At 61.1% G+C, this 56381-nt stretch carries 55 protein-coding genes and 3 pseudogenes (1 of these 58 cut by a window edge); 37 read left to right on the plus strand and 21 right to left on the minus strand.

Translation table 11 applies throughout. The features are described from left to right. Nucleotides 1-1762, plus strand: partial view of a Tex family protein gene (locus LDP01_RS15725; protein ID WP_224091310.1) — the 3' portion only. The gene continues 782 nt to the left of window position 1, outside the view; only the last 1762 of its 2544 coding nucleotides appear in the window; its start codon lies off the left edge, out of view; it ends in the stop codon at nucleotides 1760-1762. A gap of 23 nt (nucleotides 1763-1785) precedes the next feature. Here the strand turns inward: LDP01_RS15725 and LDP01_RS15730 are convergent, their stop codons facing one another. Together LDP01_RS15730 and LDP01_RS15735 are read right to left on the minus strand one after the other, a co-directional pair. Further along, complete coding sequence (locus LDP01_RS15730) at nucleotides 1786-2193, minus strand: DUF1622 domain-containing protein (protein ID WP_224093875.1); 408 nt, start codon at nucleotides 2191-2193, stop codon at nucleotides 1786-1788. 134 nt (nucleotides 2194-2327) lie between these two features. Next, complete coding sequence (locus LDP01_RS15735) at nucleotides 2328-3242, minus strand: MSMEG_6728 family protein (RefSeq protein ID WP_224091311.1); 915 nt, start codon at nucleotides 3240-3242, stop codon at nucleotides 2328-2330. Nucleotides 3243-3324: 82 nt separating this feature from the next. Here LDP01_RS15735 and LDP01_RS15740 point away from each other — a divergent pair, with 82 nt between their 5' ends. The 3 genes from LDP01_RS15740 (at nucleotide 3325) to LDP01_RS15750 (ending at nucleotide 5783) form a co-directional block, all read left to right on the plus strand. After that, nucleotides 3325-4356, plus strand: coding sequence for an adenosine deaminase (locus LDP01_RS15740; protein WP_224091314.1), 1032 nt, complete (start codon nucleotides 3325-3327; stop codon nucleotides 4354-4356). A 155-nt stretch (nucleotides 4357-4511) separates the two neighbouring features. Beyond that, a complete protein-coding gene (locus tag LDP01_RS15745) occupies nucleotides 4512-5360 on the plus strand; it encodes a pullulanase X25 domain-containing protein (protein WP_224091316.1) in 849 nt (282 codons plus the stop codon). 108 nt (nucleotides 5361-5468) lie between these two features. Further along, complete coding sequence (locus tag LDP01_RS15750; protein WP_224091317.1) at nucleotides 5469-5783, plus strand: acylphosphatase; 315 nt, start codon at nucleotides 5469-5471, stop codon at nucleotides 5781-5783. A gap of 107 nt (nucleotides 5784-5890) precedes the next feature. Here the strand turns inward: LDP01_RS15750 and LDP01_RS15755 are convergent, their stop codons facing one another. Next, nucleotides 5891-6793 carry a ribokinase gene (locus LDP01_RS15755; RefSeq protein ID WP_224091318.1) on the minus strand — a complete coding sequence of 301 codons (903 nt, stop codon included), beginning with the start codon at nucleotides 6791-6793 and terminating at the stop codon, nucleotides 5891-5893. A gap of 22 nt (nucleotides 6794-6815) precedes the next feature. Further along, nucleotides 6816-7589: a GntR family transcriptional regulator gene (locus tag LDP01_RS15760; RefSeq protein ID WP_224091319.1), complete on the minus strand. Its 774-nt coding sequence runs from the start codon at nucleotides 7587-7589 to the stop codon at nucleotides 6816-6818. 133 nt (nucleotides 7590-7722) lie between these two features. Between LDP01_RS15760 and LDP01_RS15765 the strand changes: the two genes are divergently transcribed. Together LDP01_RS15765 and LDP01_RS15770 are read left to right on the plus strand one after the other, a co-directional pair. After that, nucleotides 7723-9153, plus strand: a complete 1431-nt coding sequence (locus tag LDP01_RS15765; RefSeq protein ID WP_224091321.1) for an MFS transporter — start codon at nucleotides 7723-7725, stop codon at nucleotides 9151-9153. 95 nt (nucleotides 9154-9248) lie between these two features. Continuing rightward, the gene (locus LDP01_RS15770; RefSeq protein WP_224091323.1) at nucleotides 9249-10247 is read left to right on the plus strand and encodes a nucleoside hydrolase; all 999 of its coding nucleotides are present in this window, start codon (nucleotides 9249-9251) and stop codon (nucleotides 10245-10247) included. An 86-nt stretch (nucleotides 10248-10333) separates the two neighbouring features. Here the strand turns inward: LDP01_RS15770 and LDP01_RS15775 are convergent, their stop codons facing one another. Next, complete coding sequence (locus LDP01_RS15775) at nucleotides 10334-11086, minus strand: ArsR/SmtB family transcription factor (protein ID WP_224093877.1); 753 nt, start codon at nucleotides 11084-11086, stop codon at nucleotides 10334-10336. A gap of 117 nt (nucleotides 11087-11203) precedes the next feature. Between LDP01_RS15775 and LDP01_RS15780 the strand changes: the two genes are divergently transcribed. Continuing rightward, nucleotides 11204-12040 (plus strand): carbohydrate kinase family protein, encoded by an 837-nt coding sequence (locus LDP01_RS15780; protein ID WP_224091325.1) that lies wholly within the window; start codon nucleotides 11204-11206, stop codon nucleotides 12038-12040. 280 nt (nucleotides 12041-12320) lie between these two features. Here LDP01_RS15780 and LDP01_RS15785 read toward each other — a convergent pair whose 3' ends face one another. From LDP01_RS15785 to LDP01_RS15800, 5 genes and pseudogenes are all read right to left on the minus strand, one after another. Further along, entirely contained in the window at nucleotides 12321-14468 is a 2148-nt protein-coding gene (locus tag LDP01_RS15785; protein WP_224091328.1) for an HNH endonuclease signature motif containing protein, read from the minus strand. Nucleotides 14469-14542: 74 nt separating this feature from the next. Further along, nucleotides 14543-15034, minus strand: a pseudogene (locus LDP01_RS15790) (DinB family protein); the annotation flags it as partial. Beyond that, nucleotides 15031-15462, minus strand: coding sequence for a VOC family protein (locus LDP01_RS15795; protein ID WP_224091338.1), 432 nt, complete (start codon nucleotides 15460-15462; stop codon nucleotides 15031-15033). The pseudogene LDP01_RS15790 and the gene LDP01_RS15795, both read right to left, overlap by 4 nt. A 35-nt stretch (nucleotides 15463-15497) precedes the next feature. Further along, nucleotides 15498-15653 (minus strand): hypothetical protein, encoded by a 156-nt coding sequence (locus tag LDP01_RS23765; RefSeq protein WP_346658929.1) that lies wholly within the window; start codon nucleotides 15651-15653, stop codon nucleotides 15498-15500. A 34-nt stretch (nucleotides 15654-15687) separates the two neighbouring features. After that, on the minus strand, nucleotides 15688-16266 hold the full coding sequence (locus LDP01_RS15800) for an SDR family oxidoreductase (protein ID WP_346658930.1): 579 nt from the start codon (nucleotides 16264-16266) through the stop codon (nucleotides 15688-15690). A 162-nt stretch (nucleotides 16267-16428) separates the two neighbouring features. Between LDP01_RS15800 and LDP01_RS15805 the strand changes: the two genes are divergently transcribed. The 4 genes from LDP01_RS15805 to LDP01_RS15820 all read left to right on the plus strand — a co-directional run bounded on the left by LDP01_RS15805 (nucleotide 16429) and on the right by LDP01_RS15820 (nucleotide 18962). After that, nucleotides 16429-17118 carry a hypothetical protein gene (locus LDP01_RS15805; RefSeq protein WP_224091340.1) on the plus strand — a complete coding sequence of 230 codons (690 nt, stop codon included), beginning with the start codon at nucleotides 16429-16431 and terminating at the stop codon, nucleotides 17116-17118. A gap of 75 nt (nucleotides 17119-17193) precedes the next feature. Then, nucleotides 17194-17322, plus strand: a complete 129-nt coding sequence (locus LDP01_RS15810; protein ID WP_263433774.1) for a hypothetical protein — start codon at nucleotides 17194-17196, stop codon at nucleotides 17320-17322. 147 nt (nucleotides 17323-17469) lie between these two features. Further along, nucleotides 17470-17727, plus strand: coding sequence for a helix-turn-helix transcriptional regulator (locus LDP01_RS15815; protein ID WP_224091342.1), 258 nt, complete (start codon nucleotides 17470-17472; stop codon nucleotides 17725-17727). Continuing rightward, nucleotides 17724-18962, plus strand: a complete 1239-nt coding sequence (locus LDP01_RS15820) for a type II toxin-antitoxin system HipA family toxin (RefSeq protein WP_224091344.1) — start codon at nucleotides 17724-17726, stop codon at nucleotides 18960-18962. The genes LDP01_RS15815 and LDP01_RS15820 overlap by 4 nt, the downstream gene beginning before the upstream one ends. 72 nt (nucleotides 18963-19034) lie before the next feature. Here LDP01_RS15820 and LDP01_RS15825 read toward each other — a convergent pair whose 3' ends face one another. Continuing rightward, nucleotides 19035-19466, minus strand: a complete 432-nt coding sequence (locus LDP01_RS15825) for a hypothetical protein (RefSeq protein WP_224091345.1) — start codon at nucleotides 19464-19466, stop codon at nucleotides 19035-19037. Nucleotides 19467-19737: 271 nt separating this feature from the next. Between LDP01_RS15825 and LDP01_RS15830 the strand changes: the two genes are divergently transcribed. Beyond that, complete coding sequence (locus LDP01_RS15830; protein WP_224091346.1) at nucleotides 19738-20475, plus strand: GAF and ANTAR domain-containing protein; 738 nt, start codon at nucleotides 19738-19740, stop codon at nucleotides 20473-20475. 27 nt (nucleotides 20476-20502) lie between these two features. Here LDP01_RS15830 and LDP01_RS15835 read toward each other — a convergent pair whose 3' ends face one another. Next, nucleotides 20503-20985 (minus strand): hypothetical protein, encoded by a 483-nt coding sequence (locus tag LDP01_RS15835; protein WP_224091347.1) that lies wholly within the window; start codon nucleotides 20983-20985, stop codon nucleotides 20503-20505. Nucleotides 20986-21197: 212 nt separating this feature from the next. Between LDP01_RS15835 and LDP01_RS15840 the strand changes: the two genes are divergently transcribed. From LDP01_RS15840 to LDP01_RS15850, 3 genes are all read left to right on the plus strand, one after another. Continuing rightward, nucleotides 21198-22571: an MFS transporter gene (locus tag LDP01_RS15840; protein WP_224091348.1), complete on the plus strand. Its 1374-nt coding sequence runs from the start codon at nucleotides 21198-21200 to the stop codon at nucleotides 22569-22571. Between the two features lie 350 nt (nucleotides 22572-22921). Beyond that, nucleotides 22922-23278 carry an ArsR/SmtB family transcription factor gene (locus tag LDP01_RS15845; RefSeq protein WP_224091350.1) on the plus strand — a complete coding sequence of 119 codons (357 nt, stop codon included), beginning with the start codon at nucleotides 22922-22924 and terminating at the stop codon, nucleotides 23276-23278. 24 nt (nucleotides 23279-23302) lie between these two features. Beyond that, nucleotides 23303-24283: a TIGR03086 family metal-binding protein gene (locus LDP01_RS15850; protein ID WP_224091351.1), complete on the plus strand. Its 981-nt coding sequence runs from the start codon at nucleotides 23303-23305 to the stop codon at nucleotides 24281-24283. 255 nt (nucleotides 24284-24538) lie between these two features. Here LDP01_RS15850 and helR read toward each other — a convergent pair whose 3' ends face one another. Then, nucleotides 24539-26872: an RNA polymerase recycling motor ATPase HelR gene (helR, locus tag LDP01_RS15855; RefSeq protein WP_224091352.1), complete on the minus strand. Its 2334-nt coding sequence runs from the start codon at nucleotides 26870-26872 to the stop codon at nucleotides 24539-24541. A gap of 272 nt (nucleotides 26873-27144) precedes the next feature. Here helR and LDP01_RS15860 point away from each other — a divergent pair, with 272 nt between their 5' ends. The 3 genes from LDP01_RS15860 to LDP01_RS15870 are packed head-to-tail and all read left to right on the plus strand — an operon-like array spanning nucleotide 27145 to nucleotide 29647. Further along, the gene (locus tag LDP01_RS15860) at nucleotides 27145-28137 is read left to right on the plus strand and encodes an NADP-dependent oxidoreductase (RefSeq protein ID WP_224091354.1); all 993 of its coding nucleotides are present in this window, start codon (nucleotides 27145-27147) and stop codon (nucleotides 28135-28137) included. A gap of 28 nt (nucleotides 28138-28165) precedes the next feature. Further along, nucleotides 28166-29011, plus strand: a complete 846-nt coding sequence (locus tag LDP01_RS15865; protein ID WP_224091356.1) for an alpha/beta fold hydrolase — start codon at nucleotides 28166-28168, stop codon at nucleotides 29009-29011. 27 nt (nucleotides 29012-29038) lie between these two features. Next, nucleotides 29039-29647, plus strand: coding sequence for a TetR/AcrR family transcriptional regulator (locus LDP01_RS15870; protein ID WP_224091359.1), 609 nt, complete (start codon nucleotides 29039-29041; stop codon nucleotides 29645-29647). 18 nt (nucleotides 29648-29665) lie between these two features. Here the strand turns inward: LDP01_RS15870 and LDP01_RS15875 are convergent, their stop codons facing one another. Then, the gene (locus LDP01_RS15875; RefSeq protein WP_224091360.1) at nucleotides 29666-30073 is read right to left on the minus strand and encodes a hypothetical protein; all 408 of its coding nucleotides are present in this window, start codon (nucleotides 30071-30073) and stop codon (nucleotides 29666-29668) included. A 252-nt stretch (nucleotides 30074-30325) separates the two neighbouring features. On the opposite strand from LDP01_RS15875, the gene LDP01_RS15880 reads away from it, so the two are divergent. The 4 genes from LDP01_RS15880 to LDP01_RS15895 all read left to right on the plus strand — a co-directional run bounded on the left by LDP01_RS15880 (nucleotide 30326) and on the right by LDP01_RS15895 (nucleotide 32946). Next, nucleotides 30326-30790: a hypothetical protein gene (locus tag LDP01_RS15880; RefSeq protein ID WP_224091362.1), complete on the plus strand. Its 465-nt coding sequence runs from the start codon at nucleotides 30326-30328 to the stop codon at nucleotides 30788-30790. A gap of 213 nt (nucleotides 30791-31003) precedes the next feature. Next, the gene (locus LDP01_RS15885; protein ID WP_224091365.1) at nucleotides 31004-31630 is read left to right on the plus strand and encodes a DUF305 domain-containing protein; all 627 of its coding nucleotides are present in this window, start codon (nucleotides 31004-31006) and stop codon (nucleotides 31628-31630) included. A gap of 97 nt (nucleotides 31631-31727) precedes the next feature. Further along, entirely contained in the window at nucleotides 31728-32534 is an 807-nt protein-coding gene (locus LDP01_RS15890) for an alpha/beta fold hydrolase (protein ID WP_224091367.1), read from the plus strand. Between the two features lie 139 nt (nucleotides 32535-32673). Beyond that, nucleotides 32674-32946 (plus strand): hypothetical protein, encoded by a 273-nt coding sequence (locus LDP01_RS15895; RefSeq protein ID WP_224091369.1) that lies wholly within the window; start codon nucleotides 32674-32676, stop codon nucleotides 32944-32946. Between the two features lie 112 nt (nucleotides 32947-33058). Here the strand turns inward: LDP01_RS15895 and LDP01_RS15900 are convergent, their stop codons facing one another. The 5 genes from LDP01_RS15900 to LDP01_RS15920 all read right to left on the minus strand — a co-directional run bounded on the left by LDP01_RS15900 (nucleotide 33059) and on the right by LDP01_RS15920 (nucleotide 36476). Continuing rightward, nucleotides 33059-33805, minus strand: a complete 747-nt coding sequence (locus LDP01_RS15900; RefSeq protein WP_224091371.1) for a hypothetical protein — start codon at nucleotides 33803-33805, stop codon at nucleotides 33059-33061. Then, entirely contained in the window at nucleotides 33802-34722 is a 921-nt protein-coding gene (locus LDP01_RS15905) for an ABC transporter ATP-binding protein (RefSeq protein WP_224091373.1), read from the minus strand. Before LDP01_RS15905 ends, LDP01_RS15900 begins: the two co-directional genes overlap by 4 nt. A gap of 121 nt (nucleotides 34723-34843) precedes the next feature. Beyond that, nucleotides 34844-35251 (minus strand): SRPBCC family protein, encoded by a 408-nt coding sequence (locus LDP01_RS15910; protein WP_224091375.1) that lies wholly within the window; start codon nucleotides 35249-35251, stop codon nucleotides 34844-34846. Then, nucleotides 35248-35562: an ArsR/SmtB family transcription factor gene (locus LDP01_RS15915; protein WP_224091377.1), complete on the minus strand. Its 315-nt coding sequence runs from the start codon at nucleotides 35560-35562 to the stop codon at nucleotides 35248-35250. The genes LDP01_RS15910 and LDP01_RS15915 overlap by 4 nt, the downstream gene beginning before the upstream one ends. Nucleotides 35563-35633: 71 nt before the next feature. Next, entirely contained in the window at nucleotides 35634-36476 is an 843-nt protein-coding gene (locus tag LDP01_RS15920) for an FG-GAP repeat domain-containing protein (protein ID WP_224091380.1), read from the minus strand. A gap of 246 nt (nucleotides 36477-36722) precedes the next feature. On the opposite strand from LDP01_RS15920, the gene LDP01_RS15925 reads away from it, so the two are divergent. Together LDP01_RS15925 and LDP01_RS15930 are read left to right on the plus strand one after the other, a co-directional pair. Next, nucleotides 36723-38057: a hypothetical protein gene (locus LDP01_RS15925; protein ID WP_224091382.1), complete on the plus strand. Its 1335-nt coding sequence runs from the start codon at nucleotides 36723-36725 to the stop codon at nucleotides 38055-38057. A 100-nt stretch (nucleotides 38058-38157) separates the two neighbouring features. After that, the gene (locus tag LDP01_RS15930; protein WP_224091384.1) at nucleotides 38158-41052 is read left to right on the plus strand and encodes an NPCBM/NEW2 domain-containing protein; all 2895 of its coding nucleotides are present in this window, start codon (nucleotides 38158-38160) and stop codon (nucleotides 41050-41052) included. 75 nt (nucleotides 41053-41127) lie between these two features. Here LDP01_RS15930 and LDP01_RS15935 read toward each other — a convergent pair whose 3' ends face one another. Next, nucleotides 41128-41529 carry a hypothetical protein gene (locus LDP01_RS15935; protein ID WP_224091386.1) on the minus strand — a complete coding sequence of 134 codons (402 nt, stop codon included), beginning with the start codon at nucleotides 41527-41529 and terminating at the stop codon, nucleotides 41128-41130. A gap of 521 nt (nucleotides 41530-42050) precedes the next feature. Between LDP01_RS15935 and LDP01_RS15940 the strand changes: the two genes are divergently transcribed. The 9 genes and pseudogenes from LDP01_RS15940 (at nucleotide 42051) to LDP01_RS15980 (ending at nucleotide 52106) form a co-directional block, all read left to right on the plus strand. Then, nucleotides 42051-42944, plus strand: a complete 894-nt coding sequence (locus LDP01_RS15940) for a TM2 domain-containing protein (RefSeq protein ID WP_224093881.1) — start codon at nucleotides 42051-42053, stop codon at nucleotides 42942-42944. Beyond that, on the plus strand, nucleotides 42892-43092 hold the full coding sequence (locus LDP01_RS15945) for a hypothetical protein (RefSeq protein WP_224093960.1): 201 nt from the start codon (nucleotides 42892-42894) through the stop codon (nucleotides 43090-43092). Before LDP01_RS15940 ends, LDP01_RS15945 begins: the two co-directional genes overlap by 53 nt. A 212-nt stretch (nucleotides 43093-43304) precedes the next feature. Then, nucleotides 43305-46460: a DEAD/DEAH box helicase gene (locus tag LDP01_RS15950; RefSeq protein ID WP_224091387.1), complete on the plus strand. Its 3156-nt coding sequence runs from the start codon at nucleotides 43305-43307 to the stop codon at nucleotides 46458-46460. 41 nt (nucleotides 46461-46501) lie between these two features. Next, nucleotides 46502-47011 (plus strand): annotated as a pseudogene (locus LDP01_RS15955) (dihydrofolate reductase family protein); the annotation flags it as partial. 347 nt (nucleotides 47012-47358) lie between these two features. Next, complete coding sequence (locus LDP01_RS15960) at nucleotides 47359-48249, plus strand: hypothetical protein (RefSeq protein ID WP_224091388.1); 891 nt, start codon at nucleotides 47359-47361, stop codon at nucleotides 48247-48249. Further along, nucleotides 48250-49476: an efflux RND transporter periplasmic adaptor subunit gene (locus LDP01_RS15965; RefSeq protein ID WP_224091389.1), complete on the plus strand. Its 1227-nt coding sequence runs from the start codon at nucleotides 48250-48252 to the stop codon at nucleotides 49474-49476. Nucleotides 49477-49558: 82 nt separating this feature from the next. Then, nucleotides 49559-50179, plus strand: a complete 621-nt coding sequence (locus LDP01_RS15970; protein ID WP_224093883.1) for an ABC transporter ATP-binding protein — start codon at nucleotides 49559-49561, stop codon at nucleotides 50177-50179. Further along, a complete protein-coding gene (locus LDP01_RS15975) occupies nucleotides 50166-51362 on the plus strand; it encodes an ABC transporter permease (protein ID WP_224091390.1) in 1197 nt (398 codons plus the stop codon). Before LDP01_RS15970 ends, LDP01_RS15975 begins: the two co-directional genes overlap by 14 nt. Before the next feature lie 246 nt (nucleotides 51363-51608). Further along, nucleotides 51609-52106 carry a hypothetical protein gene (locus LDP01_RS15980; RefSeq protein WP_224091391.1) on the plus strand — a complete coding sequence of 166 codons (498 nt, stop codon included), beginning with the start codon at nucleotides 51609-51611 and terminating at the stop codon, nucleotides 52104-52106. Here the strand turns inward: LDP01_RS15980 and LDP01_RS15985 are convergent. Then, nucleotides 52103-52477, minus strand: a complete 375-nt coding sequence (locus LDP01_RS15985) for a hypothetical protein (protein WP_224091392.1) — start codon at nucleotides 52475-52477, stop codon at nucleotides 52103-52105. The genes LDP01_RS15980 and LDP01_RS15985 overlap by 4 nt on opposite strands. Before the next feature lie 2 nt (nucleotides 52478-52479). Between LDP01_RS15985 and LDP01_RS15990 the strand changes: the two genes are divergently transcribed. The 4 genes and pseudogenes from LDP01_RS15990 to LDP01_RS16005 all read left to right on the plus strand — a co-directional run bounded on the left by LDP01_RS15990 (nucleotide 52480) and on the right by LDP01_RS16005 (nucleotide 56218). After that, on the plus strand, nucleotides 52480-52782 hold the full coding sequence (locus LDP01_RS15990; RefSeq protein ID WP_224091394.1) for a hypothetical protein: 303 nt from the start codon (nucleotides 52480-52482) through the stop codon (nucleotides 52780-52782). A 160-nt stretch (nucleotides 52783-52942) separates the two neighbouring features. Continuing rightward, complete coding sequence (locus LDP01_RS15995; RefSeq protein ID WP_224091395.1) at nucleotides 52943-54334, plus strand: APC family permease; 1392 nt, start codon at nucleotides 52943-52945, stop codon at nucleotides 54332-54334. Between the two features lie 164 nt (nucleotides 54335-54498). Continuing rightward, nucleotides 54499-55112: pseudogene (locus LDP01_RS16000) on the plus strand (dihydrofolate reductase family protein). Between the two features lie 341 nt (nucleotides 55113-55453). After that, complete coding sequence (locus LDP01_RS16005; protein WP_346658931.1) at nucleotides 55454-56218, plus strand: esterase/lipase family protein; 765 nt, start codon at nucleotides 55454-55456, stop codon at nucleotides 56216-56218. Nucleotides 56219-56381: the final 163 nt, after the last annotated feature.

The following is a 56381-nucleotide window of genomic DNA, read 5'->3' on the forward strand; positions in this document are numbered from 1 at the left end:
CGCCCGCGGCCGCTACGAGAACGCTGTGGCCAAGTGCCTTGGGGTCGCCAACCACGGCCGTCCCGCCGATCTCTGGCTCACCCAGACTGCCCAGCTCGCCTGGCGCGGCCGCATTCTGGACCGTCTCACCACGGATCTTCGCGGACGCATGTTTGCCGATGCCGAGGATGAGGCTGTCCGCGTGTTCGCCGCAAACCTGCGTGACGTGTTGCTCGCTGCGCCTGCCGGCAACCGTTCCACGCTCGGCCTGGACCCGGGACTCCGCACGGGAGTCAAGGTGGCAGTGGTGGACGGCACGGGCAAGGTGGTTGCCACGGACACCATCTATCCCCACGCTCCGGCAAAGAAATGGGACGAGGCTTTGGCCACCCTCGGTCGGCTGGCAAAGCAGTACAAGGTGGAACTCGTGGCAATCGGCAACGGCACGGCGTCGCGGGAAACGGACAAGCTGGCCACCGAGCTCATCAAATCCCTTGAAGCCGCGGGTTCCAAGGGTGTCCAGAAACTCGTTGTTTCCGAGGCTGGCGCTTCCGTTTACTCGGCATCAGCCCTGGCAGCTTCCGAGCTCCCCGGCATGGACGTTTCACTCCGTGGTGCGGTCTCCATTGCGCGACGACTTCAGGATCCGCTGGCCGAACTGGTGAAGATCGAGCCGAAATCCATCGGCGTGGGCCAGTACCAGCACGATGTCACCGCTGCCAAGCTGGACCGCTCGCTGGATGCCGTGGTGGAAGACTGCGTGAACGCCGTAGGGGTGGACGTGAATACAGCGTCGCCCGCGCTGCTTAGCCGAGTGGCCGGCGTCGGACCTTTGCTGAGCGAAAACATTGTGGCGTACCGCAATGAGAATGGCCCGTTCGCCAAGCGGAGCGACCTCAAGAAGGTACCGCGGCTGGGCGCGAAGGCGTTCGAACAGTGCGCCGGCTTCCTTCGGATCACCGGGGGAGCGGAGCCGTTGGATGCTTCCAGCGTGCATCCCGAGGCCTACTCCGTTGCGCGCAAGATCCTCGTCGCGGCCGGCGGCGGACCCACCACTTCACTGGATCCGCAGGCATTCGTGGACGGCACTTTCGGACTGCCTACCGTCAAGGACATCATGTCCGAGCTCGAGAAGCCGGGCCGCGACCCCCGTCCCGCGTTCAAGGCGGCGTCATTCTCGGAGGGGATTGAAAAGATCTCCGACCTCAAGCCGGGCATGATCCTGGAAGGCACCGTCACCAATGTTGCCGCTTTCGGTGCTTTCGTGGATGTCGGGGTGCACCAGGACGGGCTGGTCCATGTGTCCGCGCTGTCCAACAAATTCGTCTCGGACCCCCGCGAGATCGTGAAATCCGGTCAGGTGGTGCGGGTCAAGGTGCTTGAGGCCGATCCCGAGCGCAAGCGCATCTCCCTGACCTTGAGGCTCGACGACGAACCCGGCACTGCGGGCGGCCGCGGTTCCGGTGGACGTTCCTCGGGTGGAGGCAACCCGGGTGCGCGGGACGCTGGAGGCCAGCGCGGTAGTGGGCAGCCGGGCCAACGCTCGGGTGGGCAGCGAGGTAGTGGGCAGCCCGGCCAGCGCTCGGGTGGTCAGCGAGGTGGTGGGCAGCCGGGCCAGGTTGATCGCCGCCTGGGCAAACCCCAGCAGTCCCAGGGCCCCCAGCCAACACAGCCATGGCCGAAGCTCTGCGCAGGGCTGGGCTCGGGAAGTAGCCGGGGGAACAATGTCCGATGGACGGCACCCCCAAACGGACTATTCACCACCGCGTGCGCTGGTGAATAGTCCGTTAGGGGGTGACAAGTGGGCTAGGGGGTTGCTGAGGGCGTCGGCTCCCGCAGGTGGGCATCGCCGTCGTGCTCTTTTTCCTTTTGCCACGGCCAGCGGCCGGTGATCTCCAGCTCGAGGGAGAAACTGAGGAATGTCCGGATCAGCACGATGATCGCCAGGACGCCCACGCTCTCGAACGTAGGGGTTACTGCGACGGTGCGGATGATGTCGGCTGCCACCAGGAGTTCCAGGCCCAACAGGATGGACCGTCCCAGCAGTTGCCGGTAAGCGCGATAAGGCGAAAACGGGGCGAGGCCGCTGGCTCGTTTGGGCTGGTAGCCGCGCAGGGCAAGCGGAATCGAAACGAGCGCTCCAACAACCATGACGGCCACGCCGGCAAAGTCCATGTACCGGCCAACTACTTCGATGATGTGCTGGAAATCCATGGTCCTCCCCGGGTGGTGCGCGCCGTGTGCCTCCACCGTCTCATACGGTGCCATGAAATCGACCCATAACAACGACGGCGGCACCTGGGTTCCGCGTAAAAACGAAACCCACGTGCCGCCGTCGCGCGTTGCTGTTACTGTGCCGGTGCGGGGACCGGGAAGAAGACCCGGGGATCCTGCAGCAGTGCCGGGTAATCGAAATCGGTGCGCTTGACCACGTCGGTGACTTCGAAGTTGCGGGCGAACTTGCCTTCAACCGTGATAGGCCTTCCATGGATCAAGCCGACAGCGAAGATCTGGCCGTCATCGAACGGGACGGCGATCTCGGTCTTGCCGGGAAGCGTATTGAAGGCCGCTTCCTGGGCTTGGCGTTTCCGCGTGGGCTTCTTCTCCAGCACCTTGGCAGGACGCTTCTTGGGGCCCTTGAGTTGGCGGCGGGACTTCTCTTCCGCGTACACGAATTGGTACTCGTCGGATTCCGGAGCTGCGGCAGCCTTGGCCTTGCCATGCGGCGGCATGCTCACGGTGGTGAGCTGTTCAGGGCGGAGGTCCTCCACGTTGGCGCGCAGGATCCAGAGACGGTCCTCTTCAGGGTCTTCGGGGTGGAACTCGTGCTTGGGCTCGGGCCAGATGTATTCCAGTTTCTCTTCGACGCCCGGGAAGAGCGGTCCGTAGAACTTGGGGTCTTTCCCAAGGAGCTTGGAACGGTGGCTGAGGTGCAGGTCCTCGTAGCCTAGCCATGGCGGCATGATGATCCTGGAGGCGTAGTCCGGGTGCGCGGCCTGGGGTGCGAACTCCGCGATGTTGTTGCGGGTGTTGTCCGGGTGGCCGCGCTGGATCCACTCGTCGGCCATCGCCAGGCCATACATGGTGAGCGCGGGGACGTGGCCCATCCACATACGGACGGCGGGGTGCTGCTGCCAACCGTACTCCGGGATGACCAGTGCGCGGAGGACCTGGAGGGCTTCGACGCGCTGTTTGCCGAGCCTTGAGGTGTCGAGCGCCGCGGCGCTCTCACGGAAATCGGCGAAAGGGAGGAAAGTCTGCATCCTTTCAGTTTGGGGGTCCCGCGGCGAAGAACCAAGTTGAGTGCTCCGGGACACGTGCACGGATGGGGCCTAGAGTTGTCGAGTGGAAACTTTTGGCGAGAAAACGACGACGACGGCGCCCCCGGTTGCCGAACTGCACCTGCACATCGAAGGGACTCTCCAGCCAGAGCTGATCTTTGCCCTGGCCGAACGCAACGGCATTGAACTGCCGTATGAAGACATCGAAGAACTGCGTGAGAAGTACGAATTTACGGATCTGCAGTCCTTCCTTGACCTGTACTACGAGAACATGGCCGTCCTGCAGACCGAGCAGGACTTCACTGACATGACCCGCGCCTACCTTCAGCGCGCCGCGGCCGGGGGAGTGCGCCACGCGGAAATCATGATGGATCCCCAGGCACACGTGTCCAGGGGTGTGCCGCTTGAGGTGTGCGTCAACGGTGTCGCGAATGCGCTCGCGACGTCGGAGGCAGACTTCGGCGTTTCGACGCTCCTGATTGCAGCGTTCCTCAGGGACATGTCCCAGGAATCCGCACTCGATGTGTTGGACCAGTTGCTCGCGATGCACGCCCCTATAGTCGGCATCGGGCTGGACTCGGCAGAGGTGGGCAACCCGCCGTCGAAGTTTGAGCGCTTGTTCCAGCGTGCCGGTGAGGCCGGGTTGCGCAGGATCGCCCACGCGGGCGAGGAAGGGCCGGCCGCCTACATCACCGAGGCGCTGGACGTGCTGCACGTGGAGCGGATCGATCACGGTATCCGCTGCATGGAAGACACGGAGGTGGTGCAGCGGCTCGTCGCGGAGCAGGTGCCCCTGACTGTTTGCCCGCTATCCAACGTTCGTTTGCGTGCGGTGGACAAGCTGGCTGATCACCCGCTGCCGGAGATGCTTGCCATCGGTTTGAACGTTTGCGTGAACTCGGATGACCCTGCCTACTTTGGCGGGTATGTAGATGACAACTTCGAGCAGTTGGCCAAGGTCCTTGAGTTCTCGGTTCCGGAACAGGCCACTTTGGCGGCAAACTCGATCCGATCCTCGTTCGCCAGCGACGCCCGGAAAGCTGTATTGCTGGATGAAGTGACCGAGTGGGTCAAGGCGTCTGCGCCTGCCCAATAAACCCTGAATAGGCGCCGGAGGCGAGACTCGTCGATCACTTCCGGCCCTTGGAATGTCATACTCGGTCACGACACACGGTGTTTACCAATATCAGTCGCGCGAATTAACAATTCATTGGCAAACTGCAAGGGATTATCCACCGTAGAAGGAGAAGCATGGGCGCGAACACCGCCGAGAACACCAACCTTCGTCTGAAGGCCGTACTGGACATCCTCGCCGAGGGCGTATGGTCTGGAGCCACGCTGAACGCAGGGGAAGTCCTGGCAGAGGCCATCGGACGCGTTCCTTTCAACGATCATGAGGCTGAACTTCTCAGTGGGGGCATTCCCCGCGGCCACAAAACCCTGACGTCGGCTTCGGCCAAGCTGGTCAAGGCCGGCTGGCTGGTCAAGGGACGTTCGGGCTGGACCATCCCGGAAGACGGCTTGCGGGCGACGGTCGCCTTCCCTGACGTTTCGGCTTTTGCAGAGGCCCTCGACGCCGGAACACCGGTACCAGCCGATGTTCCCGTGCCTACGGCCCCTCCCGCCAAGGCCAAAACGAAGCGTGCGGCAACGTCGAAGAAGGCTGCAGCTCCGAAGGCTGCCGCTACCAAGGCTGCCACCACGAAGGCGGCCGCTACCAAGGCTGCGCCGGCCGCGAAGAAGGCTGCCACTCGTAAGGCTCCTTCGAAGGCAGCGGCGGCTCCCGCCGTCGAGACCCTGCCGCAGCCGGACGCCGTGGCGATCGCCGGTGACTTCAACAAAATCCTGGGCGCTCCCGAAGACTGGGCTCCCCAGTACGACGAGGTCCAGATGGAGTTCAACCCGTTGGTTCAGGTATGGACCCTGACCGCCGACCTGCCGGCCGGTTTCTATACCTACAAGATCGCGCTGAACCGTTCGTGGGACGAGAACTATGGTGCGTTCGGCGTCCGTGACGGCGCCAACCACGAGCTAAACCACGACGGCGGCCCTGTCACGTTCACGTACAGCCACGCAACGCACGACATCGTGACGGCCTAGTTCCAGGTTCCTCCAAGTCCCAACTCCAAATTTGCTCCACGTTGGAGTTGGGACTTGGAGAAACGGGTCGTCCTGACGCGGGATGATTCGGGGGGTTACATTAGGTCCATGGCTGAGTCCCCAGAAACGCACGCCGGTCCTGCCAACGATGCTGTGAGGCTCACGGCTCGCGTGAGCGGCGTGGTTCAAGGCGTCGGATTCCGGTACTGGACCGCGCGAAAAGCGGACGAACTCCTCCTCACCGGTACGGTGCGCAACCGTTACGACGGCTCTGTGGAACTCGTGGCCGAGGGATCCACGGCGCATGTTGGCCGCTTCCTGGACTGGCTTAACTCACCACGGGCTCCAGGCAGGGTGGAGAACGTGGAATCAGACGTTTCCCCGGCGACGGGGGAGTTCGACGAGTTCCGGATAGTGGGCTAAACCCTTTGGTCAGGCCCCGGGAGACGACGTTGTGAGTCCAGACTCCACTCCTGCCAGCAGCAGTTCCTGGTCGTAGCACCCCCGCAGAATCCGCTGGACTGCACTGCTCAGGCGGTCTGTGCAGTATGTCCTGTCGCCTCGATGTAGTGCGCCAACGACTTCAACGCAGGCTGTGACGAAGCATCCCGCACAGCGTCCGCACCAACGGCGTTGGCCACTGCCAGGGCATGGCTGTGCTCAAGTCCGGAGCGAAGGGCCAGGACCAGCGCGGCGCAGAAAGCATCGCCGGCTCCGATCGTGTTCGCGATGTCCGTGACCCGAACCGCAGGAGCTTCGGCTACCCGTTCGCCGTGCTCGAAGATCGCCGAGCCCTCGCCGCCATACGTCACCGCAACAAGGGGTGCCGTGCGAAGGGCGGGGATCAGGGCGTACTCGGTTTCATTGACGATCACCAGGTCGCAGCGTTCCAGGAGTTCCGGGAGGATGGGCGCGGCGGGTGCCGCGTTGAGGGCAAAGTAGCCATTGGTTCGCCGGGCGGCTTCAAGCACCACGCTCTGGTCCACTTCAAGTTGGCACAGCACGGCTTCCTCGTCGGCGAAGGAGACTCCATGCACGGACACTTCGCCATTCGCGCCGGGGCACACAACGATCTGGTTCTCGCCATCGCCGTCTACCAGGACCAGCGCCGTGCCCGTGGCAGCATCCACCTGCGCGATGCCCTGGACGTCGACGCCGGCACTCGCCATTGCTTCGAGGAGGCTGCGGCCTGCTTCGTCCCGGCCTACTGCCCCCACCATGCGGGAAGCGCCGGCGAGCCGGGCTGCAGCCACGGCCTGGTTGGCGCCCTTGCCGCCGGGCTGCTGGCGGAGGACGGCCCCGCCGACGGTTTCGCCCGGCGTCGGGAGGCGGTCCGCGGTAGCCGTGATGTCGAGGTTGATGCTGCCTACAACGGTGAGTGCGGTGCTCGCGGGAGTCAAAATGGGCGCAGAAGACTGAGGGGAGGAGCTCATGGATGGACCTTTTCGGGAGGATTCAGGAGGACTGGATGACGGAGAGGTGGCCGGCCTTGGCGGCCACGAGGCATTTGGCCAGGTAGAACGGAGACCCGTTGCGGCGGACGTACTGAGTGAGGACCAGGACCGGCTCGGACGGGCGAAGGTCCAGCAACTTGGCGCGGCTGGGACCGGCGGTGCTCAGGCTGATTTCGCATTCGCCAGGTCCAAGTGACGCCCCCGGAAGCCCGCTGAGGACCTCCAGGAGGGTGGAAGCCGAAAGGGTGGGAGCTTCCGCCGCTTCTGAGAGTGCCTCGGCCTCGGGGATTCCCTGGGCGACGTTTTCCTGCAGGTGTGCCACGGGCTCGCCATTGCGGATCAGCACGCTTTCCCAAAACCAGCAGTCTTCGCCGGGCTGAACCCCGATTCCGGGCGCCACGAATTCCGAGGCAGGCTGTTTGATCGCAGCAACGCGCTTGACCTGGATGTCCTGGTCCGTCCCGCCAAGGAGTTGATCGAACGGGCGGATGTGTTCGATGCCGATCCGTGGCAGCGAATCAGCCACGAATCGTCCGACTCCACGCCGTGCCCTGGTGAGTCCGTCTTCCTCCAGCAGCATCAGCGCTTCCCGGATCACGGTGCGGCTGACGTCCATCATGACGCCCAGCTCGGTCTCGGTGGGGAGCAACGAGCCGGGAGGAAGGAGCTTGGTCCTGATTGCCTCGGCTATGCGTGAGTATGCCGCAACGCGCAAAGGCTGGCCGGGTTGCGGCGCAATGGGTCGGGACAGGAACTGGACGGCATTGTCGGTCAAGGGTGCCTCACTTGGTTTGGTTACGGACACTGTACCGGAAAAATGTGATAGGTTGCACAAGCTCGTAATACATGCTTGTATAACAACTCACATCTCGTGGCGCCGCCAGCGCCCTCGGACAAAGGAGTTTGATGTGAATATCCCCAACACCGCGGTAGAGGCGCAGCCTTCCGAAACCGCAGAAGCGACGACGGACACCCGCCCCGGCGGTCGTGCTGCAGTCCTGCTGATCACCACGCTGGTTCTCGCCGTATTGTCGTTCCAGCTCAACGCCAGCATGATCACTCCGGCACTCCCGCACATCGGTTCCTTCTTTGGCGAGACGCCCGAGGCCGTGGCGCAGGTGCAGTCCATGTTCTTCCTTGCGGGCGCCATCTCCGGACCCGTGATTGGACGCTGGAGCGATTTCATCGGCCGCCGCACCGCATTGCTCTTGGTCCTGGCCATCATGGGCGCTGGAACTGTGCTGTGCATCTTCGCCCCGAACCTGCCGCTGTTGGTCACTGGTCGCTTCATGCAGGGTGTCTCGAGTGCCATCTTCGCGCTCTCCTATATCGTGCTCAATGAATACCTGCCGGCCCGACTCTTCGGCACGTCCATCGGCATCATCGCTGCCATCAACGGCGGTGTGGGCGGTGTTGATGGCTACTTCGGTGGACTGATGGCTGAAACGCTTGGCTTCCAGTCGATCTTCGTTGCCGTGCTCGCCCTGGCCGCGATCGCCGTCGTGTGCGTCATCAAAGTAGTCCCGGGCGGGAAGTCCGGTGTGGCTCCGGGCCGGATGGACTGGTGGGGTGCAGGCTCGCTGTCCGTGTTCCTCGTGTTCATCACGTACTTCGTTTCTACAGGTTCTTCGGCGGGTTGGACCTCCCCTGCCGCGCTTGGCCTGCTCGCCGGTAGCATCGCGTCCTTCACCGCGTTCTGGCTCATCGAGAAGAAGCGCTCCACGCCGCTGGTCGCAGTGCACCACCTCCGTTCGCGCCAGGTATGGCCGGTCATCGCCACTACTGTGCTGACGCTCGCTGGCATCTTCGCGATCATCAACTTCACCGTGGTGCTTCTCAGCCAGGACAAGGACAACGGCTTCGGTTTGTCGGCCTCGGTCGCAGCATTGCTGTTCCTGACTCCGGCAGCCCTGATCGGCGTGTTCGCGGCCCCGCTCGCCGGCTGGATTGCCGACCGCCGCGGCTGGATCAAGACGGTCCGCGTCGGTACAGCCACCAGCCTGGCCTGCGCCATCGCGGCTGCCCTTTTCGCCGACAACCAAGTAGCCGTCCTTATCGCCATTGCAGCCTTGGGCATTTTCTACAACGGCTTCTTCCTTACTGCGATCAACGGTCTGTCCGTCCTGCTCTCGCCCAAGGAAGCGCCGGCTGCACTGCCGGGAATCAACGGCGCCTCCTTCGGCATCGGGGCAAGCCTCGGCGTCGTGGTTGTTGCCCCGTTCGCTGGTCAGGGCACCGCAGCCGGGTACTCGGCGGCGCTCTGGATCTCGGTATGCATCACCGTCCTCGCCTTCCTTGTCAGCCTGTTCATCACGGCACCCAAGGGCGAAAAGATCTAACGCCCGACGGCGGCACGCGGCACCGCGCGTTCGCCCCGTTCCTCTTCACAACACACCTCTTCACAACTGCCCGCATCATCCTGAAACGAGAGACCATGATCCAGACCACCGCAGCTCCCTTCTATCTCGACTGCGATACGGGAATCGACGACGCCCTCGCCCTCGCCTACCTGCTCGCAACCCCGCGGGCGGAACTCGTGGGCATCGGCACCGTGAGCGGTAATATCAGCGCCGCCGGTGGTGCCCGAAACACCCTGGACCTGCTGAAACTGGCCGGGCATCCGGACATCCCCGTGGCGATCGGCGCACATGACCCGCAGGTGGGCACCTTCCACGGCGGTGCACCGCACGTCCATGGCGACAACGGAATCGGCGGCGTGGAGCTGGTTCCGTCGGATCGTGAGCCCGTTGAGGCGACTGCTGCTGAGCTGCTGGTGCAGCTGGCACACAAGCATGCCGGGGAGCTGCGTATCGTGGCGATCGGTCCGCTGACCAACATCGCCGAAGCACTCCGGCTGGAGCCGAAGCTGCCGGAGCTCATCGCTGAAATTACCATCATGGGTGGTGCGGCCTTGGCCCCGGGAAATATCACTCCCGTTGCTGAAGCCAACATCGCCAACGACCCCGAGGCCGCGGCGGAAGTACTTGCCGCAGAGTGGAACCTGACGTTGGTTCCGCTGGACGTCACCATGACCAACGTCCTGGAGGAAACCCACCGCCAGGAGCTGCTGGCATCCGAGCACTCCGTTTCGAAGGCACTGGGCGAAATGCTTGGCTACTACTTCGGCTTCTATGTGGACATCTTCGGGCGGGCTTGCTCAGCGATGCACGATCCCCTGGCCGCTGCCATTGCCGTCAGGGGAGTGGAGTTGACGGTGGCGCCGACCGTTCGCGTGGAGGTGGACACAACAAACGGTCCCAGCCGCGGACAGACCGTGTGCGACCTTCGTGGACAGTACCTCGGGTTCCCCGACCAGCGGGGTGCGCGTTGCCGCGTGGTGCTGGAAATTGGCGAAGACTTCGCCCCGCACCTGCTGGGCACCATGCAGGCAGCCTGGCTCTCCGAAGAGGAGCTCACCGCTCCCGTCGCCTAACTGGCGGGAGGCAACAAGTAGCGACGACGACGGTGGGAAGGTCCCGCCGTCGTCGGGGCTTAAGCCGTTCCCATGGTTTAACGTGTCTAGGCGTACATGAGCGAGCCGGGCGTTGTCAGTGTTTCGCCTGTTTCGAGCCACGTCTTGAGCCCGGAGAGGATCATGGGCCAGCCGCCGTACAGCTGCTCGTTGGCGCCTTCGCGGAGTTGATCGTGCGTAACGATGAGGTGGCAGGAATCGCCCACGGGTTCGATTTCCCAGGTGATCCGCGACGTTCCTTCCGCTTTGACGTCCTCGCCCCACAGCGCTTGCATCGTCTGGACCAGCCGATGCGGGGGATCGACCTCGATGTTCTCGCCTTCGCCCAGGGGCTCCTCCGCTTTGACGTTCCGCATTTCGAACCGGCCGCCGGGAGTCCAGTCAGCCGTGAACGTGTTCCCGAACTGGTACTTGCTGCGGATTTCGCTGTTGGTGATGGCTTCCCAGAGCCGTTCCGGAGTGGTCTTTATGTAAATCTCGAAGATCTTTTCCATGGGACTTTCCAATCTGGATTTGAGGTCGCTGAGTGCAGCGGCCCATGGTTCTGCGTATTTGCTCACCCAGCGGTCATGGATGAGCCTGATGGGGACGGGGTTCAGGAAATGCAGCTTTTCACGACCTCGGCGGCGCGTGACCACCAGTCCGGCATCCTCCAACTGTTTGAGGTGCTTGGCGATGCCGAAGCGGGTCATCTCGAACCGGGCTCCGAGTGCGGAGGCGGATTGCCCGTCCTCGCGGAAGAGTTCGTCGAGCAGTTCCCGCCGGGTGGGGTCTGCCAGTGCCTTGAACACGGCGTCCATGGGTTTAGAATAGGTGACCATTTAGTCACGTGTCAACGGTTTTGGACTTGCCGTCTTGTTTCCGCGGACAGGGTCCTGGACCGTGCTTGGATAGTCGCATGCCTGCTACTCCGAGCGTTGCCGTCTGCGGCCCCGGCCTCGTGGAACCAGCTCATCCTCCTGGACCACCTTCCCGAGCCCGTCCCGCACATGCAGTTCGCGCGACGCGCCTGGGAGACAGTCGGCGGAACGTCGGCGGGGAAAGCGGTGCACCTTGCGGACCTGGGCATCGGCGTGCGGTTGTGCTCCCCAATTGGAGCTGACGACGACGGCGGGCGGGTCCTCCGCGCACTCACCAACGCCAGCGTCACGGTAGAAAAGATTGCCTCCGACCGGACTGAGCGCCACGTCAACCTCATGACCGACGACGGCAGCCGGGTTTCGCTCTACGTCTCGGTGCCTTCCACCCCCGCCGAGGAGGATCTCGCGACAGCGGCCGCCGTGGTGGCTGCAGCTGATCTTGCCATTATTGACCTCAGTGAATTTGGGGTGCTTCTGCTGGAGCGCGAAGAGGTTCACCAGACGCCTTTATGGGTGGACCTTCATGATTACGACGGAACCTCGGCGTACCATGAGCCGTTCCTGAGTGCGGCCGGCGTGGTGTTCATGAATGACGACAGGACAGATGATCCCTGGGCGTTGATGCATTCCTGCCTTGCGCGCGGGCCCCGGTTGGCCGTGTGCACTCTCGGTGCGGAAGGTGCTGTCGCCTTGGAAGCTGACGGTACGCAACATGAGATTCCAGCCGTTCCCGCGAACGTGGTGGATACCAACGGCGCCGGCGATGCGTTCATGGCCGGCTTCCTCGCTGCGACCCTGCGGGGCGCACCGGTTTTTGATGCCCTCGAGGCGGGGGCGGTTCAAGCCCGCGTCGCGATTGAGAGTGAGCATCTGCATCCGGTGCTGGGGCGTTGAGCACTGGGTAGGGCTGGTTTCAAGTCCGATAGTTTCTGAATTTCATCGGAAACAAAACTAGGTATCGGTTTCTACGTGCGCGCCATCACGGCCTCGTAGAGGTTTGAAAGTCCGAGTTTCCTCAATTCTTGGCTGCAACAACAGCTAATAATTACACTCCAGTTTCAGTTAGTGGACTGTTGTTGTTGCGTAAAGATATTGAATGCTGCCTATTCGATTGTCATGAACTTGAGCTCAACAAAGTTCAGGAGCACACGACCTCTACTTCTTTGAGGCTCTCTTATGTTCTGAGGGGTGTGTGGTGGTGGTTGCGTCGTGGTGTTTGGTGGGGGTCGATGTGTGGGGGTGGGGTGAACCAGGGTACGCCGGTGGTGGTGGTGATGGTCCATTGTTCTTTGTGGATGAGGTGGTGGTGGTGGCTGCAGAGCAAGGTGGCGTTCTCGGTGGAGGTGGTGCCGCCGTGTGACCAGTAGGTGATGTGGTGGGCTTCGCACCAGGGGGCGGGCATGGTGCAGTCGGGGAACGCGCAGCCTTGGTCCCGGGCGGTGATGGCTTTGCGGATGTGGGGCGGGAAGATCCGGGTGGTGCGGCCGATGTCCAGGATGCGGGAGTCGGTTCCGAGCAGGACGGGGAGGATGTCGGCGTCGCAGGCGATTTTGCGGATGGTGTTGGGGTGGATCGGGCCGGCGAAGGTGGCGGAGCCGGAGCTGAGCCGGGGGTGTTGCGGGCCGGGTTGATTCGTGGGGGTGCCGGTTGGGTGGGGCGGGGTGTTGGTTGCACGGGTTGGGGTGTTGGTTGCGCGGTTGGGGGTGTTGGCTGTGTTCCTGAGTTCCTGGAGGAGGTCGTGGTGGTTGATGGTGACCATGACCTGGGGGCGGAGTCCGCCGTTGGCGGGCAGTTTCCCGGTGGTCAGGGCCACACCGCAGGCACCGACGAGGCCGTCGAGGAGTTTCTGTGCCCGGGAACGGCGGTCAAGGTCCGGGCTGGCTGGTTCGTTCCCGCTGGCTTTGTTCCCGCCGTCACTGCCCTGGGCGGATCCTGATGCTTCGCCGTCATCCTTCCCACCGCCGCTCCAGTGAACGCTCTCGTCGCCTTCGATGGTGGCTGCCTTGGTTCCGGCGGCCTCGCTGTGCCCGGCTGCGTTGGTTCCGGTGGTGTCGCTGTTTCCGGTGGTGAGTCGGGGGTTGGTGGCGGTGTTCATGGCGGTGGTGAGTGTTTCGTATTGTTCGGTGGTGGCGAAGATTTCCAGGTGGTGCAGTCCGTGGCGGGGTTTGCGGATGAAGGTGCCTTGGAGTTGGCGGAGGATTTCTTCGCTGGGTTCTGGCCCGTCCTGATCGATCAGGTCGTTCCAGCGTTTGGTCATTTTCAGGACGAAGTCGGGGTCGGACCCGGCGGCGGTGCGGGTGAGGGCGTGTTCCATTCCGGTGAGGGTTTCTTCGTCGGTGAGGAGCCGTACTTTGTCCAGGGCGGCGGTGATGATGCTCGCTGACCGGGTGGGTATTTGTGTGGATTCGAGGGCTTGGGCCAGGATTTCGCGGCGGGCCGGGATGTGTTGCCCGGCGATTCCGGTCCCGGGGAGGACCTGGGAGGCCAGGGCGAGCCGGCGCCGGGCTTCGTTGATGCCGATCCTCAGGCGGGCCCGCAGGAATTCCGCGGCGTTGCGGTAGCCATCATCGGCCACCGCAGCAGCGTCCGCCGCAGCAACAGCACCGAACCCAGCAGCAGCATTGAAGCCAGCAGGGGTGGCGGATCCAGCAGAAGTATTGAAGCCAGCAGCAGCATCGGACCTTGCAGCTGTGGCTGTGGCTGTGGCGGGGTTTGGTCCTGTGGGTGCGGGGTTGGTCCAGCCTGTCTGCCATCCCGTGCCCGCCGCGGAGGAGGGCCGTGCCTGCTGGGCCTGGGTGCGGGTCCGTTCCACGGCGTGCGCTGCGATGACCTGCAGGTATTCCACGGTGCGGGCGATCTCCTCCACCCGCCCGGCGAACCCCGCGGCTTCGGCAAACCCGAACCCCGGGGCACCGGCCACGGTGACGGAACGCAGACTTTCCAAGGCCCCAACGCTCTCAGCCAGCGCATCCCCAAGTCCGAGCGCATCCCCAAGTCCCAGCGCACCCTGATGTCTTAGCGGACTCCCAAGTCCCAAGGAACCGCCCAGTCCTGGGGAAACAGGGGTGACTTCAGGATCGACCCTAATTTCAGGGTCGACCTCAGAGGTGGTGGTGAAGGATTTCGGTTCAATGCCGCGAAGCAGCGCCATGGCCCTGAGCTTCTCCGGATCAGCGCCTGCCGCAGCCGCCGCCGTCGGGCTTTCACAGCCGGCCTGGCCGCTGGCAGGACCGGTGTGGCTTCCTCGGGGAAGGCCCCGGGGGCGCACCACGACGCCAGTCAGAGCTACCCGACGCGCCAGAATGTCCCCAATGCTTCCCATGAATAAACCCTCTCACCAGGCTCATTAGCTCCCTTCCATGCGGAACCAGGAAACGCGGGAAATAGCGGCTGTTTGCTAGTGACTTGCTCCCGCAGAATGTCCGCGTGGCCGCAGTGCTGTGCGAGCTCGCGGAGCATGTGCAGATACACCCAGCGGAGGGGGAGCGGGCCACGTCGATTTCCGAGCACCAGGTCGTCCAGCCCTAAAGTCGAAGCAGCCAGCCGTGAGGCCTCGCACGCTGCGCGATGTGCCTGCTGAACGCTTGCGATCGTGTCGGTGTCCTGGAGAATGAACGACTCGTCAGGTGTGGCGGGGATGCCTATTTCGGTGCGCGAGCGGCACGTGATGGCCTCGTCAAACCAGACCTTCTCCACGAAGGTCGCGTGCTTCACCAAGCCCAGAAGAGTCGTGCGCGACGGCACCAGCCGTCGTCGTGCTTGTTCTTCCGGGAGTCCATCGAGGCTTTCGTTGAGGGCCCTACGGTGCTCATCAAGGAATGCATCGAATTGGGCCCGGGCGTCGTGTTTGATGACGTCGTCAGCGAAGGTCGGCGGGAAGGCGCTCATCCGAAAACCACCGTGCCGTCCCCGTCAATTCTCCAGCCGGGGTTGTGCGCGATTTCCCAGATGATGCCATTCGGATCCTTGACGTGGCCGTGGAAAATGCCCCCGAAAGCGCTGGACTGGGCAGGCTTCAGCAGGGTTGCGCCGGCAGATACCAGTTGCTCGATGGTGCTGGAAACTTCGGCTGCGGAGTCGACGTTGTGCGAAAGCGTCACGCCGCTGACACCGCCGTGTTGGGCGCTGCCGGCCAGGTCCTGGTCGAACTTCTCGGCATCGAATAACCCGAGCACCAACCCCGGTCCAACCTGGAAGAAAATAATCTCTCCGGGCACGTCCATGAGCGGATCCCAACCGAGCCCGTCCTTGTAGAACGAACGGGCACGGTCGAGATCCGCGGTGGCAAACGTGATGAAATGCAGTCGCTGGTCCATACGGCCATGCTAGCGACAGGGTACGACGGCGGGACTTAGCTCAGGTGCTGACGGGCGCCGTTGAGGTGGGAAGCCGGCGCCGCGAAGAGCGCAGAGACGTGGTCGCCAAGCTCGTTGACGTGGGTGTAGCCCGGAAACTTGCGGTGCGGAGCAGCTGCCTTCATTGCATCGTCAAGGAGCGCCTTGACCACGAACACCACCGCGGCGGATGTTTGTTCTTTGGGTTCAGTCTTGTGGCCGGACTGGGCTGCCTCGAAGCCGTCTGCGACACCGAGAACCCAGGCTTCGGAGGCGGCCCTTGATTGCGGCATAGCTGGCGCCCGACGCTGTGGGCTTTGCTGCAGCGACAGCCGAAACAATGGCCAGGCGTCCACGCGGCGATGCTTCCAAATCGGAGTAGAACGCGCGTGAGGTGTTGCGGAGGGTCGTCATGATGCTGGTGTGCAGGACGTCCCAGTCCTCGTCCTTCTGGCCAACGATTCCTTCGCCGCCACGCCATCCGCCCACAAGGTGGATAAGACCATCCACTGATCCGAACTCGCTCCTGACGGAACCTGCCAGGGCCTCTACCGATTCGGGGTCCGAAAGGTTGCAGGTGTACGGCACCACGCCGTCGTGGGAGGCAGCGAGTGCTTCAAGGCGGGCAGCGTCGAGATCCACGGCGGCCACACGGGCTCCAGCAGCAACCAGCGAGCCGACCACGGCTTGACCCGCGGCACTGGTGGATCCCGCAACGACGACGTTGAGGGGCTGAGTGGATGGGGTGCCGGATGCCACGTCGTTGTGGTCATTCGTGATTGGCAATGTGTGTCCTTCCAAAGGAAAAAGTGGTCAGAAGGAGCCTACCTAGTGATGAAGCTGACTTATCAATAAACGGCCTGAGCATAAGAATCTCTCATGCTCGCGTAGCTTTGACTCTGTCTGAGCGCACGGACGAGGTTGGCTCGGAAGTGGGAGGATGAATCTGTGGAACCCCTCTTCGACTTCCTGGGCAGTTACTGGTGGCTCATTTTCCCTATCGGCGGGATGGCCGGCGGGTGGGCAAGGTCATGGTCCAAAGCCAGCGAAGAGCGCCATCGCCGCAAGGTGGAGTTGTACAAGCTGAAGAACCAGCTTGCGGTGCACGAGCAAGCCAACCAGGCCGAGGTTGTCTCGTTGATGGCAACTCACGATGCCGTGAACCATAAATGGTTGGACTACGAGCTGGACGTTGGGAAGCTCATCGACTACCCGCTGATGACTGACGTCCGCGAACCTCTGACTGTCGCATTCCTCCGAGCCAAAAAGGAAGCGGACGGACTGCGGCCAGCCGCGGCAAAGGACATAACGACGCCGGCTCGGCTGGCTGAGTATCGGGCCGCCGTCCACAGCTTCGAACTCGCTTTCGATGTGGCCGAACGCGAAGCCAGGCGCATCAAGGACAGCAACTTCACTGGCCCGGAACGTCAAAGACTGGCAACGGCGCGGAAGCTGCTGCGTATTGCAGAAGACTCCGCAGCTACCCCGGCAGAACGTCAAACGGCGTACAAGCGTGCGCGCAAGGAACTCGATGGCCTGATCGTCCTTCCGGAGGCGACCGTTGCTGCCCTCGAAGGCAGAATCGCTGGAATGCTCGGCGCGCGGCAAGACCCTGACACGGACGCACGGATCGCTTGACGGGGACAGCGTCTTCGCTTTCTGACCTTCTTTGAATCCCGGGCGGCCGTCTTGCATGGGCAGCCCGTGGTGCAGATGGCTGAGACGGCTATGCGGGCGCTGCTTCGGCATCTTGAAGGCGACGAGGAGTTGCCGCAGCGGATCGAGCTCGGAACGGAGCTTGTGGTGCGGGGTTCCACCGCGGCCCCACGTCCGGGCAAGTAGCCCTAACGTCTGTTTTCGGTTTCAAAGCCCTGCCTCGGGAGAGCGGCCTGGGGGCACGACTATGTCCCAGATATTGAACAACAGACCGCTCATCAGTAAATGTTCATTATCATCAACATTTCTTGAAAGGGCCGATATGGTGAATATATGCAACATTCTGAGGAGACGCCCTTCTTTCGAGCTATTGATGCCAAGTCCTTTGGAGCGGCTATCCGTGGTGCCCGTCAAGAACGCGGATTGACCCAGGGTGAGCTGGCCACGGCCATCAAGGCCAGTCGGCACACAATTGTGCGCCTGGAGCAGGGCGAGAATGTCTCCTTGGAGACGGCCATGGCCGCCGTGCGAACGCTAATGCGGGACGTTGCTTTAATTCCACGCTTCGCAAGACTGGACGTGAAGAGGTGAATGCAGGGAAGCGTCTGGCGGTTTGGCTCCATGGGCGACACATCGCCTGGCTGACGGGCACATCGATGCGGCCCAAACTGGAGTATCTTCCTGAGGTTGTCGCCGAGTACGGCGCGGGGGCGGCACTACTCTCCCTGTCCCTACCACTCCGGCGGGAAGCGATGGTGGGGCCTGAGGTCTACAACTTCTTCGACGGACTGCTGCCCGAAGGTCAGGTCCGGGCGCATCTTGCGTCCATGGCAAAGTCTTCCACCACTGACATTAAGGCGCTCTTGGCGAAGGTGGGTGCCGACTGCGCTGGAGCGGTCCAAGTACTGCCGGAAGGGGTGGATCCCTCGGGCGTTGGCGGGCTGCTCGAAATGTCGGACGCGGAAGTCGTAGCCGCCGTTGAGTCCCTTCCCACCTGGGACCTACCGGACGACTTTGCCATCTCAACATCGCTGGGAGGTGTTCAGTCCAAGGTTCTGCTAACTCGGCAAGGTGACAAGTGGTGTTGGCCAGCCAATGGAGCGGGCTCAACCCACATCATAAAGCCGGACCCCCTGGATTCCCCCATTCCACATCTCCTTGCCGCAGAGCACTGGGCGCTGGAGCTGGCCAGTACTGCTGGATTGGCATCAGCAAAAACATGGATCCAGCATTTCGGAAGTCGGGATGCATTGATTGTTGAGCGGTATGACCGTACGGCCGAAAGCGTCCGAATTCACCAGGAGGACTTTACCCAGTTGTTAGGCCTCTCCTCGGCGGCGAAGTATGACCAATCGACCACCGCGCCTTCGCGCTTGACCAAGGTTGTCGAAGTGGCGGCATTTCACTCAAGAAGTCCTGAGGTTTTCATGACTGATTTGCTGAAAGTGGTTACCTTCAACGTCCTCATTGGCAACGGCGAAGCGCACTCAAAGAACTATTCCATCCTCATTGGCGAATCAGGTGAAGTTACTCTAGCGCCCGTGTACGACGCGGCGCCCACCTTGTTGCTGTACGCGCGTAGCTCGAACGCCGGTCACTCCATCGCGGGGCAGGCGCGGCTCAACTACATCACGCTTGATCACCTGCGGCGGGAAGCTGCAGCCTGGGGTCTGGATATGGACGTTGCGCGTGGAGTCATCGAGGAAACCGTGAAGGCTCTCGCGCAGGCCGGGGTTCCTGCACCGCAAGCAATCCAACACTTGCCTGACCTTATAGCCAGACGTGCCGACGACCTTTTGGCGGGCAAGTCGGCCAGGCGGGAGTAGCAAGTCGGCCAGGCGGGAGTAGGTGCCCACACGGCGATTGGTCGTTGACGTCCCGGGCGTGGTGCTTTCGTCTCAGCCCCGGCCCATGCTCGTCGATGGGTCCTGGTCACCCTCGGACGGGTCTGCCCGGAGTTCGTCCGGGGTTCCATCAGGCAGGCCTGCGGGTCCGGGGACGTCGCCGGATGCGGCGGGTACGTCGCGGTCGCCTTCCCGGTCCTGGTTCATGTCGCTGTCTGTTACTCCGGCAGTGCGGGCCGAGGGTTCCTCGTGGGCCTCGCCGTCGCCAGCCACAGCGAACGAGCGGCCCGACGTTCCCTGCGCCTGCTCTTCAGGCGTGTCCGAGTCCATTGCGTTGGAACCTTCGCTGATGGAGGAGTGGACATGGATGTCGTCGTCCTTCTCGTTTGGCTCCGGAACCTGCCCTTTGTCAACGGGATCGGACGTGCCGGCCAGGTCTTCCATCGCGTTTTCGGCGGCTTTACGGATGCTGTCTTCAACGCCCATCAGAATTCTCCTTTGCACGAATGGGTCCGGTGGCCGGACTCGAATAATAAAGTAAGCCTACTTACTTTCTGTTCGATGTGACACCCTGCCCGGATTGACAAAGTGGGCCCCGGTTTGATTCATGTATCTGCAGGTCAGCGCATGTCGTGCCGCACTTTGTACCGTTGAACGTTGGGCGATATGGTGTCTTCAGACCGTTTTGCAGAGGGTGGCAATATTCGCTCCTTTGCTGTCTGCTGGGGACGCTTTTCAGTCAGTAGGAACGTGCCACATGGTCAACCCCCGCCCCGAGCAGGAAGCTCTCCAGAACGGATATTTTCTGGATCTGGTCCTGGGCAGTGAAGACGTCGAGGCTTTTCTCGGCGATCTCGCTTCTTTCTCGGCAGAGAGCCTCTCTCACCGCAAGTCTCCTGTTTATTGCGGCATTACAGTCCTTCGTCGCAAGAAGTCGGCCACGGCCGCAAGCAGTGATGACCGTGCCCGCGTCATGGACGAACTCCAAAACACCTTCGAAGGCCCTTGTCTTACGGCCATGGACAAGCTGACCTCCGTATTGGTCCCGGATCTTCTTCGCGAACACCGTTGGCCGGAGTATGTTCAGGCCGCCTCCCATCAGGGGCTTCGCTCCATCCTGAGCGTGCCGCTGCTGGTCGAGGGGGATACCCGCGCTGCCCTGAACCTCTACTCAGAGCGGACCAATGCATTCAGTGACGATGATGTGGAACGCGCCGAAGTATTCGCATCGCACGCTTCGAAGTCACTGCGGCTCGCCTTGAAGATCGCGCAACTGAGCGATGCGCGGAATGACCTTGCAGCTGCGATGCAGTCTCGCACGGTGATCGACCTCGCGGTGGGTGCGATCATGGCGCAGAACCACTGCAGCCAGGAAGAGGCCTTCACCATCCTGCGGACTGCCTCCAGCAATCGGAACATCAAGCTGCGGCATTTGGCCCAATCGATCATCGCTGCCGTGTCCTCGGGGAGGATTACGACGCACTTCGAGGAGTAGGGGGACGACGAGTTTGGGGGTGGTGTTTCACCCCACCCGCGTCCACGGATTGGCTGTATTGACTGCCTTGCACGGGACGCAGTCTCCGGAAACGTGTTTCAACACAAGCATCTTGCCTTCGACGGCCCACTCATATATCTCTTGGGCCGGCTGACCCTTCGCAATTGTCATTCGATTGCCATCAGTGGACCACGTGTCTTCAACATGCGCATTCGCGGGTGCCGGGCAGTCTGGCAGGGGCTTCTGATCAATCGCGAATTTGCCATCTTCCTTGAATTCCCAGCTGAACGTCCCAGTGTTGTCACACAAGAATTCCTGCTTGAAATCGGGAACCACCCGTAGGGCATCTTCCTTCGTGACTGTGGAAGCCCATGTTCCGACCAATGCATGTTTTTGGTCCGGTGTGGCTGCTGGTGCACAGGATGAAAGCAGGATGGTGACCAGAATCGCAACGGTGATTCCGGCTGTGGAGATCGCAGTTTCCTTGGCGGCGCGTGTCCCGTGCTTCATGATTGCTCCGCTCCTCCGCGTCGCCAATTTGTCTCGAGCCCAGTCAGACGCAGATTTTCTTGGAAAGAACGCTACTCCCGACGGTTCCATGGCACCAGAGCCTGCATTGACGTGAGTGCAGCCGCCATACTGGTTGCCCTCAGACGGTCTTCTCTGTCCGCCCCGCGAACGTGTTTCGTAACCCGAAGCAACTATGGAGCAGACTTGGGTGGGTGACGACGAATAGACCCCGGCCCGGCCTCGCCATTGCTGCGCTGAGCCTTGGGACGGCGCTGAACCCGCTGAACTCGTCGATGATCGCGGTCGCGCTGGTAGTGCTGCGGCAGGATTTCGCGCTGGACGTCGCCACCGTTACCTGGGTGATCACGTCGTTCTACCTCGCTTCCGCGGCCGGCCAGCCGCTCATGGGCAGGCTCGCTGACCGCTTCGGCCCCCGCCGCTTGTTCACTTTCGGCATGGCTCTGGTCGCCGTCACCTGCGCCATCGCGCCGTTCCTTCCCAACTTCGCTTTGGTGTGTGTGGCCCGCGCGCTGATGGCGGTAGGGACCGCGACGGCCTATCCCTCGGCCGTCGTGATGGTCACCGAACTGAGTAAGCTCGCTAACTTACCGTCCACGCGGCCGCTGGGCCGGATCCAGATGGCAAACACGTCGGCCGCTGCTGTGGGTCCGGTGGTCGGCGGATTGTTGGTGAGTTTGGTCGGTTGGCAGGCGCTGTTCGCTATCAATGTGCCAATCGCGCTGGTTGCCCTCATTGTGGTGCACAAGGCTGCGCCGGCCGACTCCGGACGGGAAACGGGCAGGCTGTCGGCTCTGATCCGCGACTCCGACATCCCCGGCATCCTCGCATTCGTCACGTCACTCATGCTCGCGATGATGGCGTTACTGAACGTGATGCCGGCCTACCGTTGGTGGCTCTTGGCCGCTGCGACTGTGATCGGCGCGCTTTTCGCCTGGCGCGAGCTGCGCTTCCGCCCGCCGTTCCTTGACCTCCGCCTGCTGGGCAGGAACCGGCCACTGTTGCTGGTGTACTTGCTGTTCGTGGTGTTCAGCGGCGTCTACTACTTTGCCTTCTTCGGACTGCCGCAATTGCTGCAGGAGGCAGGTCATTACGACGCCGGTGTAGTAGGCCTGCTCATGCTGCCCCTTGCGGCGTTGTCGGTTGTGGTGACGCCACTGACGGTGCGGCTGATGGAGCGGTTCGGCGTGCGTTCCGTCCTGATCACAGGTGTGCTGATTCTGACTGTTGCTGCAGCCGGTCTTGGCGCGCTCACGTTGTCGCTGTGGGCGCCTTTGGTGTTCGTGCTGACCGCAATGATGGGCATTCCCTATGGGTTGGTGAGCACGGCCTCGAACCAAGGGCTCTACGTTTCTGCCCGCCCGGAAGAACGGGGGGTAGCTGCCGGGATCTTCCAGACCTGCCGCTACCTTGGCGCGATCACTGCAACCGTGCTGATCGGTGTGCTGTATGGCTCGGGCGTGAATCAGGCGAACTGGGGACTCATGGTCCTGGTGATGCTGGGCCTGAACGTGCTGGTGTTGGTTCTCGCCGTGATGTGGCGGAAGCCCACCGCGGACACGCGATAAAACACCTGACCCAAAGAATCGGGCCTTCCGCGACACGTTCCGGCATTCACTCGTACTCACCACTGCAATAGTTACGCCCCGGATTGCAGGAGAAGTAGATGCTTGGACTCGAAAATACCCCGGAAATTCCCAGTGGCTCGCCAGCGCCCGAATTGTGGCTGCTGCTGGTCACCGTTGCCATTCTTGTGACCCTGGTGGCTCTCGCCGCAGTGGTCGTTTCCCGTTTGGCGTTGCCACTCTCTGCCTTGTTGCAACGAGGACGGCGTGGGAGGGGGCCGCGGCATCGCAGCTCCCGCAAGCGGGAGCTGCCCCGAGGAAGGCACTAGCCACATGCCTTGCTTAATACGTTAGTGACCACTAACGTATTATTTGTGTTGGATGCCCTGGAGATAGCTGCTGAGCCCAATCGGCGTCGGCTGCTTCATCTCCTGGCAGGCAGCGAGAAGGCGGTCAGTGATTTGGCGGCTCATTTCGAGGTCAGCCGGTCCGCGGTTTCACAGCACCTGTTGTTGTTGGAGAAAGCGGGCCTGGTGATGGCCCGCAAGGAAGGGAGAAACCGGTACTACAGGCTCGATCCCCAGGGGATGGGCCGGCTCCGTGATCTTGTTTCCCAGTTCTGGACCAACGAACTGGACCTGCTGGCTTCCGATGCCGCCGCTCTTGCCCAACGGCGGGGCGATCAGCATCAACAACACCCAGACCACTAATAACTTCCAAAGGCGAGGACGCACATGAGTTTCGACAAAACCATCCACCTGCCGGTCACAGCCGACGAGGCCTTCGCCCTCATCACCCAGCCCGAGCGACTGCGGCGCTGGCAAACGGTCGCAGCCCGGGTGGACCTCAGGATCGGTGGGGATTTCCGCTGGACCGTTACCCCCGGCCACCATGCCGCCGGAACGTTCCAGGAAATCGAACCGGGCAAGCGAGTCGTCTTCACGTGGGGCTGGGAAGGCGGGGGCGATCTGCCTCCGGGTGCCTCGACCATCAGCATCACCTTGGAGCCGGATGCCGACGGAACGTCCCTCCGGTTGCTGCATGAAGGGCTCACCGAGGAGCAGGAGACATCCCATGCGATGGGCTGGAACCACTACCTGGATCGGCTGCTGGCTGAGGCTTCATCGAAGGACAGCGCCGGCCGCGACGACTGGGCATGGGCACCTGATCCCATCAACCAGCTGAGCTCAGCTGATGCGTCCTTGGCCATCCTTCTTGGCGTGCTTCGCAACGTCACTCCCGGGGACACAGCGAAAGCCACGCCCTGCGAGGAGTTCAACGTCAGCGAGTTGCTGGACCACTTGGCCGGATCGCTGAAGGGCATCGGCCGTGCGCTCGGTGCAGCACCCGTGGACCGCGCGGACGCGTCGCCCGAGGTGCGGATCGCTGAATTGGCCCAGCCTGCGCTGGAAGCCTTCAGCAAGCGCGGTCTTGAGGGAACCGTCGACATGGGGTTCGCCGAATTGCCGGCAACCACGGTCGCCGGGATCCTGAACCTCGAACTGCTCGTCCACGCCTGGGACTTCGCCAAGGCGACGGGACAGCAAGTGGAGGTGTCCGACGTCGTCAGCGATTACGTGACGGAACTTGCCCGGCAGACCATCTCCGAGCAGGTCCGCTCCGGCGGCAGCTTCGCGCCAGAGCAGCCGACGGCGGAGACAGCCAGCAGTCTGGAACGGCTCGTAGCCTTCACCGGCCGCACTGTCACCCTGTAAACCTCCTTAACCCCAAAACAAACAGCAGGAAAGAAGGACCATCATGTCCAGGTATGTTTTCATCTACCACGCACCCATGACCCCCGCAGAGGCCGCCCCGCCGTCACCGGATGACATGGCAGCCGTCATGGGGGAGTGGAATGCATGGGGTGCCAAGGTGGGCGATCGCCTGGTGGACTTCGGCACGCCGCTGGCCAACGGAGTCCGAGTGGCCTCCGACGGCAGCACGTCGCCCAGCCAGCGTGAAGTGGCCGGCTACAGCATCCTCGAAGCCGACAACCTCGACGCCGCAGTTGAGCTCGCCAAGGTCCACCCGCACCTGAACATGCCCGGTGGCTGTGAGATCGAAGTCCACGAAGCGCAGGAAATCCCTGGAATGTAGCTCGCGTTCCTCAGCGAACGGTCAGGGGCCGACCCGGCGGTAGTGAGAATGATCAGCTGCTGGGTGGCCCTGGTCATCGCGACATAGCGGTCCACGGCTCCTTCGGTACCCCTGCCGAATTCCTCTGGATCGATCAGGACCACGAGGTCGAACTCCAGTCCCTTGGATAATTCCGGCGCCAGCCAACGCAGGCGCGGCGACGCTGGGAGCGAGCCGCGTCCGACGTCGTTCTTGCTGATGACGCAAGCGATTCCTTCGGCGTGCGCGTCAAGCCACGTGGTGAGGATCGAGTCCAGCTCTGCAATGGATCCGTGGACGACTGGGAGCTCGCTGCTCCGGATGGACGTGGGGACGTTGGCATCGGGGAGGGCGGCCTTGATGACAGGTTCGGCCTCGGCCATGACTTCCTCGGGCGTTCGGTAGTTGATGCTGAGATGGGTCAGGTTCACGTTGGTCAGCCCGACGCGCTCCAGGCGTTCCTGCCAGGACTCACTGAATCCGTGCCTGGCCTGTGCCCGGTCACCGACGATGGTGAAGCTCCGGGACGGGCAGCGCTGCAGGAGCATCTGCCACTGGGCATCGGTCAGTTCCTGCGCCTCGTCCACAACCACATGGGCGAACGGGCCGGCGAGCTGGTCCGGGTCCACGATCAATACTGACTCGTCCATGAGCTTCTCCTGCATGTCCTCGCCGCGCAGCATGGACATGACCAGCATTTCGGAGTCGTCGGCGGCTACGAGGTCTTCCACAACGCGATCCATGAGTTCACGTTCGGCGGCGGCCTCGGCCTTCTGTCGACGCCTTCGTTTGGATGCTTCAGGATCGCCCAGCCGTTGCCGGGCTGCGTCCAAGAGGGGCAAATCCGACACCGTCCAGGCGTTCGGATCGGCCCGCTGAAGCCTTCCCGCGTCCTCAGTACTGAGCCAAGGGGCGCACAGACGCAGGTACGCAGGCACCCGCCAAAGGTCGGCCACGAGATCCGTGTAAAGAAGCAGCGGCCACGCCCGGCTGAACGCTTCCACCAGATCCGGATTCCGGGCGAATGACTGCCGAAGCAAGTCCTCCGGAACCTCGTCCGTATCGAACTTGTCCACCAAAATGGTGAGCAGTTCCTCCCAGACTTCCTCGCGCGCCTCATTGTGGGGAGTGCCTGGTGCTGGCACGTCGAAGGCCTCGGCCCAGTCGTCTGCGCTGAGCCAGACGTCGGCCCAGGGCGTCTCGACTTCCAGGCCCTCCTTCGGCGGTGACTCGTAGAACCTCACGGCCGGCTCAATCGCCTTCACTAGGTCCGCCGAGGATTTCAGACGGGCAACTTCGTCGTCGGCTTCAAGGGCAGCATCGGCTCCCTCAGGCACGAGGTCTCGCAGGGTGCAGGTCTGCACGCCCTCCTCACCAAGGCTGGGAAGGACATCGGCAACGTACGCCAGGAAGGGCCGGTGGGGGCCGACGAACAGGACGCCGCCTCTGCGGTGACCGAGCCGGGGGTCCGAGTAGAGGAGATACGCGGCGCGGTGCAAGGCGACCACGGTCTTCCCTGTACCGGGACCGCCGTCGACCACCAAAGCACCCCGGGAAGACGCGCGAATGATGGCGTCCTGGTCCGCCTGGATAGTGCCGAGCACGTCCCGCATCCGCGCCGAGCGGCTGCTGCCCAGGCTGGCGATGAAGGCTGAAAGGTCCTCAAGCGCAGCGGTGCCGCCGGGCAATTCCGCCGAGGTCGGGTCTTCCGTGAACGTCTCGTCCCAGTAGTCGGTAACCCGGCCACGGGTCCAGCGATAACGACGGCGGGCTGCCAGGCCCATCGGGTTGGCGTGGGTGGCTCCGAAGAACGGCTCGGCGGCGGGCGAACGCCAATCGATCAGCAGCCTGCGGCCGTCACTGTCCGTGAGTCCGAGTCGCCCAATGTAGAGAGGCTCAGTGTTGCCGGCGGGGACGATCCGGCCAAGGCAAAGGTCCAGGCCGAAACGACGCAGTGCACGCAGCCGACCGGTCAGCCGACGGGTTTCAACGTCCTTCTCCACGGCCTCCTGACCGAAGCGGCTTGGGGCTTTGCGTATGGCATCGAGCTGATCGGACAGCTCGGAGATGGTCTGCTCAAGGCTTTCAGCGATGGCTGCAAAATGCTTTTCATCGGCAGCGATCAGGGCTGGATCTGCTTTGGGTGCGAGGTGCTCGGGAAGGTTGAACGCGCTGGTTGTGAGGGGCACGTTGTCAGCTCCTTTCTGGGCTGATGACGCCGGAACCGCGCGTCTGAAACAGCGCGTACTCCCGGCGTCGGCTCTCAATTTTGCAGCAACCCCTGGGCCTTGCGGCAAGCCCCCCCAGTGCCGTATAGATTGAAAGTGAGGAGACACAACGTGTCTCCTTTTTTCGTGCCTTTTTGCTGGGCTGTTTTAGGGGGTCTCGGCCTTCTCTTGACTTAAGAACTGAGTAAGCTCAGAATTGAGTCAACTCAGTTATTTAGTCAGGAGCACCCCCCATGAGAGCCTTCGTCCTCAAAAAGTACAAAGAACCCCTGCAGGAAGTTGACGTTCCGGAGCCGTTGGTTGGGGAGCATGACGTGCTGGTCCAGGTGAAGGCAGCCGGTCTGAACCAGTTGGACGAGAAGATCCGCCAGGGGGAGTTCAAGCAAGTTCTCCCGTACAGGCTGCCGCTGATCCTTGGCAATGACCTCGCCGGAGTGGTGGTCAGTGTGGGTGCGAAAGTACGGTCCTTCAAGCCGGGCGATGAGGTGTTCGCCCGCCCGGACAAGGATCGCATCGGCACCTTTGCCGAACGGATCGCTGTGGCCGAGTCGGACCTTGCCATCAAGCCGGCGTCGATCAGTATGGACGAGGCTGGATCCCTTCCACTGGTGGCCTTGACCGCCTGGCAGGCGCTCGTTGAACGCGGCAAAGTTGGCCCGGGCCAGAAGGTCCTGATCCATGCGGGGGCCGGGGGAGTGGGCTCTATCGCGATCCAGCTGGCCAAGTACCTTGGGGCCACCGTTGCTACAACGGTCAGCGCCGCAAACGCGGACTTTGTCCGCGAGCTCGGGGCCGACGTCGTGATTGATTACCGGACGGAGGACTTCGCGGAAATCCTCCATGGCTACGATCTCGTTCTGGATAGCCTCGGCGGCGAGAATCTGGAGCGATCACTGAGGGTCCTCAAGCCCGGCGGTAAGGCCATCGGCATCTCGGGCCCGCCGGATCCCGGCTTTGCCCAGGAGCTCGGAGCAAACGCCGTGAGGAAGGGCGCTATCGCGCTCATTAGTGCCGGCATCCGGCGTAAGGCCCGTCGTCTCGGCGTCACCTACGAGTTCCTCTTCATGCGCGCCAACGGCAGCCAGCTGCGCGAGATTGCCGCGCTCATCGACGCCGGGGAAATCCGCCCCGTGGTGGGCCGTGTAGTTCCGTTCGACCAGACGCCGGACGGCCTTGCGGAGCTGGACAAGGGCGGCGTCCGTGGCAAAACAGTCGTCAGCCACTAAGTAAATCCACTAGTCAGGAACAAACATCATGAGCAATGTCATCACCGCCTACAAGGACGCACCGGTCAGCACAGTTACCGCAGGCGGCGTCACCTACAGTTATCGTGAGCTGGGCCCGAAGGGTGGAGTCCCCGTCGTCTTCCTGGTCCACCTCGCCGCGACAATGGACAACTGGGATCCCCGCATCATCGACCCCATCGCCCGGAAGCACCACGTGATCACCTTCAGCAACCGCGGTGTCGGTGCCACAACCGGCAACGTTCCGGGCACCATAGAGGAGATGGCGGAAGACGCCGCGACCTTCATCAAGGCGCTCGGGCATCAGAAAGTCGACCTCTTTGGATTCTCGCTCGGGGGCATGATTGCCCAGGCTTTGGTCCTCAAATACCCGGAGCTGGTGCGCAAGCTCGTTCTTGCCGGCACTGGTCCTGCAGGTGGGAAGGACATCGACAAGGTGGCCCGCGTAACCTACTACGACGTCCTGCGAGCAACACTGACCCGGCATGACCCCAAGGAATTCCTGTTCTTCAACCGCAATGCTGCAGGCAAACCCGCCGCGAGGGCATTTATCCAGCGACTCAACGAGCGCACCGCCAACCGGGACGCACCCATCAAGACCAAAGCCTTCCAGACGCAGCTGAAGGCCATCAAGAAGTGGGGCCGCACGGAACCGGCCAACCTGGGCGCGATCACCCAGCCGACCCTCATCGCTAACGGCGACAACGACCGCATGGTTCCGTCCCGGCTCTCCGACGATATGCACCTCCGGATTCCGGGCAGTGAACTGGTCATCTACCCGGATTCAGGGCATGGCGGCATCTTCCAGTACCACCAGGAGTTCGTGCCCGTTGCCCTCGAATTCCTTGGCCGATGATCCAGCAAGCGCTGATACGGTATTTGAATGCAGGCTGTGCCCCAGACCCTTGGCCGACGTGAGCGGAATAAGCAGGAGAAACTTGACCGCATCACCGCTGCGGCCCGCGAGCTCTTCACCCAATACGGCGTAGACGAGGTCACCACCCAGCAAGTGGCTGAAAAGGCCGACGTCGGATCGGGAACCTTGTTCTTGTACGCCAAGACGAAGGCGGAGCTGCTTCTCCTGGTCCACAACGTCAAATACGCTGAGGCACTCAACTCGGGCGTCGCCGCTGCGGAACAGGAAGAAGCTGTCCTTGACGGGATCACGGCGATCATTCGACCCATCATCAAATGCAACCGGGTCCAGATCGAGAACGGCCGGACGTACCTGAAAGAGATCGTCTTTGGCGATCCCACCGAACCGCATCACGCGGAGGCACTTGCCCTGACTATTCGCACGGAAGCTGCCATCGCAGAGGTGTTGCGGCGGGATGAGCAATTGACGGCCCGGGACCCAGCGAAAATTGCCCGGGTCATCTCGGCGATCATGTTCGTCAGCATGAGCTCCTCCGCCAACAGCGGTCTCACCGACGAGCAGGTCGGAGATGAGATCCGCGATCAGGTCAACGTGGTTTTGGCCGCAGGGAGCTAGCGGCCGCAGACGCCGTCTCTAGTGGGAGTGCCCGTGTCCGTGGTGGTCGTGGGCGCCTTCGGTCGTCATTCCCGCAGCCGCGGCAAGATGGCTCCAGCCGGCGTCGCTCAGTGCGTGGTAGGCGATGTGGAGTTCCTTGGCAGGCTCGCCAACGGAGGCCGTGTCGCGCCTTTCAAGGACAGCGATCAGCTCGACTGCCGCAGCGGTGAACCGGCTGGCAGCGGCCTGCAGATCCGGCGGCCAAGCGATCGCTGCGACGGCGATGTGTGCGTTGCGGATCAACGCAGCCCAGTTCCGGTCGATCTTTGGGTCCGGGCCGGTGAGGGTGGTTGCGATCCCGTGGAATCCGACGTTGTCGATATAAGTCAGTGACGCCAGCAACCCGGCCGGTGTCACCGGCTGTGCGCCTGTGTCTGATGGGTCCATGGCAGCCTCCAACGGGTCCTTCCTCCAAGGATGCCTTCAATGCTTCACCTGCTCAAGGGCATCGGCGCGGCCCTGTTTGGGAGATGCAAACGAGTCCTTCCAAGAAGCCGACGCCGATCACACCTTGCGCAGGTTGGGGTGCCAGTTGGCGGGTAGGCTGAAACCGACCATCGTTGACCGTCATCATCGTTGACACGGCACATCGTTGACCCGGCATCATCGTTGACGCGGCACGCGCAAGGAAGGACTGTTGTGGAACCACGCCCGACCATAACCAGGTTCTTTCTTGGAGCAGGCCTTCTGGCCGTGGTCCTGGCATTGATCGCCGGTTTGTTGGGCATGCACGTCATGGTCGGCCCCCACTCACTGCACACTGCCGTCATCACCACTGCGGCGGACACAGCCGCTACGGCCGTCGCAGCCACTGGAGATGCCGCAACGCACACCGGCCATGCGGGCGCGTCGCAGTCTGTGAGCGGAGACACCGGAATGGCGCCGCTGGCGCTGTGTTCCTGCTCCGGGAACTGCTCAACTGCGCATGTGGCGGGCGGTTCCTGCATCCCTTCAGTCGGGCCCGGCGGTCTGGCTGCGCCGGTTCGGGACAGCACAACCACGGCGCCGTCCACCGTCCAGGTCCAGGCCGATCCTTCCGGCACACTGTGGTCTTACCAGCCCGGAAGTCCTTCACCGGGTGAATTGTCGATCAGCAGAACATAATCGGTCGCCCGCGCCGAGATCAGGGCCTCGCCGAGATCGGCGCCCCGCCGAGATCAGCGCGCACCCGGATGACCGGGCTGCCCGAATACTTGGGCAGCGGCTCTCTTCTGCTGCCCCCAGGCAGCGCCACTGCCCAGCCTCTTCTGCTGGGCATCGCCGGAACCTTTCCGAGTGGGTGCATCGACGCCCACCCCTCCTTGTGAAGGACCACTTATGAACACCCAAAAACTCTTGCCCCTGTCCGCAGTTGCCCTCGCGGCGGCTTTGGCCCTTGCCGGTTGCAGTACCGGCACCCCGGGTTCGACCGGGACCTCCATGCCGGGGATGGATCACGGCTCCATGGGCTCATCCAGCCCCGCTGCTTCAACGTCATCGCAGGCTGCGGGAGACCACAACTCAGCGGACGTGATGTTTGCCCAGATGATGATTCCCCACCATGCGCAGGCCGTGGAAATGAGCGACATGATCCTGGCCAAGCAGGGCATCCCCAGTGAAGTCAGCGCCCTCGCCACCCGCATTAAGGACGCTCAGGGACCGGAGATCGAGAAAATGACTTCCTGGTTGTCCGGCTGGAACCAGTCGACGCAGATGCCCGGCGGCCACAGCATGGAAGGCATGATGGGCGCCGATGACATGGCGAAACTCGAAGCAGCCCAAGGCGTCGACGCCGCGAAGCTGTTCCTGACCCAAATGATCAGCCACCACAAGGGTGCAGTGGTGATGGCCCAAACTGAAACCAGCAGCGGTCAAAATGCCGATGCGGTGGAACTGGCCAAAGACATCGTGGCCGCGCAGGAAGCGGAAATCAAGGAGATGCAGCAACTGCTGACCACCCTCTAAGCAAGGCTCTGGCTGTCGGCCCGAACAGGGCCGACAGCATCCCTTGACTGTCCCCGCATCGTTGCCAGGCCTGGTCGCCGGATGCCAAGATACGTAGGTGGGCGCAGTAAGGGTGTCCGGCCTCAAAGTCAATTACCGGGTTAGGGGATCGGGCGATCCCCTCGTTCTACTCCATGGCGGCTTTGGATTGGATAGCCGATCATGGGGCCGGCAGCTCGACACCCTCGATGACGAGTTCATGGTCGTCGCCTGGGACGCTCCTGGCTGCGGAGGATCCGACGATCCACCGGAGTGGTTCCGCATGGAAGACTACGCTGACAGCCTGGCCGGGTTTGTGAGGGCGCTCGGCCTGACAAACCCGCACATCCTTGGCCTGTCGTTTGGTGGCGCTCTCGCCCTGGCCTTCTATGCACGACACCCGACCGTGCCTAGAAGCCTGATCTTGGCCGGTGCATATGCCGGCTGGGCGGGCTCCCTCCCAGCCGACGAGGTGCAGCGGCGCGTTCAACGGATCAGCAGGGAAGTGACACAGCCTCCCGGCGAGTGGCTGCCTAAGTACCTGGCCGGCATGCTAACCGAGTCTGCACCGCGAGAAATGGCTGAGCAGACACTCGCGCTGATGTCCGATATCCACCCCCGAGCCAGTTTGACGATGCTCCTGGCGATGGCGAATGCCGATCATCGTGGCATCCTCCCCGACATCGAGGTCCCGACGCTGGTGCTGCATGGCGAACTCGACGTACGATCGCCGCTGGCGGTCGGGAAGGAACTGCACAGGAAAATCCCTGCATCGCAGCTCGTCGTGCTCCCCGGCGTCGGGCACCTGAGCAACGTGGAGGCCGCAGATGCTTTCAATTTCGAGGTGAGGACGTTCCTTCGTTCCCTTAACGGCCCCATGGGATGACTATCGCCCGGGACACCTTGGGATGGAAAACGCAGGATAAACATCGCTCCTGACGTACGAGCTCCAGTATCCAAGTCACCAGACCTGCACATCGCAGCACGGCCTACCGGACGGCAGGTAAATGTGAAATGTTCAGACCATGACCGATGACGATTTGACCGAACTTCGAGCACAGGCAGACCAGGGCAGCCAGGACGCCGTTGACCAGCTTGTGGAACTGGCCGCTGAGCGCGGCGACCTTGAGGAGCTGCGTCGTTTTGCCGCGCAGGGGAGTACCGATGCCGTGGACCTCCTCATTGAGCTTGCCTCAGAACGTGGCGATGTGGAGGAACTTCGACGCCTCGCCGACGGTGGAAGCCGGACAGCAGCCGAGGTCCTCGCGGAACTCGAAGAAGAATACGGCACGGAATGAGAGCCCGTGGCGTCAGACTTGCCTGGAGCTAGGGCCGAGGCACTTTGCGGTCAACGCGGTACGCGGAGAACACGATACCGACCAGAAGTTACTCCATTCCCGCGTGATGCGGTTAGACAACATCCTTGGTTCGGTTTCTCCAGATACCGATCACACAAGGAATAAGGATCCATATGACAGCTGAAGATGCGGCAGCTGCAGCGTTGCCGCCTTCGGTCAGAACGTTGGTGAACGTGGCGGATTGAAGAAATGGCGTTGCTTCGCCAGCGACCAGACCAATCAGCGAGTCGAAAACAAAAGATTGAAACAGCACAAAGACAATCGCGAGTGGCGTGGACAGGAGCGTGGAAGCGACCGCAGCCCCGGACATGACGCCAACCAGGGTGGCGCAAAGCAGTAGCCAGACACTCCTGTTCAGGCTTCCGAACATGATGTCCGAGCTCGTGAAAACGGAGAAGCCCGCCGATACAGCAAAAGCCACGGCACAAATCACCAGCATTGTGGCGAGACCAAAGATGGCCACAGCGATGTACTTTGCGAGGAGCAGCACTCCCCGCCTTGGCTGTAGTACGAAGAACTTCACATTGTCGCGGTGCTGCCAGTCGGAAGTGATCGCGAGAATCGAAATAATTGGAGCACCGATGCCAGCGGGCAACGCCAACGCGGCAAGCATCATGGACATGTCAATCGGCTCGTTGCGACTGGCTGAGACGGCTACGAACGCGACGATCATCAGGATGCCTAGAAGCGTCATGCTAAAGAGAAGCCATCGCGAGCTGCGGGTATTGATGAGTTTTCGCATTTCGACGTAGACGGCAACGCCGATGGGGTTCGATACCGGACTGCTGATGCCGCTCATTTCCCCTCCTCCGTCCTGGAGACCGCTGCAAACTCCGGGGAAGTGAGTTCACTGTAGTAACTTTCCAACGATTCCACCGGCTTTCTGTGCAACAGGCTCACTTGGATGCCATTCCTCCAAAGGATTTCACCGACGCGCTCCGGTGACGACATCACTGAAATTCGCTCACTGGCGGAATGAGGGGCGTCAGCCAGTGCGATTCCCTCGGCATGCAGGACGCGCCTGATTTCAGACCGCTGAGGGCCATCGACTTCAGTGACTTCCGTTCCTCCAAGGTCTCCTATGGAGGAGTTAGAGATCACGCGGCCGCGGTCAATGATGACTACGCGATCTACATAGGACTCAAGCTCATTCAGCAAATGGCTTGAAATGAGAACGGCACCACCGTCGGCGGCAAATCGACGGATGGATGCCTTAAGCCAACTCATTCCCTCGACGTCCAACCCGTTGGCTGGTTCGTCCAGGACGAGGTACTTGGGATCGCCCAGAAGAGCGATGGCCAAACTAAGGCGTTGGCGCATGCCCAGGGACAGTGACCGTACTTTTCGACGACCTGCACTGGCCAGGCCCACCGACTCTAGAACGGCATCCACCCTCTGCCTCGGGAGCCCCATCATTGCGGCGGCCAAAGTGACTGTTTCTCGGGCCGACCTGCCGGGATGGTGTGCCGAAGGATCAAGCAGGAAGCCTATCTGTTGCCCTGGGTTCAGCAGTTCGTGGAAGGGCGAGCCAGCAATCGTAATGGAGCCGGTGTCTGGCCGGGTCAGCCCCGCGATCATTCTGAGCGTGGTGGATTTCCCGGACCCGTTTGGCCCGATGAACCCAGTGATCGTCCCTGGAGCGCAGCTAAAGCTCAACTCGTGCACGGCTTTTACGTTGCCGAAAGACTTCGAGATGTTGTCCAGTCGCAGGGTCATAAGAGCATGTCCCGTGATTTCATGAAGCCCCCCTTTCAATACACCCACTATGAGTGCATTGCTGCTTTAGTACGAATTGTTTGTACAGGTACGACGCCGGACCCGCCTCCCTGCCGGCGCCTTAACTAACGCTGACCAGGACTTGGTCGATGCGCGCCAGGAGACCCGGCCAGCCATTGCCCATGCCTTCAATGGCCTGCCGCCCCATAGGGCTGTCCAGGTTGAAGCCGGCGTGCTCGAAGTGAAGGATGGTGCCGGTTTCGCTGGCTTCCAAGGTCCAGGTGATGGTGGTGTCCAGAACGCCCTCTGCGAAGACGAACGTGATGGAGGTGCCCGGTTCGACGGCGGTGACTTCGCATTGCTGCTGGCCCCAGCCACCCATGTCCATCGTGAAGCGGTGACCCACCGTGGGTGCGATGTCGCCGGCAGCCCACCAGCGGGCGAGCAGTTCCGGGATTGTCAGGGCAGCCCACACTGCCTCTTTGGGGTGCGGGAAGGTGCGCTCGAGTTTGATGGCGTTTTCGGTCACGGAGTGTTTTCCTCATCCAGTAGTTCGGCCAGGGCGTCGAGCCGCTGGTTCCAATATTGCTCGTAGTTCTTCAGCCAGTTGCTGGCTTCCCGCAGGCCTTGGGCCTCAAGGTGGTAGATCCTGTTCCGGCCTTGCCGTTCCTCGCGGATCAGGCCAGCTTCCCGCAGGACCGCCAAATGCTCGGACGCCGTAGAACGGCTGAGGTCCAGGCGGCCCGTGAGATCGCCCGCCGTCAAGGGACCCTCACGGAGGCTATCGAGGATGGTGCGCCGCGAAGGGTTCGCGAGGGCGCCGAAGACGTCGGGTAGCACTCGATGATGATATGTCGGAAATTTCCGAAATGACAAGCCGGGCTGGCCTTGCCGGGCCAAAGATAGGGAGATCAGACCAGGGCCGTCATGACGTTCCAGCCTTCGCCAATCTGTTTCCGTGGCTCTAGATGGCGGCTTCCAACGCCGGGATAGAGCCAGAGGATGCCGTTGGTATCCCGGGCGATGATCTGCGAGTATCCCTCGTAGTTGTTGTCGAAGTTACCGGTGGCGATGATTGCTGTCATGGTGTTCCAGCCTTCGCCGACCTGCATCCGCGGGAGCCATCCTCCAGTTCCATTTCCTGGGTAGAGCCAAAGGCGGCCGCTGGTGTCCCGTGCCAGGAGGTCCATCTTCCGGTCTTCATTGAAATCGCCGCGACCGATCAGGGCAGTCATCACGTTCCAGCCTTCGCCGATTTGGAACCGGGGGAGCCACCCGCCTCGGTGATCTCCCGGATACAGCCAGAGGCGCCCTTCGGCATCACGGGCCATGAGATCGGCCATGTAATCACCGTTGAAGTCCCCAGGTCCCACCAGGGCAGTCATGACGTTCCAGCCAACGCCCACTTGGATCCGCGGCTTGAGAGTTCCGCCGCCCGTGCCGGGGTAGAGCCACAAGTCGCCGTTGGTGTCCCGGGCCAGGAGGTCGTCCGTGAACTCGCTTTGGAACTTGCCCGGACCAACGATTGCGGTCATGACATTCCAACCTTGTCCCATCTTGAACCGGGGCTTCTTCCAGCCGCCAAGGCCATCACCGGGATACACCCAGAGATCGCCTGCTGTGTCACGGGCCAGTACGTCGTGAAAGTAGCTCGTATTGATGCTGACGTAATCCCAGTTGTTGTTGGGGACGTTCAAAGCCCGCGTGGCTTGCGCCGGAACCACCGCGAGCCCCAGGAAAAAGACCGCAACCATGGCCGCAGCCGTACCAAGGAAAAGCCCGTGTCGGCGGCTTCCAGCCCGTCGCGATAAACGAGTTGTGCAGCGTGCACTTGTAGTCGACCCTGATCGGAACATCACTGTTACCCCCATTAGCAACATAGCCATCACGCGATGCCCCGGAGCTTAGCCGGATCGCCGAAGTTTTGTTAGGGGCTGGCGGAAAGCCCTGTCATCCTAGAGACATTCAGGTTTCACCGGTCGGGACGGAATCGAGGAGCTATGAAGCGGGTTCGCTACTTCACAGCGGCAGCAGCGGTTGCCGTCCTGCTACTCACCGGATGCACGGCCACAGCGGACCCCAGCTCACCGCCGTCGAGCGCGTCAGCAACCCCTCCGGGCGCTGCCTCATCGACAGGCTCGCCATCCGCAACGCCCCCGGCGGCGCTGGCAAAACTCGCCAGGATTCCCTGGGACGGTGGACCTGATTTCTACAAGAAGTTCAGCAAGGCCGACGCCGCAGGGTGGGATGACCCGGGATTCTTCCCCATCGGAGTCTGGTACGCATCCGCGAACGGCGAGCAGATGCAGTTCGACAAAGCGCATGGCATCAACTTCTACGTCCAATTCAACCCTGACACTGACTATTCGCTGTTCGACCAGCACGGCATGTTCTCGCTGATGAAAACGAAGAACGCACCCGATAACTGGGCCCAGCTCCCGGGCAACTACGTCGACGACGAGGTAGATGGCCGGTTCGGTTGGGATGAGGGCGTGGTGCACATGAACCAGACGATCAAAGAGTTGAAGTCCAAGGAGGAGGGCCGGTTTACCTACGCCAACTGGACTCCGTCCCTCATCAGCTACGACGCGCCCATGGACATCACCAAGCGGTACTGGGAGACCGTGGACGTGTCCTCGACGTCCAACTATTACTACGCAGGTGCCTGCCGCGATTGGCGGCTGCGCACACCCCAGGGATACAACCCGACGACGACGGCCACCTGCCAGACGTCGTCCGCGTACGCAAAAGCCATGCAGGTTATGCAGGAGGTCAACGCCGCGAGGGGTGTGTACTCGCCCATCTGGATGGTCCCGACCGTGCTTAGCCCGGAAGGTGAGCATGACCTGTCCGACCAGATGACGCCGGACCGGGTGAAGGCGCAGGTGTGGGCGATGCTCATCCACGAGTCGCGTGGCATTGTGTGGTTTACCCAGTCGCCCGGCGGTGGGGCCGATAACCCGTGCATGTCCGGAGATGCGCTGGCCGATGTCCGCATTCACAACACCGCCTGCTCCCGGGACCAAGTGCAGGCCATGGGTGAGATCAACGCAGAAGTGAAGGCCCTGGCGCCGATTCTGAACACGCAAAGCTATGTATGGAACTTCGGCGACGGGCTGGACACCATGCTGAAAAGCTACAACGGGGACGCGTACATTTTCGCGATGACGCAGGACGCGCTGACCGGGCAGCGGACCTTCACCCTGCCAACGGGCGTCACTCCCAAGACCGTCGAGGTGGTGAACGAGAACCGCACCATCGCCGTGAAAGACGGGAAGTTCACGGATGATTTCCCCGTTGAATCCACGCACCACGTCTACAAGGTGAGGCTGTAGAGGCGCTGCGCCCGCCTGTTCAGTCCTGTGCATTTCGTTGCCCTTCGCAGTGCAACCGCAAGAAACTCCTTGAGGAAACCCACTCAATGAGGAGCCTCACTTGCACCCACAAACCTTGGCCCGAAGTCTGGCCGCAACCACCGCATCCGCAGCGCTCATCGCTGCCACGCTGGTAGCCGCCGGATTCGCAGCCAGCCCCGCAGCAACCGCAGCCGAACTGCCTCCGCCCCCCACCGGCGTCGTGTATGCCAGCGACGTTCCGTGGTCCAGCATGACGAACGGCTGGGGGCCGGCCGAACTGGACATGAGCAACGGCGGCCAAGCGCTCGCGGACGCCAATCGTGCGCCGCTGACCATCGGCGGCACGGTGTATGCGAAGGGCCTGGGCACCCACGCGGCGTCGTCCATTACGTATAACCTCGGCGGGCAGTGCCGCCAGTTCCTCGCCCAGGTGGGCGTGGACGATACCCAGGGTGATCGCGGCCGGGTGGACTTCAGGGTCCTGGTGGATGGCGTGGAGCGTTTCGCGGGGGAGCGGAAGGGAACGGACGGAGCTCTGCCAGTCAACGTGGATCTGAGGGGCGGCACCACGCTGCAGATGAAGGTGGAGGCCGGCCCGGAAGGGAACGGCAACGATCACGCCGACTGGGCTGATGCCAAGATCAACTGCTCCGACGCGTTCCTGGCCGCGCCGCTGCGTATCGAGGGCTCAGCCGGGACGAACCTCAACTCGCTGGTCCCGGGGACTCCGGCGACCGTCGTCGTGCGTGACCTTCAGCCGTTGAGCCCCGTCAGTCTCAGCCTCCGGGGCGAAAACGTGGCCGACGCCGTTGCTGACGCCACCGGCGTTGCGACCATCACGTTCGTGGTGCCTGCTGGGGCCGCAGGCGGGACAACGGAGCTTGTCGCCACCGGCACTGGCCCCTTCGACGTGGCGACCACCGGCAGGATCGGCGCGTTGATCGTGCAGATCAGCGACGCGAAGTTCTATGTGGACTGCTCGGCGGCCACTCCCGGTGATGGCAGCCAGGCCAGCCCGTTCAACTCCATCGCCCAGGTCAACGGCTACGGCGCGTTCAACGCCGGCGAATCGGTCCTCTTCCGGGCTGGCACTGACTGCACTGGCGCGCTCACGCCCGCGGGCACCGGCGTCGCGGACCACCCGATCACGCTGTCCGCTTATGGCGACGGCGCCAAACCCACCATCAACGGCAACGGCGCGGTGGCAGCCATCCAGATCACCAATGCCAGCCACTGGACGGTCAGCGGACTACGTGTGGTGAACCCGTCGGACACTCCCGTGCGCAGGGTGGGCATCCTCTTCGAGAACAGCGGAACGGCACAGACCGCTGGCATAGTCGTCACCGGAAACCACGTGGAAGACGTGGCCGGCTGGCGAAACAAGGCCACGAACGGCGCTGGTTTCGCCCAGTCTGCCGGCATCATGGTGCGCACCTGGGGCAAGGGCTCGGTGGACGGCATCACCATCACTGACAACGAGGTGAACGATACCGCCGGCGGCGGCGTGAAGATCTCCGCTCCGGACACCACCGAGCGCTACAACACCAAGGTCTACGTAGCGCGCAACAAGATCCATGACGTGGGCGGCGACGCGATCGTGATCCACAATTCCGACGCACCGCTCATCGAGTACAACAGCGGACTCAACCTCGGCCAAGGCGCACACCCCTATGAAGGCGGCAACTTCGCGGGCATGTGGCCGTACAACTCCAAGAACCCTGTATTCCAGTTCAACGTTGTGGGCAACAGCAGCACCTCTGTGTACGACTCCACTGCTTGGGACTGCGACATGAAGATCGTGGGAACCTGCCTCTTCCAGTACAACTACTCGTACGGGAACGCGGGCGGCTTCTACCTGAACTGCGTCTCGAACTGCGGCGGGGGTTCCACCGCGGCGAACGTGGTGCTGCGGTACAACATCGCCCAGGACGACTGCCGGTTGGGCGGTAGCAGCAGCGGCACGGGCAAGCACTACATCTACAACAACACCTTCTACTGCCCGTCGCGCGTCTTCTTGGACGACATGACCGGCCCGCGCGAGGTCCGCAACAACCTGTTCGTGGCGCCGGGTGGTGGTTTGAAAACCGTGTCGGCTGTGTATGCGAACAACGCCTACTTCGGCGGTATTTTGCCTCCTGTTGGCGAGACGGGTTCGGTGCTGGATGATCCGCGGTTGGTTGCTGGCGGGAGTGGGCAAACTTCCCTGTCGGTTCCGGGGTATCGGCTGCTTTCCGGGTCGCCTTTGCTGGGTGCCGGTGTTCGAATTAACGACGACGGCGGCAGGGACTTCTTCGGGAACCCCACCTCTGGTGCGGCTTCCCTTCCGAATATCGGCGCTTACCAAGGGCCGGGCGTTGCTCCCGCCGCGTTGCCCTTTGGTTCGTTGGTGAATCAGACGTCCGTGGCGAATGCGGCCAACCCACGGAACGGTGCTGTTACTGCTGACCGGCGGACGTTCTCGGAGGAGGCTCTGGCGGAGGCTGGGCTTGGCTCGGGCGAGCGGTATTCGGCGTTTGGGGTGTCATCCGTTTGGCATCCTACGGCGGTGGGGACGCCGGATACTTTGAAGGCTGCGGGGCAGGAAGTGCTTGTTTCGGGCAAGGGGCGGACTTTGCTGGTGACTGGGTTCTCCACGGGGAACGTGTCTTCGGGCGTCGCGACGGTGCACTTCACCAACGGCCAGAAGCGCGATGTGGTTCTGTCGTTGCCGAACTGTCTCTCGGGAGTCCCCTCGGATACCAGCGTGGTTGTTGCTTCGTCGGCGTATCACCAGCGGCACACGCAGGCTTACATTGGCGGGCCTTCGACGGTTGTGCGGGTGGATGAGCCAGCTCGGGTGTTTGCCACGAAGATCGACATTCCGCCGGCGTTCGAGGTATCGAGCGTGACGCTGCCGCAGGGGAGCGCCTTGGTGGACGAGGGGCTGAACATCATGGACATTGCGGTGGGGAATCTGCCGGTGGGGTTGGGATGATTCCTGGGTGAGCTGAACGAGCAGGTAGAGACAGCTACGGCACCAACGATTCAGAATCGTTGGTGCCGTGCTCAATTACTTGGTCACGTGAACAACGACAGCCTTGCTGATTGCCTGCTCCATGCCAGGATTATCGATGCCGGTCACAGTCCAGTTGCTCAGTAAGAGTACGGTCTTTCCGGTGTCTGAGTTGTACACGACTTTCTTGAAGCCGAGAGCCTGCAGCTCATCGTCTAGAGCCTCGGCATTCATCCCGGCCACATTGGCGGGAATGATCGCAGTGATTGCCGGAGCCGGCGCCGGTGTCGCGGGCACTTGCGCCGCAACCGGGGTAGGTGCCGGTGTGGCCGTTACCGTCGCTGTGGCGGTTACTGTCGCCGTGACAGTTTCCGTGACCTTCGGAGCGGTCGCAGGTGTTCCAGCGCAGCCAGCCAGTGCAAGGCACGACAAGGCTATGGCAAGGACGATTTTCTTCAAGATTCCCCATTTCAGTTTCAACGACCTTTGTCGCCGCCCCCATTTCGCTCGCGGTTTGCGAACACCAGAGGAAGTGTAAGCTTCAACGAACGCGCCCAGGATTTGTTACGTTCTCCTGCTCTCACAGTTCCTTACGTTGGACGCATCGCCTTTGACTCACCTTTGTCTCGGCGTTCAAAAACCGCAAGAAGCGAGATAGTAAGTTCACTTAAAGGTCGGGCAGACATAATCCCGTATTTTCCTTGCCAATTTTTCTAAAGCCTGTAATATCCGATTACCGGGCACAGGGCTCGGTGCTTTGGGGAGCACTACTGGGGGTATTTGCCGGCGCACAGTCGACTTTCTGCCATTCTCAATGCCAGAGACTAAAGGCATTCCACTCGCATCAAACCCATTCGCATGATTTTGTCGCGCCCAAAATACCGGGCACTGAAAGGAACCTCATGAGTCAGGATCACGAAGGCTATACGCCTTCATCCCCGCAGGGTCAGACCCCGCCGACAACGCCGTCGGGCTACCAGATGCCTCAACCGCAAGGCTACCCGCCTCAATCCGCACCACAGGGATATCAGGTGCCTCCGTCGCAGGGGCAACTATTCCAGCCGCCTATTCCTCCTCAGAAGTCTTTTCTGGTGACATGGATACTTGCGATGTTGGTAGGTGTATTTGGCGTTGACCGTTTCTACCTGGGCAAGGTGGGAACCGGCATTGCAAAGCTGCTGACGTTCGGAGGACTGGGGGTATGGGCACTCGTTGACCTCATACTCGTCCTTGCAAACAAGCAAACAGACAAGTACCGCAGACCCCTAGAGGGCTATGACAAACACAAGGTAGTTGCTCTTATCGTCACAGCCGTATTCATTGTTGGCGGCATCGTCTTGAACTCAACACGCGGACCCGTAACACCGCCAGCTGCGGTCCCAATCCCTGCCTCAACGTCGTCAGCGAATTCAGAACCAGCCGCTTCATCAGCACCCACTTCCCCAGCGTCTACGCCTTCTCCCGCGCCGTCAGCGGCACAGACCACAGCCGCAGCAGCGTCGGCCGCCCCAAAAGTGGCTACGCAAACTTTCAGCGGCGTTGGCGATGACATCGTGGCTGCTTCCCTTTCCGGTGCGCCAGCTATCGTTACATTCACCTGTGATCCATGCAGCAGTAATACGGTGCTGAAAACAAACGGTCGCGACAGCCTACTGGTCAACACAATCGGGTCCTACACGGGGACTCACATTGTTGATACTTCGACCGGGTCCACCACATCTGAGTTCACCATTAACGCTCAAGGCAGCTGGTCGCTGACAGTTGCGGACATCACCACGATTCCCTCCACGACAGGGCCCCGTCAGCGGGCACGGGGACCAAGTGATTCTCTTGGGGGGAAAGTCGACCAAAGCCGCCATCACTTACGTGGGTGAGAGCAACTTCGTTGTTAAGGGGTACGGTGGAAGCCGCTCCGAGCTGGCTGTGAACACCATCGGCTCCTACACGGGCACTGTCAAATTGACGGGCCCCGGGTTCGTGCAGGTCACGTCAAGCGGCGACTGGACGATTACGCCCGGATAGTCTCCAAATCATCGCGTCCAATTGGGACACGTTCATAGAAATCAGCCCGGGTCCCCGCTGTGGACCCGGGCTACTCTTTCTTCGCTTCACAACTCGGCCACTAAAGCGGCGAAGCTCATCGGCATGGGACGAATGAACTGGAGCGCAACAACTGGTTCTACTTCGTCGTGTCTTTGCTTGGTGATTATCGGACAGGCCCATACCCTGGCGCAGTGAATACATTTGATGGGGGATGGGAGCGTACAACGCTCCCCGAGGGGCTATACGAACTCCTGCAGACGGCGAATCTCGAAACCAAGTTGTCATTGGTGCCGGAGTTCAGCGCGACAGTCGAAGAGATCGACCAAGACGACGCCCCAGAAGTGCTCGCGCGCCACATCGCCGAAGTCGTGAAGGATGCACTCACAACTGCCAAGCCGGAAGAACGCGTCGCACTTGCCAACAGGCTCTTGTCCCAAGTCCAGCTAAACGACCAGATCACGCCTGGTCCACGCCAGTTACTCTCATTGCACCGACCGGATGCGTTGAAGCGACGCCAACTCCGACGGCCCACCACCAAGCTCAGTGAATCCGCGCTGCTCACGAATGGCAAGGACGACCCCAACCTCGCAGCGGAGCTTCGAAGCGAGATTGAATCGGCCAACACCGTCGATCTGCTTTGCGCCTTTGTGCGATGGACAGGTCTGAGGCTTCTTGAGCCTGCCCTTGAGCAGTTGAACGATCGGGGTGTGAAGCTCAGGGTCATTACCACTACGTACATGGGAGCCACAGAACGCCGAGCGATCGATGAACTAGTCAGGCGTTATGGCGCCGAAGTAAAGATCAGCTACGAAACCCAAGCCACCCGACTTCATGCCAAGGCATGGCTCTTCAGACGGCACACTGGATTTGACACCGCATATGTAGGTAGCTCGAATCTCAGTCAGGCGGCGTTGCTTGATGGCCTGGAGTGGAACGTACGCCTGAGTTCGATCGCAACACCGGAACTGCTCAAAAAGTTCGAGGTCACGTTCGACAGCTATTGGGAGCAAAAGGCCTTTCAGTCTTACGACCCGGATCGAGACGGCGACAAGCTGGATGCGGCCCTGGAACGCAACGGCGGGAAGCGGACGGCGGCCCCGAACGCAATCACTGGACTCGAGGTCGTGCCATTCCTTCACCAGGAAGAAATGCTAGAGGACCTTGAAGCGGAGCGGTCAAAAGGGTTCAACAAGAATCTTCTTGTCGCGGCCACGGGGACCGGCAAGACAGTCATCGCCGCGCTGGATTATAGGCGTCTCTGCGAAGCAGCTGGAAGGCCGTTGTCCTTGCTCTTTGTGGCTCACAGGCAAGAGATTCTCAAGCAGTCCCTAGCCACCTATCGAAACGTCATGCAAGACGGTGCATTTGGTGAACTCTATGTCGGCGATCATAAGCCCCAGCAGTGGACACATGTCTTCGCCTCAGTGCAGTCTCTGGCGTCCCTCGGGGTCCAGACCTTCGAAGCCAACCAATTCGACGTCGTCGTGATCGATGAGTTCCATCATGCATTGGCACCGACTTACCGCCAATTGCTCGAGTACTTGAAACCCCAGCAGCTCGTTGGGCTAACCGCTACGCCGGAACGCGGCGATGGTGGCAACGTCGCCAAGGAGTTCTTTGAGGGGAGAACGGCCAGCGAGCTCCGTCTCTGGGACGCGCTGGATGCCGATCTCCTCGTACCGTTCCACTACTTCGGCGTATCGGATGACGTGGATCTCAGCCGATTGGAGTGGAAGCGCGGCAATTACGACACCGCTCAACTTGACAGGTTGTACACGGGCAACGACGCTCGCGCGGCGAAGGTCATCCGCGAACTTCGGGACAAAGTCGTGGGCACCGAACACATGCGAGCGATTGGCTTCTGTGTCTCAGTTCAGCATGCCCATTACATGGCCAGGGTGTTCAACGACGCCGGCATCCGCTCCATTGCGGTTGACGGCAGTACTGATGAGACTGCGCGTGCTGACGCTTTGAATCAGCTGCGTAATCGCGAGATCAACTGTATTTTCGCGGTGGATATCTTCAACGAGGGACTGGATATCCCCGAAGTGGACACCATCCTCATGCTGCGGCCGACTCAGAGCGCCACGATCTTCCTTCAGCAGCTAGGGCGCGGCCTGCGCCGTGCCGACGACAAGGCTGTACTCACCGTCCTTGACTTCATTGGCCAACAGCGTCGCGAGTTCCGCTTCGATCTGCGCTACAGAGCACTAACTGGTTATGGACGAAAAAAATTGGAAAAGGCCGTCGAGGAAGAATTCCCGTACCTTCCGTCAGGGTCCCAAATTGTGCTGGATCGTGTAGCGCAGCGAGTAGTGCTGGACAACATCAAAGCCCAGCTGCGCTTTAACCGGAACCAATTGGTCCGTGACGTTGCGTCCTACGGGGAAATTGAGCTCGCCTCGTACCTGAGGGAGTCGGGTAACGACTTGAAGACGATTTATCGCTCGACTCGTGACTCCTGGACGAGCTACCTGCGCGAAGCGCAGCTCATTGAAGGATTTTCGGGTCTTGAGTCGGTGCTCAAAAGCGTCCATCACGACCGATCCAGTGCTGAGGAGAAGAAGCTCCTGGGACGCATGGCTGCCCTCATCCACGTTGACGATCCGGAGCGGGCTGATGCGTACGCCATGCTCGTCAGTGCGGACGCGCCCCGCTACGCGGAGTTGGGAGAGCGAGAGCAGACGTTCGCGCGAATGCTCTTCTACACGTTTTGGGATGGTGGCGGCGGCTTCAAGACGTACGACGACGGTCTGGATCACGTTCGCGGATATGGGTTCGTGTGCAGGGAGATCCGACAAATCGTTCGCCTTGGAGTTGCCTCCTCAAAGCACGCGGCCAAAGGTCTCGGCGTTGGGCTCCAACACATTCCGCTGTTGACACACGCGACTTATCGACGCGAAGAAGTTCTCGCAGCACTTCAGTATGGCTCGTTGGAACTCGGGAAGAACGTGCAGCATCGTGAGGGCGTTGCCTGGTGTCCCGCCACGGCTACGGACGCCTTCTTCGTAACGTTGACCAAGGACGACCGGAAGCACTCAGCGACGACGATGTACAGGGACTATGCCCTTAGTCCGGAGCTCTTTCACTGGGAGTCGCAGAACGCCACATCGCCGACCAGCCCAACTGGCAGGCGGTACTTAGACCGGCGAGCTCATGGCTCGCACATCCTGCTCTTCACGCGGGACACCGCGGACGATGAGACTGGCCTGACAGTTCCTTACACCTGCTTAGGGCAGGTCGACTATGTCGAGCACACTGGCGCGAATCCGATAGCTATCAAGTGGAAGCTGCATCGTCCAATGCCAGCGAACGTTTTTGCGACCGCACTGGCGGCTGCGAGATAGTCAAGGATTGCCTTCTCAGCGTGCCTCACATGTTTTGAAAACTGATTGATGATGTGGTGGGCGAACAGGTCGAATCAGGGATGGTTGGGATGGATGCACTGCTACTCGGGCGCCGGACCTACGACATCTTCGCTTCGTACCGGCCACACCAGGACAATGGAATCGCGCGGTTGTTCAACCGCATACCGAAGTACGTGGCCTCGCGTCAGTCGCTGAACCTCGAGTGGGATGGTTTCTCCCAGCTCGGTCCCGACGTGGCGGCTTCCTTGCACGAGCTTCGCGGCAAACACGAGAACATTCACGTGATCGGCAGCCTGGACTTTGTGCAGACCCTGTTCGCGGAGCGGCTCTTCGACCGGCTCAATCTGTGGGTGTATCCAATCCTCCTGGGGCCGCGGGAAAAGGTGTTCGCCGATGGTGTCATACCGACGAACCTTCAACTTATCGAGCCGGTGGTCGCCTCGCCAAAGGGTGCCGTGATGCAGCGGTACGCCCTGGTTGAGGGGACGCCTGGGGTGGGGGATATGACCGAAATGGAGCAGGCGGGGTAGCCTTTCCGTTCTGTCCAAAATCACCATGAGAAGTGCCGGGGTGAGCCACGGCATGCTCGCAAGAAGGCGTAGGCGTAACGAACAACGGCCTCGAATGCCGTGGATCAATTCACGCCGACCCCATTTTCAAAATGTAAGTCCCCACTACATGTGTTGCTGATGTGGGGATCGTGACGCGCTCCAGCGGAAGAAGTCTCCGTATTTCTTCCAGGAATCAGAATTTCGAGCAAAATTCACGTATTCATTGACACCTCACAGAAGTCATAGTTGTCTATCTCATGGGTCAGCTGACTAGTCGAAGTTTCCGGACGCATTGCTGGCTCGCTTCTGGTAGTGGGGGGGGGAATATGAAGAAGAAGCAATTTGTCGTGCAAATAATGCTGGTATCCAGCCTCGCACTCTCGGCATGCAGCACTAGTACTAACGACGATGCCACCCAGCAAGGCAATCCTTTTGATGCCTTTAAGGCTGAAGCATTGGACACGCTTCGAGTTGAAGAACGCAGACTCCGCCTCGACTGCTTGGCCGAGGAAGGCTTTCCGCAGTTTCGAGACGCCATGGTTGGCTATCGAGAAACACAGTCGGCCCGGGATAGACTTCCAAGCGCAAATCTGCCCACAGGGCTGTTTCTCAGTGAAGATGATGCGCAGCAACGTGGCTTCGGGGAGTCACTTCCGGCGAGTCTTCCTAAGGTCATCGTTAGGGATGCGTCCATTGATGAAGCAACGGACACCTGTGTGCGCGAATCGTGGATTGCCATTGGCCCCGATGCAGAGAAAACTTACAACGCATACCTTGAAGTCCAGAACAATTTAACGTCTGCACTATTGGTCGTCCCTTTGGACAACTGGAACAAGATCGTGGATTTCACAGTGAAATGCCTGTCGGACAAAGATTACTACGTTACAGCCGATAAGAACTCTCGCTACGGTATGACATTTAGCATTCCTTTAGGCAAAGCGGAGCGCGCCGAGCCGGATGAGCCGCCAGCCGTAGGAAATTTCTCTTCGCGAGGGCTTCCAGCGGCACCGTATATTCCAACGGAGCAAGAGTCCAGGCTCGCCGTCGACTACTACAAGTGCACAGTCGACTCTGGCTACCGCGATGAATATGTTCAGGAACGGGTAGCAGCTGCCACTAGCGCGATTGCCAAGTACGAAGGCCAATTGAGCGAACTGTCCCCTCAGGTCGAAGCGTTGGCGAAGTCTGCCACCGGCGCCAAATTTGGTACGAGTTAGATGGATCTCTCCGAGCCTTCCGCCAGCCGAAGGAGATCCAGACGCGATATCGGCATCACCCTTATTGGCTTGGTAGTTGTAGGTCTCGTCGTCGCATTGATGATCAGCTCAAGCGCGTTCAAGTCACCTGCGCAGGCGCTGGCTGACGCTGCGCCACCTCCGCCGACTCAACTCACGGTGGGCGTTGAGGTGAGGCCGCTTCATGAACAGATAATTACTCGGGGAAGGGTCATTCAGACACCGGGCTTGGTCGTTCCGCTTCCACAAGCACTTATTTCTTCCGGCGGCGTCGTGACAGGCACCCCGATGCAAGTCGGCCAACCGATTTATGAAGGCAGTCCTGTCCTTGAAGTCAATGGATTACCAGTTTTCGCATTCTCCTGGCCATTCCGGGCCTATCGAGAACTGCATGAGGGCTTGAGCGGTCCAGACGTAGAACAACTTGAGAAGTCCCTGGTTACGATGGGCCTTCTCGGCCAAGCGAACGACACTTTCGATAGTGCGACTTCAAGTGCACTGACGAGGCACTATGCGAACATCGGCTATGACGTCGTTGCGGCAGACTCTGCCCCGTCAGCCTTGCCAATACAGCCAACAGGCGAATCTTCCACGGCCGCGGAAGATTCGAAACAACAAGCTGCCGCGCTCGTCAAAGGCGTGATACTGCTCCCGCAGCAAGTTCTCGCTCTTCCACGTGAAGTGCAACGTCTGGAAACGCTCGACGTCCAAGTCGGAACCGAAATCACCGCCGAAACGAAAAGCCTCGGTAGTGCAACTGCAGGCTCTATGGTTGTCCACGCCGCGATTCCGATTGCTCAAGCGGAAAATCTCAAACCCGGGGATGTGGCCAAGATTTCACAATCCGGAGGCCCCGAACTCGACCTGAAAGTCATCGAAGTAGCCGCAGACATAACCGACGTATCAGAGCTCGGCAGTGGCGTCCTCGTCAAGCTGGAGTTCAACGGGGGCGCCGGAGTTCAATCCCCAACCGGACAAACCGACAAGGTGACAATCTCAAGTGGTGGGTCGTTGTCGTCGGTGACCGCGGTGCCGCTTACTGCGGTGTACACCAACCCTGATGGATCGAGCTACGTCGAACGTTCCGAAAGCGCAGGGGGCACGCGAATAGGGGTCACACTGGGCGACACCGCCGGGGGATGGGTGGAGATTAGAACGTCTGATTTTCCTTTGGAAGAAGGTTCGGAACTTGTCGTCGGGAAATCCTAGTCACGAAAACGCGGCCAATCGTTCACTGCGCTTGATCTCTTTGCAGGGGATCTCGAAGTTGTACGACAACGCGGGATCTCCTGTGGGGCTTCACCCGACAGATTTAGGTATTCATGGCGGAGACTTTCTTGCTATCACGGGCCCCTCAGGCGCTGGAAAGTCAACCCTCATGAATGTCATCGGCCTGCTCGATCGTCCCACCGCAGGTTCGTACATGGTAAATGGGGAAACTATTGATCTTACGGACGAACGGTCCATTCTGAGGCTACGAGGACGTCTCTTCGGTTTTGTCTTTCAGTCTTTCCACCTCTTACCCGGACGTTCGGTTCTGGACAACGTTGAAATGGGAATGCTCTATTCCATCCGTTCCAGGCAGGAACGCAAGGAACGTGCATTCGAATCACTCCGAAAAGTTGGTCTGGCCCACTACACAGGCAAGGATCCCAGACAACTATCTGGCGGCGAGAAACAGCGAGTGGCGTTTGCAAGGGCGCTGTCTCTGGAACCCTCCGTGCTGCTCTGTGACGAACCAACAGGAAATCTGGATAGCACAAATAGCCGGAAGGTCATCGGTCTGCTGCATGAACTGAACAACAGCGGAATCACCGTGGTCCTCATAACGCACGACCAGAAGATAGCCGAGTCCGCAAAGACGCGAGTGGTGGTACAGGACGGAAAGGTCGCACTCGATGAGGGTACCTAGATCAGCAAAGGGACTTGGTCTTCGCGATCTGACGCGGGAAGCGTGGTTATCGACGTACATTGCGCCCGCTCGCTCACTGCTGACGTCCGTGGGCGTTGTTCTCGGCTGTCTGTCCTTCGTTGCAGCTTTGGGTCTCACGGGCACCATAGGTCAGCAAGTTTCAAGTAGTTTCGACATCCGCCGTGCTACGACGGTAACGGCCGAGTTGGACAGGATTGAAACCGGCGATCAGTCACAGTGGATAACGACGGATGGCCTAAAACGTACCCTGCAGCTTGGGGGAACGGCGTCGGGCGGCCGTGTTGACACTTACAGTGGAATCCCCGTCAAACACCCTTTTAGTCCGGAACCTGAGAGTCTTCGCCTGTCTCTGTTCGGCCTCGACGCCGGCAGCCTTCAGGCGGTAGGTCTCCGCATGATTGCTGGGCGTTCATTTGATGCCGGACACGTGGCCAGGGCGGACCGTGTGGTGCTGCTTTCGGCCAATGCTGCCCGGCAAATCGGAGTGCAGACGATTGGTGCCTCAGTGGATGTTGGCGGTCTCACGATGACGGTTGCCGGCATTTACGACGACGCCGATCGGCTAGCAGACGCTGTCGGTGGAGCCGTAGCGCCGCAGTCAACCCTGGCAAGGTACAGAACTGACCTGAACTCAACGAAAGTTATTGTCGAGACGAACCCGGGCGCGGCTGAGCACGTCGGGGGTCAGCTGGCCTTGGCACTCTCCCCAGGTACGCCGGATCGTATCAAGATAGTCGCACCGCCTGATCCCAAGACTCTTCGCCAGGAAGTCTCGTCGAATGTGACTTCGATGGCGCTCCTGGTGAGTTCATTAACCCTTTTCATAGGTTGCATCTCTATCGGAAACGCTTCGATGGCTGCAATGTCGGCTCGAATCCCGGAGTTTGGCCTTCGTCGGGCAATGGGGGCCAGGCGCATCGATATATTCCGGCAGGTCCTGATGGAAACAACGATGCTAGGTATCGTCGGCGGGGTAGTGGGGAGCTCGCTGGGAAGCGGACTTGTGCTGGTGATTTCTCTCATTAACAGGTGGGTTCCGGTGCTTGACGTCCAAATACTCATTTATGCGATGTTGGGTGGCACCGCGTCAGGTGTCGTGGCAGGGCTGTGGCCTGCTTTGCGAGCAACAAGAATAAGCCCTGTACAGGCATTAGTTCGCTGATGCAGCGGTCTCGATGCATGTTCCGGTTAAAGGAGGATGACGACTGGAACAAGCTAACATATCAATTTATCGAAACTTTATAAAAGCGTAGCCGATAACTTTCGAATTCAAGTAAGACGAATATAGCCGACATCCTCCAGGGTGAATGGTCTAGTTGTCAGGCCCATTCACAATGTGCAATTTTCACATATTTAAATTTATTCCAGAAAAGCAACTTAATTTGACGCATCCGCACTATTATCAAGCTTGCAACGTCTTATCAGGACTTGCTTCCTGCTGAACGGCAGGGACCGGATTATTTTGGAATGGGGAAAATTGAATAAGATCACGAAGATTGGCTTGGCTGGTGCGATCGCGCTAACAGGTATCGCTGCAGGTGGATCAGTTGCCCAGGCAGACGTTGGTGATGGTGCTATTGCGTGTGCGGTAGGTGAAATCTGTTTCACTAACGTGACATCCGGCAATGACTTAGCGTCCGCTGGTAAGCGGCAGTTCTATTATGGGGCCACGCATGGAGGCCTCGTTTGGGGTGCAGGTAACGCGGCTGGGACCCAGTTTCAGGACAGGGTGAAGTCGTTCTGGAACCGGGATCAAATTGGAACCGTTAACCTGGTCAATTACGCAGGTGGAGTCAAATACGCAATCACGCTGTCAAGGCAATCGATTTGGTATGCACTTTATCCCTATGGTGGTTCGGGCGGCGCGAGCTGGTCTGAGGTAAACGACGCCCACGAGCTCTTCTAGGGAAGAGAGCAGCCGCAATTAAAGTCCGGTTGCGGCTGCTCTTTCACCCAGCAACTTTGCCCGCCACGTACTCCGCGTCCAGTTCCACGCCGCCGAGGATCGATGAGTAGTGCCGAGTCAGCCAAGGAAGCCCTGCGGCGTACAGGGCCGGGCTGTTCGGTGACGCCCGCCGTCTGCTTTGGGTAGCCCCATTCGTCCAGCACCGGGATGTCGATGAAGGACAGGTCGAGTTTGTATCCGGTGGCCCACAGGATTGACGTGATGTTCGCATGGGCGAGGTTAAGCCGCGCCGGCTCGGAGGGCAGTAAGTCGTCCTCCGGTGTTGGAGGCTGCTCTTCTGCGTCGATTCTCGCGGCTGCGATATTAGGCATCGATGGCCTTTCCGCATTCGCTGGTGGAAGCTGGATTCGACTGTTGCGAGGCGTTCGGGGAGGTCGTCGGTGAAGGTGATGGCGCCGTCGTCGATGTTTTCCAAGCGGCCGTGGAGGTGCATGCCGCGGCGGCCGAGTTCGCGGAGGTGGATGTCGTGGCCGCCTTCGTGCCGGAGAGCGCGGCCGCGGCCATGGCCTTCGAGATCTGTGTGCCCGGCACCGCGATAGGGATTGTTGCAAAAGCCGACTGGTCCGGCACTCCTTCACGTATTGACTGTGACCCGGTTCACCGCCACAATAAATGAACGCTATTCATTTCTAGTATGAGGCTCGTGTCCTTAACGGTAGAGCTCGAGCCAATCCAGCACTTCAGGATCGCGGGAACCCCGCAGGTCCAGTCGCAGCTACGAAGTTCTGCAGCGCCGCAGCTTCCAGCACATACCAGCATGACGACTTAGGATCCCCATGACCCCCACATTCAATACAGATACACCGGCAGGCGAGAAGCCTGTGGGGCCAACTTCCGCTCAGACCGTAAACCAGGGTTGGCGCCGCGTTCTCGGTGTTCCGTCGCTGGTGTTGCTGGGCTTGGTTTACATGGTGCCCCTGACGATCTTCAGCACCTACGGCATCGTCGTGGAACTCACGGGTGGGCGACTATCGGCAGCCTACGCCGTGACGCTCGTGGTCATGCTGTTCACGGCACGCTCTTATGGTCGGATGTCGCAGGCGTTCCCGTTCGGTGGTTCCGCCTACACGTATGCGACGCGGTCGTTCGGCGCCGGCTTGGGATTCATGGCCGGCTGGTCGCTCCTGCTCGACTACCTGTTGCTGCCGATGATCAACTACCTGCTCATCGGCATCTATATGGAAGCAGCGTTCCCAGCCATTCCAGCCTGGGTGTTCATGATCGTCTCCATCGCCGCGGTGACGGTACTGAACGTCCTCGGAATCACGGCGATCGCGAAGGCGAATTTCGTGGTGGTGGGACTCCAAGCGCTCTTCATCGTTCTATTCGTCGCCCTTGGCCTCTCTTCCATCACGGGTGCGGGGAACCTGGACTTGATGGCTCCCTTCACCGGGGCCGAGAGCGCCGAAGGTCTCTCCCCGATCTTCGCCGGCTCTGCCATCCTTTGCCTTTCGTACCTCGGGTTCGACGCCGTTTCGACCTTCGCGGAGGAGACCAAGGACCCGAAGCGCAACCTGCCCAAGGCCATCATGCTGACCACCATCCTGGCCGGCGTCATCTTCCTCGGTCTGGCTTACATCAGCCACCTGGTTCTTCCCGTCAGCAGCTTCAACGATGTGGACTCCGCTGCCATCGAGGTCATCGGCAAGGCAGGTGGGGAGCTGCTCGTCGCCTTCTTCACGGCTGCCTATGTCGCGGGCAGCCTCGGATCGGCGCTCACCTCGCAGGCTTCGGTCTCACGCATCATCCACTCCATGGGCCGCAGCGGCGTGTTCCCGCCAGCTTTGGGAAGGCTTCATGCTCGGTTCCAAACGCCCGTTCTTCCGATTCTGATCACATCGGGCGTCTCACTGCTTGCCTTCGTGCTCGACCTGTTGACCATCTCCTCGCTCATCAGCTTCGGAGCGCTGGTCGCGTTCTCCATCGTCAACCTGTCGGTCATCAAGCACTACTACTTTGACCGGAAGGATCGCGGCACCAGGGGAGTGATTTACAACCTGATACTGCCGGGAATCGGCTTTGCGCTAACTATCTGGTTGTGGACGAGCCTGAGTGGATTGTCCTTTACCTTTGGGCTCGCTTGGGCTGGCGTGGGCCTCGTCTACCTCGCCATCCTCACGCGCGGGTTCCGGAGGCCGGCACCGCAGCTTGATTTGAAGGAAGCGTAGAGGGCTTCCGTAACTCAGCCCCATGGTCGGCGACGGTGACAGCGCAAGGTGCTGTCGCCGTCGTCGTTCTTCTCTGGTGACCATTGCCTCTCGGGGGTTCGTGTGGAAGCCTCGACATGATCCTGTCGCCGGGGTGACGACGGGCAGCAGGGAAGGAACCCGACATGGGACTGATCCATATTGACCTTTTCACCACGCTCGACGGCGTTGCGCAGGCGCCCGGTGGCCCTGAGGAAGATCCGGAAGGCGGTTTCGAGTTCGGCGGCTGGCAGGCGCCTCTGATTGATGATGCCGTTGGTGAACAGGTCGAATCCGGGATGGTTGGGATGGACGCGCTGCTGCTCGGGCGCCGGACCTACGACATCTTCGCTTCGTACTGGCCACACCAGGACAATGGAATCGCGCGGTTGTTCAACCGGATTCCGAAGTATGTGGCCTCGCGTCAGTCGCTGAACCTCGAGTGGGATGGTTTCTCCCAGCTTGGTCCCGATGTGGCGGCTTCCTTGCGCGAGCTCCGCGGCAAGCACGAGAACATTCACGTGATCGGCAGCCTGGACTTTGTGCAGACCCTGTTCGCGGAGCGGCTCTTCGACCGGCTCAATCTGTGGGTGTATCCAATCCTTCTGGGCCGCGGGAAAAGGTGTTCGCCGATGGTGTCATACCGACGAACCTTCAACTCATTGAGCCGGTGGTTGCCTCGCCAAAGGGTGCCGTGATGCAGCGGTACGCCCTGGTTGAGGGGACGCCTGGGGTGGGGGACATGACCGAAATCGGCTAAGGCTCCGCTCATGTGTCCCACCCTCGAGGAGAGGTCGGCTCGCCTTTAGACCATCATCATGCTGGGAGGCATCCTGGCAGCCTATGCAATGGCCTTCGCTGCCTTGATCTTGGTCGGCCGTGGCCGGCGCTAATGACTTCTAACTGGACCCTGGTCCGCTGCGGATTACTGCGCCCGCCTAGTGCAGGTCGACTTACGAGCGCTTGCGCGGCAAGCCCGGTCCGTGCGGGTGCACGTTTTCTCAATATCTTCGCACCCTATTGCAACCCGCCGGTAAGTTACTGCAAAGTAGCTAGGAATGCCGCGGACATAGGGGTTCGCGGCCAAGAGAAAGGCAGGCCATGCGCCGATTCCGACTCACTGCCGTCCTCGCCGCTGCGGCGCTCACGATTGGACTCTTCGCCGCACCCGCGGCTCAGGCCGACTCGATCTCGCCAGACCCGCCCGGAGCCAATGACTGGACGTGCAAGCCTTCGAGCGTGCATCCATATCCGGTGGTCCTCGTCCCGGGGACGTTCGAGACAATGTACAAGAACTGGGCGCTGCTTTCGCCAGTGCTCAAGGAACAGGGGTACTGCGTCTTCGCGCTCAACTACGGGGTGGCCAACGGTGTCCCCGCCAGCGGGGCAATTCGGAACTCCGCAGCTGAGCTTGCGACGTTCGTGAAATCAGTTCTCGGCGCGACGGGTGCGAAGAAGGTCGATCTGGTAGGGCACAGCCAAGGCGGCATGATGCCGCGGTACTACATCGGCTTCCTCGGCGGCGCCAAGTATGTGCACCACCTCGTCGGCATTGCGCCGTCGAGCCATGGCACTCAAGGTCTCATCGCGCCGTCGCCCGCGGGGATGATTCTCGACACGACCGCAACGAGCACCCTGTGCCAGGCGTGCGCGGACCAGCATGCCGGGTCGGCGTTCATGGCCAAGCTCAACTCGATCGGCGACACCGTACCCGGCCCGTCCTACACCGTCATCTCGACCCGTTACGACGAGGTCGTTACCCCTTACACGAGCCAGGCTCTTGTTGGGGCCGGGGAAGCAAGTGTCCAACCTTGTGCTCCAGGACTACTGCCCTCTCGACACTTTCGAACACGATCAATCTCCTAACGATCCGAACGTGTGGTCCCTCGTCTCCAACGCGCTCCTCCAAAGCGGCCCCGCGGATCCAACGTATCGCCCGCAGTGCGTGTAGCGGGCAATATCCCACCTCGTATTTTTGGTCCCCACGGGTAGGTCCGCAGATTTGCCGCACCCACAACCGATGTTGGTG

Origin of the sequence: Arthrobacter sp. StoSoilB13, from assembly GCF_019977255.1 — a bacterium.
In the GTDB taxonomy this organism is placed as follows: Bacteria; Actinomycetota; Actinomycetes; order Actinomycetales; family Micrococcaceae; genus Arthrobacter.

Excerpts from the sequence above, each read along its gene's own strand:
- LDP01_RS15730 (WP_224093875.1), bottom strand. The coding sequence starts at position 2,193 with ATGGATTTCCAGCACATCATCGAAGTAGTTGGCCGGTACATGGACTTT.
- LDP01_RS15735 (WP_224091311.1), bottom strand. The coding sequence starts at position 3,242 with ATGCAGACTTTCCTCCCTTTCGCCGATTTCCGTGAGAGCGCCGCGGCG.
- LDP01_RS15745 (WP_224091316.1), top strand. The coding sequence starts at position 4,512 with ATGGGCGCGAACACCGCCGAGAACACCAACCTTCGTCTGAAGGCCGTA.
- LDP01_RS15750 (WP_224091317.1), top strand. The coding sequence starts at position 5,469 with ATGGCTGAGTCCCCAGAAACGCACGCCGGTCCTGCCAACGATGCTGTG.
- LDP01_RS15755 (WP_224091318.1), bottom strand. The coding sequence starts at position 6,793 with ATGAGCTCCTCCCCTCAGTCTTCTGCGCCCATTTTGACTCCCGCGAGC.
- LDP01_RS15770 (WP_224091323.1), top strand. The coding sequence starts at position 9,249 with ATGATCCAGACCACCGCAGCTCCCTTCTATCTCGACTGCGATACGGGA.
- LDP01_RS15775 (WP_224093877.1), bottom strand. The coding sequence starts at position 11,086 with ATGGACGCCGTGTTCAAGGCACTGGCAGACCCCACCCGGCGGGAACTG.
- LDP01_RS15785 (WP_224091328.1), bottom strand. The coding sequence starts at position 14,468 with ATGGGAAGCATTGGGGACATTCTGGCGCGTCGGGTAGCTCTGACTGGC.
- LDP01_RS15795 (WP_224091338.1), bottom strand. The coding sequence starts at position 15,462 with ATGGACCAGCGACTGCATTTCATCACGTTTGCCACCGCGGATCTCGAC.
- LDP01_RS15810 (WP_263433774.1), top strand. The coding sequence starts at position 17,194 with ATGGCTGAGACGGCTATGCGGGCGCTGCTTCGGCATCTTGAAGGCGAC.
- LDP01_RS15815 (WP_224091342.1), top strand. The coding sequence starts at position 17,470 with ATGCAACATTCTGAGGAGACGCCCTTCTTTCGAGCTATTGATGCCAAG.
- LDP01_RS15825 (WP_224091345.1), bottom strand. The coding sequence starts at position 19,466 with ATGGGCGTTGAAGACAGCATCCGTAAAGCCGCCGAAAACGCGATGGAA.
- LDP01_RS15830 (WP_224091346.1), top strand. The coding sequence starts at position 19,738 with ATGGTCAACCCCCGCCCCGAGCAGGAAGCTCTCCAGAACGGATATTTT.
- LDP01_RS15835 (WP_224091347.1), bottom strand. The coding sequence starts at position 20,985 with ATGAAGCACGGGACACGCGCCGCCAAGGAAACTGCGATCTCCACAGCC.
- LDP01_RS15850 (WP_224091351.1), top strand. The coding sequence starts at position 23,303 with ATGAGTTTCGACAAAACCATCCACCTGCCGGTCACAGCCGACGAGGCC.
- LDP01_RS15860 (WP_224091354.1), top strand. The coding sequence starts at position 27,145 with ATGAGAGCCTTCGTCCTCAAAAAGTACAAAGAACCCCTGCAGGAAGTT.
- LDP01_RS15865 (WP_224091356.1), top strand. The coding sequence starts at position 28,166 with ATGAGCAATGTCATCACCGCCTACAAGGACGCACCGGTCAGCACAGTT.
- LDP01_RS15870 (WP_224091359.1), top strand. The coding sequence starts at position 29,039 with ATGCAGGCTGTGCCCCAGACCCTTGGCCGACGTGAGCGGAATAAGCAG.
- LDP01_RS15875 (WP_224091360.1), bottom strand. The coding sequence starts at position 30,073 with ATGGACCCATCAGACACAGGCGCACAGCCGGTGACACCGGCCGGGTTG.
- LDP01_RS15885 (WP_224091365.1), top strand. The coding sequence starts at position 31,004 with ATGAACACCCAAAAACTCTTGCCCCTGTCCGCAGTTGCCCTCGCGGCG.
- LDP01_RS15895 (WP_224091369.1), top strand. The coding sequence starts at position 32,674 with ATGACCGATGACGATTTGACCGAACTTCGAGCACAGGCAGACCAGGGC.
- LDP01_RS15900 (WP_224091371.1), bottom strand. The coding sequence starts at position 33,805 with ATGAGCGGCATCAGCAGTCCGGTATCGAACCCCATCGGCGTTGCCGTC.
- LDP01_RS15905 (WP_224091373.1), bottom strand. The coding sequence starts at position 34,722 with ATGACCCTGCGACTGGACAACATCTCGAAGTCTTTCGGCAACGTAAAA.
- LDP01_RS15920 (WP_224091380.1), bottom strand. The coding sequence starts at position 36,476 with ATGGTTGCGGTCTTTTTCCTGGGGCTCGCGGTGGTTCCGGCGCAAGCC.
- LDP01_RS15925 (WP_224091382.1), top strand. The coding sequence starts at position 36,723 with ATGAAGCGGGTTCGCTACTTCACAGCGGCAGCAGCGGTTGCCGTCCTG.
- LDP01_RS15940 (WP_224093881.1), top strand. The coding sequence starts at position 42,051 with ATGCCTCAACCGCAAGGCTACCCGCCTCAATCCGCACCACAGGGATAT.
- LDP01_RS15960 (WP_224091388.1), top strand. The coding sequence starts at position 47,359 with ATGAAGAAGAAGCAATTTGTCGTGCAAATAATGCTGGTATCCAGCCTC.
- LDP01_RS15965 (WP_224091389.1), top strand. The coding sequence starts at position 48,250 with ATGGATCTCTCCGAGCCTTCCGCCAGCCGAAGGAGATCCAGACGCGAT.
- LDP01_RS15975 (WP_224091390.1), top strand. The coding sequence starts at position 50,166 with ATGAGGGTACCTAGATCAGCAAAGGGACTTGGTCTTCGCGATCTGACG.
- LDP01_RS15985 (WP_224091392.1), bottom strand. The coding sequence starts at position 52,477 with ATGCCTAATATCGCAGCCGCGAGAATCGACGCAGAAGAGCAGCCTCCA.
- LDP01_RS15990 (WP_224091394.1), top strand. The coding sequence starts at position 52,480 with ATGGCCTTTCCGCATTCGCTGGTGGAAGCTGGATTCGACTGTTGCGAG.
- LDP01_RS15995 (WP_224091395.1), top strand. The coding sequence starts at position 52,943 with ATGACCCCCACATTCAATACAGATACACCGGCAGGCGAGAAGCCTGTG.
- LDP01_RS16005 (WP_346658931.1), top strand. The coding sequence starts at position 55,454 with ATGCGCCGATTCCGACTCACTGCCGTCCTCGCCGCTGCGGCGCTCACG.